This window comes from Sorangium sp. So ce363, from assembly GCF_051520435.1.
GTDB classification, from domain to species: domain Bacteria; phylum Myxococcota_A; class Polyangia; order Polyangiales; family Polyangiaceae; genus Sorangium; species Sorangium cellulosum_B.
In genome coordinates this window covers 3,015,001-3,072,671 of sequence record NZ_CP150333.1, presented here as the reverse complement: position 1 = coordinate 3,072,671, position 57,671 = coordinate 3,015,001, and the positions used below count along the sequence as shown (strand labels likewise).

40 protein-coding genes and 1 pseudogene (2 of these 41 only partly in view) are annotated in these 57,671 nt (G+C 70.9%); 19 read left to right on the top strand and 22 right to left on the bottom strand.

Going from position 1 to position 57,671, the window contains the following annotated elements:
* The 3 genes and pseudogenes from WMF12_RS11945 to WMF12_RS11935 all read right to left on the bottom strand — a co-directional run.
* Positions 1-572 (bottom strand): annotated as a pseudogene (locus tag WMF12_RS11945) (ferritin-like domain-containing protein); its annotated part reaches 538 nt to the left of the window's first position; the annotation flags it as partial.
* Between the two features lie 14 nt (positions 573-586).
* Positions 587-2,440, bottom strand: coding sequence for a GMC family oxidoreductase (locus WMF12_RS11940; protein ID WP_437870822.1), 1,854 nt, complete (start codon positions 2,438-2,440; stop codon positions 587-589).
* 596 nt (positions 2,441-3,036) lie between these two features.
* Positions 3,037-4,812 carry a WD40 repeat domain-containing protein gene (locus WMF12_RS11935; protein ID WP_437870821.1) on the bottom strand — a complete coding sequence of 592 codons (1,776 nt, stop codon included), beginning with the start codon at positions 4,810-4,812 and terminating at the stop codon, positions 3,037-3,039.
* A gap of 247 nt (positions 4,813-5,059) precedes the next feature.
* Here WMF12_RS11935 and WMF12_RS11930 point away from each other — a divergent pair, with 247 nt between their 5' ends.
* Entirely contained in the window at positions 5,060-6,253 is a 1,194-nt protein-coding gene (locus tag WMF12_RS11930; protein WP_437870820.1) for a PAS domain-containing protein, read from the top strand.
* A 62-nt stretch (positions 6,254-6,315) separates the two neighbouring features.
* Here the strand turns inward: WMF12_RS11930 and WMF12_RS11925 are convergent, their stop codons facing one another.
* The gene (locus tag WMF12_RS11925; protein ID WP_437870819.1) at positions 6,316-6,951 is read right to left on the bottom strand and encodes a hypothetical protein; all 636 of its coding nucleotides are present in this window, start codon (positions 6,949-6,951) and stop codon (positions 6,316-6,318) included.
* Positions 6,952-7,122: 171 nt separating this feature from the next.
* Here WMF12_RS11925 and WMF12_RS11920 point away from each other — a divergent pair, with 171 nt between their 5' ends.
* On the top strand, positions 7,123-8,271 hold the full coding sequence (locus WMF12_RS11920) for an amidohydrolase family protein (protein ID WP_437870818.1): 1,149 nt from the start codon (positions 7,123-7,125) through the stop codon (positions 8,269-8,271).
* A 93-nt stretch (positions 8,272-8,364) separates the two neighbouring features.
* Here the strand turns inward: WMF12_RS11920 and WMF12_RS11915 are convergent, their stop codons facing one another.
* Complete coding sequence (locus WMF12_RS11915; RefSeq protein ID WP_437870817.1) at positions 8,365-8,856, bottom strand: DUF6691 family protein; 492 nt, start codon at positions 8,854-8,856, stop codon at positions 8,365-8,367.
* Positions 8,853-9,287, bottom strand: a complete 435-nt coding sequence (locus WMF12_RS11910) for a YeeE/YedE family protein (protein WP_437870816.1) — start codon at positions 9,285-9,287, stop codon at positions 8,853-8,855. The genes WMF12_RS11915 and WMF12_RS11910 overlap by 4 nt, the downstream gene beginning before the upstream one ends.
* A 310-nt stretch (positions 9,288-9,597) precedes the next feature.
* On the opposite strand from WMF12_RS11910, the gene WMF12_RS11905 reads away from it, so the two are divergent.
* The 4 genes from WMF12_RS11905 (at position 9,598) to WMF12_RS11890 (ending at position 21,118) form a co-directional block, all read left to right on the top strand.
* Positions 9,598-11,403, top strand: a complete 1,806-nt coding sequence (locus WMF12_RS11905) for a protein kinase domain-containing protein (RefSeq protein ID WP_437870815.1) — start codon at positions 9,598-9,600, stop codon at positions 11,401-11,403.
* A gap of 55 nt (positions 11,404-11,458) precedes the next feature.
* Positions 11,459-14,317 (top strand): TonB-dependent receptor domain-containing protein, encoded by a 2,859-nt coding sequence (locus WMF12_RS11900; RefSeq protein ID WP_437870814.1) that lies wholly within the window; start codon positions 11,459-11,461, stop codon positions 14,315-14,317.
* 291 nt (positions 14,318-14,608) lie between these two features.
* On the top strand, positions 14,609-19,777 hold the full coding sequence (locus tag WMF12_RS11895) for an AAA family ATPase (protein WP_437870813.1): 5,169 nt from the start codon (positions 14,609-14,611) through the stop codon (positions 19,775-19,777).
* A 180-nt stretch (positions 19,778-19,957) separates the two neighbouring features.
* A complete protein-coding gene (locus WMF12_RS11890; RefSeq protein WP_437870812.1) occupies positions 19,958-21,118 on the top strand; it encodes a PAS domain-containing protein in 1,161 nt (386 codons plus the stop codon).
* Positions 21,119-21,187: 69 nt separating this feature from the next.
* Here WMF12_RS11890 and ribB read toward each other — a convergent pair whose 3' ends face one another.
* The 6 genes from ribB to WMF12_RS11860 form a co-directional block, all read right to left on the bottom strand.
* Positions 21,188-22,354 carry a 3,4-dihydroxy-2-butanone-4-phosphate synthase gene (ribB, locus tag WMF12_RS11885; protein WP_437870811.1) on the bottom strand — a complete coding sequence of 389 codons (1,167 nt, stop codon included), beginning with the start codon at positions 22,352-22,354 and terminating at the stop codon, positions 21,188-21,190.
* A 14-nt stretch (positions 22,355-22,368) separates the two neighbouring features.
* Complete coding sequence (locus WMF12_RS11880; protein WP_437870810.1) at positions 22,369-23,307, bottom strand: aldo/keto reductase; 939 nt, start codon at positions 23,305-23,307, stop codon at positions 22,369-22,371.
* Positions 23,308-23,395: 88 nt separating this feature from the next.
* Positions 23,396-24,463, bottom strand: coding sequence for an ABC transporter substrate-binding protein (locus WMF12_RS11875; RefSeq protein ID WP_437870809.1), 1,068 nt, complete (start codon positions 24,461-24,463; stop codon positions 23,396-23,398).
* A gap of 130 nt (positions 24,464-24,593) precedes the next feature.
* Positions 24,594-25,835, bottom strand: coding sequence for a methyltransferase (locus tag WMF12_RS11870; RefSeq protein WP_437870808.1), 1,242 nt, complete (start codon positions 25,833-25,835; stop codon positions 24,594-24,596).
* A gap of 101 nt (positions 25,836-25,936) precedes the next feature.
* Positions 25,937-26,911 (bottom strand): quinone oxidoreductase family protein, encoded by a 975-nt coding sequence (locus WMF12_RS11865; RefSeq protein WP_437870807.1) that lies wholly within the window; start codon positions 26,909-26,911, stop codon positions 25,937-25,939.
* On the bottom strand, positions 26,908-27,903 hold the full coding sequence (locus tag WMF12_RS11860; RefSeq protein WP_437870806.1) for a DMT family transporter: 996 nt from the start codon (positions 27,901-27,903) through the stop codon (positions 26,908-26,910). The genes WMF12_RS11865 and WMF12_RS11860 overlap by 4 nt, the downstream gene beginning before the upstream one ends.
* Between WMF12_RS11860 and WMF12_RS11855 the strand changes: the two genes are divergently transcribed.
* Positions 27,902-28,861, top strand: coding sequence for a LysR family transcriptional regulator (locus WMF12_RS11855; RefSeq protein ID WP_437745709.1), 960 nt, complete (start codon positions 27,902-27,904; stop codon positions 28,859-28,861). The genes WMF12_RS11860 and WMF12_RS11855 overlap by 2 nt on opposite strands.
* 63 nt (positions 28,862-28,924) lie before the next feature.
* On the opposite strand, the gene WMF12_RS11850 is transcribed toward WMF12_RS11855, so the two are convergent.
* A complete protein-coding gene (locus tag WMF12_RS11850; protein WP_437870805.1) occupies positions 28,925-29,755 on the bottom strand; it encodes a hypothetical protein in 831 nt (276 codons plus the stop codon).
* A 652-nt stretch (positions 29,756-30,407) separates the two neighbouring features.
* Here WMF12_RS11850 and WMF12_RS11845 point away from each other — a divergent pair.
* The gene (locus WMF12_RS11845; protein WP_437870804.1) at positions 30,408-31,058 is read left to right on the top strand and encodes a cupin domain-containing protein; all 651 of its coding nucleotides are present in this window, start codon (positions 30,408-30,410) and stop codon (positions 31,056-31,058) included.
* Between the two features lie 123 nt (positions 31,059-31,181).
* On the opposite strand, the gene WMF12_RS11840 is transcribed toward WMF12_RS11845, so the two are convergent.
* Positions 31,182-32,690 carry an FAD-dependent oxidoreductase gene (locus WMF12_RS11840; protein WP_437870803.1) on the bottom strand — a complete coding sequence of 503 codons (1,509 nt, stop codon included), beginning with the start codon at positions 32,688-32,690 and terminating at the stop codon, positions 31,182-31,184.
* 87 nt (positions 32,691-32,777) lie between these two features.
* Between WMF12_RS11840 and WMF12_RS11835 the strand changes: the two genes are divergently transcribed.
* On the top strand, positions 32,778-33,422 hold the full coding sequence (locus WMF12_RS11835; protein ID WP_437870802.1) for a TetR/AcrR family transcriptional regulator: 645 nt from the start codon (positions 32,778-32,780) through the stop codon (positions 33,420-33,422).
* Between the two features lie 698 nt (positions 33,423-34,120).
* Positions 34,121-34,681 (top strand): pyridoxamine 5'-phosphate oxidase family protein, encoded by a 561-nt coding sequence (locus WMF12_RS11830; RefSeq protein WP_437870801.1) that lies wholly within the window; start codon positions 34,121-34,123, stop codon positions 34,679-34,681.
* A gap of 2 nt (positions 34,682-34,683) precedes the next feature.
* Here WMF12_RS11830 and WMF12_RS11825 read toward each other — a convergent pair whose 3' ends face one another.
* Together WMF12_RS11825 and WMF12_RS11820 are read right to left on the bottom strand one after the other, a co-directional pair.
* On the bottom strand, positions 34,684-35,637 hold the full coding sequence (locus WMF12_RS11825) for an MBL fold metallo-hydrolase (RefSeq protein ID WP_437870800.1): 954 nt from the start codon (positions 35,635-35,637) through the stop codon (positions 34,684-34,686).
* A 40-nt stretch (positions 35,638-35,677) separates the two neighbouring features.
* A complete protein-coding gene (locus WMF12_RS11820) occupies positions 35,678-36,331 on the bottom strand; it encodes an MEDS domain-containing protein (RefSeq protein ID WP_437870799.1) in 654 nt (217 codons plus the stop codon).
* A 617-nt stretch (positions 36,332-36,948) separates the two neighbouring features.
* Between WMF12_RS11820 and WMF12_RS11815 the strand changes: the two genes are divergently transcribed.
* A complete protein-coding gene (locus tag WMF12_RS11815) occupies positions 36,949-38,409 on the top strand; it encodes an amidase (protein WP_437870798.1) in 1,461 nt (486 codons plus the stop codon).
* Between the two features lie 155 nt (positions 38,410-38,564).
* On the opposite strand, the gene WMF12_RS11810 is transcribed toward WMF12_RS11815, so the two are convergent.
* Positions 38,565-38,822 (bottom strand): hypothetical protein, encoded by a 258-nt coding sequence (locus WMF12_RS11810; RefSeq protein WP_437870797.1) that lies wholly within the window; start codon positions 38,820-38,822, stop codon positions 38,565-38,567.
* A gap of 456 nt (positions 38,823-39,278) precedes the next feature.
* On the opposite strand from WMF12_RS11810, the gene WMF12_RS11805 reads away from it, so the two are divergent.
* A complete protein-coding gene (locus WMF12_RS11805; RefSeq protein ID WP_437870796.1) occupies positions 39,279-40,487 on the top strand; it encodes a pyridoxal phosphate-dependent aminotransferase in 1,209 nt (402 codons plus the stop codon).
* Positions 40,488-40,518: 31 nt separating this feature from the next.
* On the opposite strand, the gene WMF12_RS11800 is transcribed toward WMF12_RS11805, so the two are convergent.
* Complete coding sequence (locus tag WMF12_RS11800) at positions 40,519-44,514, bottom strand: serine/threonine-protein kinase (protein ID WP_437870795.1); 3,996 nt, start codon at positions 44,512-44,514, stop codon at positions 40,519-40,521.
* Between the two features lie 247 nt (positions 44,515-44,761).
* Between WMF12_RS11800 and WMF12_RS11795 the strand changes: the two genes are divergently transcribed.
* On the top strand, positions 44,762-45,949 hold the full coding sequence (locus WMF12_RS11795; protein WP_437870794.1) for an ATP-binding protein: 1,188 nt from the start codon (positions 44,762-44,764) through the stop codon (positions 45,947-45,949).
* A 41-nt stretch (positions 45,950-45,990) separates the two neighbouring features.
* On the opposite strand, the gene WMF12_RS11790 is transcribed toward WMF12_RS11795, so the two are convergent.
* Both WMF12_RS11790 and WMF12_RS11785 read right to left on the bottom strand, forming a co-directional pair.
* Positions 45,991-47,559: an FAD-dependent oxidoreductase gene (locus WMF12_RS11790; protein WP_437870793.1), complete on the bottom strand. Its 1,569-nt coding sequence runs from the start codon at positions 47,557-47,559 to the stop codon at positions 45,991-45,993.
* Between the two features lie 16 nt (positions 47,560-47,575).
* The gene (locus tag WMF12_RS11785) at positions 47,576-48,724 is read right to left on the bottom strand and encodes a polysaccharide pyruvyl transferase family protein (RefSeq protein ID WP_437870792.1); all 1,149 of its coding nucleotides are present in this window, start codon (positions 48,722-48,724) and stop codon (positions 47,576-47,578) included.
* 536 nt (positions 48,725-49,260) lie between these two features.
* Here WMF12_RS11785 and WMF12_RS11780 point away from each other — a divergent pair.
* The 6 genes from WMF12_RS11780 to WMF12_RS11755 all read left to right on the top strand — a co-directional run bounded on the left by WMF12_RS11780 (position 49,261) and on the right by WMF12_RS11755 (position 56,374).
* On the top strand, positions 49,261-50,097 hold the full coding sequence (locus tag WMF12_RS11780; protein ID WP_437870791.1) for a hypothetical protein: 837 nt from the start codon (positions 49,261-49,263) through the stop codon (positions 50,095-50,097).
* A 310-nt stretch (positions 50,098-50,407) separates the two neighbouring features.
* Positions 50,408-51,727, top strand: a complete 1,320-nt coding sequence (locus tag WMF12_RS11775) for an ATP-dependent 6-phosphofructokinase (protein ID WP_437870790.1) — start codon at positions 50,408-50,410, stop codon at positions 51,725-51,727.
* 130 nt (positions 51,728-51,857) lie between these two features.
* A complete protein-coding gene (locus WMF12_RS11770; RefSeq protein ID WP_437870789.1) occupies positions 51,858-52,316 on the top strand; it encodes a hypothetical protein in 459 nt (152 codons plus the stop codon).
* Between the two features lie 300 nt (positions 52,317-52,616).
* Positions 52,617-54,122: a hypothetical protein gene (locus WMF12_RS11765; protein WP_437870788.1), complete on the top strand. Its 1,506-nt coding sequence runs from the start codon at positions 52,617-52,619 to the stop codon at positions 54,120-54,122.
* Between the two features lie 7 nt (positions 54,123-54,129).
* Positions 54,130-55,548 carry a hypothetical protein gene (locus WMF12_RS11760; RefSeq protein ID WP_437870787.1) on the top strand — a complete coding sequence of 473 codons (1,419 nt, stop codon included), beginning with the start codon at positions 54,130-54,132 and terminating at the stop codon, positions 55,546-55,548.
* Positions 55,541-56,374 (top strand): class II glutamine amidotransferase, encoded by an 834-nt coding sequence (locus WMF12_RS11755; RefSeq protein ID WP_437745690.1) that lies wholly within the window; start codon positions 55,541-55,543, stop codon positions 56,372-56,374. Before WMF12_RS11760 ends, WMF12_RS11755 begins: the two co-directional genes overlap by 8 nt.
* Positions 56,375-56,470: 96 nt before the next feature.
* Here WMF12_RS11755 and WMF12_RS11750 read toward each other — a convergent pair whose 3' ends face one another.
* Complete coding sequence (locus tag WMF12_RS11750) at positions 56,471-56,845, bottom strand: zf-TFIIB domain-containing protein (RefSeq protein ID WP_437745689.1); 375 nt, start codon at positions 56,843-56,845, stop codon at positions 56,471-56,473.
* 165 nt (positions 56,846-57,010) lie between these two features.
* Positions 57,011-57,671: the final stretch of a hypothetical protein gene (locus WMF12_RS11745; RefSeq protein ID WP_437870786.1), read on the bottom strand. It continues 1,142 nt past the right edge of the window; the window shows 661 of its 1,803 coding nt (coding positions 1,143-1,803); its start codon lies off the right edge, out of view; it ends in the stop codon at positions 57,011-57,013.

The following is a 57,671-nucleotide window of genomic DNA, read 5'->3' as shown; positions in this document are numbered from 1 at the left end:
CCGCGATCGCCGATGAAGATCGTCTCGCCCCGGGCCTGCGCCTCCGCTTCCAGGCGCACGAGGCCGTCCTCGATGGCGGCGTAGAACTCGCCGATGCTATAGAACTGCATCTCGCAGTCGTCGGGGTTCACGCCCAGCACCGTGGCGCCGGCCGGGGCGGCGCGGCGGACGAGCCGCCCGCCTCCCTTCTTCGGCCGCTCGATCTTCTTGAAGGTCTCGATGGCCTCGATGCCGAAGGGGGCGATGTGGACCTGGAAGTCGGTCTCGCCGTCCGGCAGGTAGGCGGGGTAGCTGGGCACGAAGCCCTTGGCCGTCAGATCGGGCGTGCCCTTGACGGCGTTCATCAGGTTCGCCGCGAGGGTCAGGTGGAGCATCTCCTCGACCGCCACCACGCGCAGGATATGGACAGCGTCCGGGTTGCTCCCCGGCTTGATCGAGTAGAGCGCCGCGAGGTACGGCGGGATCGTGGCGTGCTCCAGCTGGAGCGCATGCTGCAGGTAATGGTGCAGCTCGGCGAGGGTCTCGATCCTGTTGCGCGGCGCGGGAGGTTCGGAGCGTCTGGAGTTGATCATGGGCGTACCTCCCGTCAGTGGAGCTGCTTGAGCATCGCGCGCGTGCTCCGGTAGCAGAGCGCGGCGAGGGTGAGGGTCACGTTGGCGGTGCCGACCGAAGGCATGCTGCCAGCGCCGACCAGATAGAGGTTTTCATGATCCCAGGAGCGCTGGTCGGTGTCGACGACCGAGGTGCGCTTGTCCGATCCCATGATGTGCGTGCCGGCCAGGTGGTTGCCCCCCCGGATGGCGTACCCCTCGCCCTCGTAGGCGACATAGCCGTAGTCGCCGGGGTCGTACCGGGAGAAATCCACGACGCCCAGGCGCGCGAACATGGTCCTGGCGAACTGCCGCGCGTAGGCGGCGCCGCGCATCGTGTACTCCGGCACCGTGAACGAGACCACCGGGCGCATGTTGCCGAGGCGGTCGGTGTAGCGCGGATCGACGGTGACTCGGTTGCTCTCGCTCGGCAGCACCTCGAGCATGAACGCGAACAGGAGCTGGCGCGAGATGCGGTCGACGAGCCCGCGGCGCAGCTCGTCCCCGAAGTGGTTGTGCTGGTCCACGAGCTCGGCCAGATCCGTGAAGGGCGAGCCCGTCGCCCACCCCCAGCCGTCGTTGTGGATGTCCACGCTGAAGGCCGCCTGACTCCGCCGGAATGGCCCCGTGCGCAGGTCGATGATGCCGCCGGTGCAGCTCGTGCCGCGCGTGGTCCCGCAGACCTCGGGCATCAGCCCCCAGCTCAGCAGGTAGGAGTGGTCCATCAGGTTGCGGCCCATCAGCCCGCTGCTGCTCCGGACGCCCGAAGCCAGCAGGAGCCGCGGGGTCTCGATGGCGCCGGCGGCGAGCACGAAGATCTTGCCTTTGACGGTCACCGTCTCGTGCTCTGACGACTGCGGGTCCTTGTAGACCTTGACCTCCAGCGCGGTGACGCGCCCGCTCTCGGGATCGATCACCACCTTCGAGGCGACCGCCTGGACCATCAGGTCGACCCGCCCTGTCTCGAGCGCCTTCGCCAGCGTCTTGCCGGAATGATACCGCGCCTGCACCGGGCAGAGCGGCACGCAGTTGGTGTTGCCCTGGCAGCGCTCCCCCTCCTCCACCTGATGGGTGTTGACGGCGCCCACCGGCACGTAGCCCTTGCCGCCGTCGTATGCGGGGTTGGGAACTCCGTTGCGGGCCTGCGGGTACGCGCGGATCCGGATGGAATATGCCTGGTCGTGCAGCTTGACCTCGGTGCCGTCGATGCCCTTGCCGACCCTCTGGTCCAGGTAGGACAGCGGCAGGCCCTTCATCGGGTACACGTAGCCTTCGGGGAAGCGGAGCCCCAGGTACGTCTGCTCCCGGACGTCGGCGGAGACGCCGACCTCGCGCTCGGCCACCTGGTAGTCGGGCTCGATGTCCTCGTAGCTCAGCGGCCAGTCGACCCCCTGTCCGAACAGCGTGCGGACCTTGAAGTCGTCCGGCAGCATGCGGGGGGTCTTCGCCTCCCAGTGCATGGTCGTCCCGCCGAACACGCGCGTGTAGTTGGTGTCGGTGACGTAGGGGCCTGATTGCACGACGTAGGGAGCCGGGTCGGTCTCGCCGGGCTGGAGCTTGCGGAGCTCCGGGCTGCGCGGCATCCGCGCGTTCGGGTTCTCGGGGAACGGCGACTGGTTGTCCTTCGACGACGCCGCGAAGAAGTTGGCAAGGTAAGATTCATAGCCGGAGATCGACCGGTTCGTCCCCGCCCCCGCCTCCAGCAGCAGCACCCGCTTGCCGGCTCGGCTTAGCTCGTTGGCCACGATCGCGCCGGCGATCCCGGTGCCCACGATCACGGCATCATAGCCGTCATCGGCGGCCACCGCGCTGGCGTCCGTCCGCAGCGCCGTGTCAATTTTCAACAGCACGTCCCGCCCTCCCCATGTGGATGATGCCCCCCGATGTCCTAAATCAGAAGAGTTCGGTCGCTGTCAACCGCTTCATTGTATCGGTCACGTGACACAGGGATCGAGGCTCCAGTCGCTGTAATGAGAGCGGGTCGACGCACGACGCAGGCGCACCGCGGCGTTCCCGTCCGCGCCTGCGCGTGGATGCAGCGCGTTGAGGCCGCCTTTCCGCCAGGGGACAACAAGGCCCACTCGCAGATACAATAACGAGGAGTTCCGAAGAGTTGGTGGCTACACCCGGCAGGGACGGCGGCTCGCAGGCGTGGGCCGGGGAGGCTGCGCGCGGGCGCGGGCGATCGTGGCGCGCCTGTGCGGGAGTGGTGGTCACGAATCATCCAGGGCGCGGCGTCGGAGCGCGTTGCGCGAGTTCTATGGCGTGGGGCCGGCATCGGCGATCATTCACGCTGTTGAAAAGACTCGTTCGCCTCGGTGGGGCTCGCCGCCGTCGCCGCCTCCCTCGCCGCCCCGGCCACCGCAACCGCCTCTGTACGAGCGGAGCCCTGGTAACATTTCTGACCGGGATCCCCGGTGCGCCACAGCTCCCCGCCCAGGGGGGTTCAGCCGCCGGCCCGCAGCTCGACGAGCAGCTCGTCGCAAACGGCGATCCGCGGATCGGCCGGATTGCACACCCACCCGCCGATCACCGGCAGCGCGATCTTGGTGCCGCTCGGCCCGTGGGTGAACACCGACATCGTGCCGACCTCCAGCGCCCAGTCGGCGGGCTCCGGCGCCGCGAAATCGGCGACCTTCTCCAGGCTGCCCTCGACGCGCTCCTCCTCCCCGCTCGCGAGCGTCCAGATCCGCCAGTCCTTGGCGCCCACGCGTGCGGCGACTCGCCTGCCGTCGAGCGAGAACCGCGGCGCCGGCTCGGAGAACCGCGGCCGCCGGCCCGACATCGTCGCCTGGCCGCAGCGCCGCACCATCGCGCCGTCCTCGGTGCGGACCTCGATCTGCCCGCCCTGCTGCACCGCGAGCATGCTCGCGTCCTCGGCCATCCCCAGCGCCCAGCCGGCGAGCTCGAACGTCACCGTGCGGATGCAACGCCCGTGCGGCAGCTCGTGCAACGCCACCGTCGTCTCTTCCTGGCGCAGCGCCGCCAGGCGCGACCCCTCGCGGTCGTACGCCAGCGTGTACCAGTGCGGAAAGCCGAGCGGCTCCTCCATCACCAGCGGCTCCCCGCTGCGCGCGTCCCACAGCTGCAATCCGCCGTGCGTGCAAATCAGGTGACGTGTCCCGAAGTGCAGCCACGGCTGCGCCGGTCCGCCCTCCAGATACGGTTCCAGCTCTGGACTGAGCCGCGCGATGCGCCGCCCGGTGCGACCGTCGAGCAGCTCCCTGCCGCACAGCAACCGCTCGCCGCTCGGATCGAAGCGCGGCGGGAACCCTGGCAGCGGCGGCCGCGTCCTCTGGCGCACGAGCTCCGCCAGCGACCAGATCCGCAGCGCCGCCCCGACCGTGGCCACGTGTTTGCCGCTCGGCGAGAGGCAGATCGCATGGCCGCCGATCGGCAGCACGTGCGCGCGGCCGTCGATCCACCCGATCGTCCCGCTGCGGTACGTCGATACCACCATCTGCCCGCCGCCATCGGCGACATCGGACACCGGCGAATCGGTCGCGAGCTGCCGCTCGACGGCCAGCGTCTCGGGATCGACGACGTACACGAATCCTCCGGCGTATTCGTCGAGCGTCCCGTATACGATGAGGCGCGAGCCGTCGGCCGAGAGCTGCGCGTACGCGCTGCCCTCCTCCGGGCACGGCAATGCCACCCGCAGCGCGCCTTCCGACCGGACCAGATACGCCGGCCCCCACCCGTCCGTCACGAACCGCGGATACGCCGGCGCGGCCGCGTCGTCGGGCGGCTCCGGCTCGATCACGGCGCGGCTCTCGGTCCAACGCCAGCGCAGACGCTCCCGCCGGCGCTCCTCGGGCGGCTGCGCGCTCGGGTGCAGCCGCCTCGCCGTCAGCACCACCTCGTCCTCCGACGCGAAGCGCGGCACCTGCAGCCCGGCGAGCGACAGCTCCTCGTCGGAGTACAGCTCGGCGAGCAGACCGTCGGGCATCGGCAGTCCGCGCAGCGGGCGGATCCACGGGCGCCCGCGCGCTGCGAGCTCCTTCGCCCACGCTTGGTGGAGCGATGCCAGCGCCTTGACGCCGAACGTCCGCGTCAACAGGCAGCTCCCCAGCGAATCGGGGTACTGCGTCCACAGCCTGCGATCGGCGTCCAGCGCGCGACGGATCCGCGAGCGAACCGCCTCGTCGCGCAGCTCCGCCAACCACGCCTCGACGGAGCCGGCGGCGAGGGCGGACTCGAGCGCAGCGAGGGCGGCAGGCATGCCTCGTTTATCGCACGGACCCGCCCAAGTGAGCAGTCGTTCCCGGGCCTCCTCGCCACCTCCGCGCGCGCCAGCGAGGAGCGCCGTGAGGAGCAGGCAGGGGGCCTTCATGGTACGACAAGCACACTGTGCCCCAACCGACGTGGGCAGGCGGGCTCGCGGCATGCTCGATCGAACGCGCTTCACATGCGCGATGGGCCTCTGGTAAGTACCATGGGATGTTGCCGGCCCTAGGGCGGGAGGTCATGTGGCAGACCCTGAATCTCCTGTAGACTCGCTCCAGGCGTTCTTCTCGTCCTGTCCCGACATGCTGTTCGTGGCAGAGCTGGATGGCCGGCTGCGGCGGACCAGCGGCGCCTTGGAGCGCGCCCTGGGGCCGGTCGCCGCGCGGGGGGCAACGCTCGCGTCGCTCGTCGACGAGGAGGCCGACGCCAGATCGTTCGAGGCCGCCTGGAGCCGGCTGCGGGCGTCCGGCGATCCCGTGCAGCTGGCCGTGTGCTTCCGCGACGCGCACGGCGGCCGCAGGACGCTCGCGTGCAGCGCGACCCGGTCGCCGTCGGGCGACGCGGTGTACGGCTCGCTCCGCGGCGTCCTCACCCGCACCCCGGAGCCGAGCCCGCGCAGCAGCCTCAAGGCGCGCGTCCTGGACCACCTGGCCGAGCACGTGTCCATCGGCATCTGGACGACCGACCGGGAGGGAGTCCTGCTGTTCAGCGAAGGCAAGGGCCTCAAGGACTGCAACATCGAGCCGAACCAGTTCGTCGGGATGAGCGTCTTCGAGCTGTACAAAGGCTACCCGATCACCGACAGCGTGCGGCGTTCGCTCGTCGGAGAGCAGACTCACTCTCACGAGGAGGTGCACGGCTATCACTGGGAGAGCTGGGTCGTGCCCTTCCGGGGGGACGCCGGCGAGATCGAGGGGGTGCTCGGGATCTCGCTCAACGTGACGGAGGCGAAGAACGCCGAGGCAGAGCTCCGGTCGCAGCTCCAGCAGATCGAGAACCAGCGGCAGGTGATCCGCACCTTGTCGATGCCCATCATCGAGGTGTGGAGCGGCGTGCTCACGCTCCCGATGGTGGGCATCGTGGACAGCGTGCGGACGGCCGATATCATGGAGAGCCTGCTCGGGCGCATCGTCGAGAAGCAGGCGCGCTTCGCCATCCTGGATCTCACCGGCGTCGAGATGGTGGACACGAAGGTCGCGAGCCACCTCATCGAGCTCGTCACCGCGATCCGGCTGCTCGGCGCAGAGGGCATCGTGGCGGGCATCAAGCCGAACGTCGCCCAGACGATGGTCGCGCTGGGGCTCGACCTCTCGCAGATCACCACCCAGCAGAACCTTCGGGCTGCCCTCGGCCATTGCATCCGCAAGATGAGCGCAGAGCGGCAGCTCTCGCCGGTGCGTGCCGACGCGGCCGCCGGGGGAGCGCCCTCCCGCTAGCCGAGGAGCGCTTCGCTGACCGCCGCGCGACGGGCAGGACCGGCGCGATTGGAGCGGTCCGATCATCGACACGCGCAGTCGACCGAGAGGGTGTAGCTGCCTTCGGCCCCGGCGTAGCCGTCCACCACCAGGTAGGATGTCTGACCTGGCGCGTTCGTCCAGCGCACGAACTCGACGGTCTGTAGATCCAGCGGGGTCGAGGAAGCCATCTCGTTCGACCGGATGGGGTCGCAGGCGGACAGCAGCAGCAGGTCCAGGTCCCTCGCGAGGTCCTCGAGCGTTGCGACCATCGTGCACTCGGTCGTCGAGGAGAAGGCATAGACCGTCTCACGCCCCGACTCGGCACGAGCGGTCCGGCCGTAGCCCGTCCACATGTTCGCGCGCCCCTGGCTCGTCGTGCTGTGATTCAAACGATCGCCACACGAGATCGGTAACGCTCCCCCACACGGGTCGGCCGCACCGTCCACGCCCCCGCCCGCGACGCTGCCCCCGGCGCCGCCCGGGTCGCCGCCGGCGCCGGTGCCGCCGTGGCCGCCCTCGGCGCCGGCCGTTCCCGCCGAGCCGACAGCGCCGCCCTCGCCGCTGTTCGCGACGGATCCGCCGGCACCGCTGCCGCCACCGGTGGCGCCAGAGCCATTGCCGGCAGCACCACCCGTCGCGGCCGCCTCGTGCACATCGTTGCCGCACGCTGCAACCATGAAAACCGCGCAACCAAGAGCCAAGTGGAGTCGAAGCACGTTGCCTCCTTCCGTTCCGCCTGCGCCCCGCAGCATATCATGCCAATTCGGTGATCTGCCCCGAGGCGCTCCTCGCCGAGAGCGGCCTCCTGCGCGCTATGCTCGGTCATGCTCGCGTCCAGAGGTCGCCTCGTGTCCAGCGCGGACATCGCAGCGCTCATGCTCGTTCTCCTCCTGCCAGCCGCGTGCGCTCACGGCCCGGCAGCGCCATTCGCGGCGCCGTCGCGGCCCGCCGACATCGCGGCGCTGCGGCTCGCGGACTGGCAGCCCATACCGCTTCTGGCGCTCGACCGCACCGCGATCACCCACCTGGCCGTGCCCGCCGTCGATGTCCACACGCACCTGCGCCGGGTCGTCGACGTGGCGGCCGAGGTCGCGCGCATGGATGCGTTCCACGTCGAGACCATGGTCAACCTCGATGGCTCCTCGGGCAAGCGCCTGGTGCGCGAGCTCGAGCGCTTCGACCGCGCCTATCCAGGGCGCTTCCTGACCTATGCCAACCTCGACCTCACGCTCGTGGGCGCCCCGGGCTGGGGCGAGCGCGTGGCCGCGCAGCTCGCGACCGACTTCGAGGCCGGGGCCAAGGGGCTCAAGATCTTCAAGGAGCTCGGGCTCACGGTGCGCACGCCCGAGGGCCGGCGCGTCGCGCTCGACAGCCCGGATCTCGAGCCGGTCTGGCGCACGTGCGCGCGCTACCGCCGGCCCGTGCTCTGGCACGTGGCCGACCCGGCGGCGTTCTTCGCCCCGCTGGACGCGAAGAATGAGCGCTGGCACGAGCTGCACGAGTTCCCGAGCTGGTCATTCGCGGACAGGACGCGCTTTCCAACGCGCGCGCGGCTCTTCGAGGAGCGCAATCGCGTGCTCGAGCGCCACCCCGACATCACCTTCGTGGGCGCGCACATGGCCAGCTCGTCCGAAGACCTGAAGCAGCTCGCGGGCTGGCTCGATCGCTTCCCCAATCTGCAGGTCGACATGTCGGCCAGCATCAGCGAGCTGGGCCGGCAGCCGCGCGCGGCGCACCGCTTCTTCGTGCGCTACCAGGATCGCGTGCTCTTCGGCACCGACCTCAAGAGCGCCAAGACCGCAGGCTACGAGGTCTACGCGCGCTTCCTCGAGACCGAGGACGACTACTTCGATACCGAGGCCGCGAACGGCCGCCAGGGGTCCTGGAGGATCTACGGTATGCACCTGCCCGCGCCCGTGCTGCAGAAGATCTACCGCGACAACGCGCGCCGCCTGCTCTGGCATGCAGATCCCGATCGGCTCGCGGCGCCCCCGTGACGCTCGGCGCCCGGCGCGACACACGATGTTCCGTCCGGCGCGACACGCGTTGTGCGCCGTTCCGCCCGTCACAAGCGTTGTTTTACTTGCCGTTCATTCCGTCGTCTGCTCGCTCATCTCCGCTCTCGCCCTGGCCGAGGCGAAGCGCTCGATCGCCATGCCGGCGGCCATCGCCCCGACGAACGCGAGGACGGCGCTCGATCCGGTCACCAGCGAGACGAGCGCCGGCCCCGGGCAGTACCCGGCGAGACCCCAGCCGACGCCGAACAGCGCGGCGCCAGCGACGAGGCGCGCGTCGATGTCGGCGCGGGTCGGGACGGCCGCGCGGTCGGCCAGGAGGGGAAACCGCGGCGCGCGGGCAAGGCCGGCCGAATCGACGCCGCCCTCGCGCCGCCGCCAGCGAAGGACGCGGTAGGCCAGGAAGTGCACGGATACCGCGCTGGCCATCACGAACGCGAGGCTCGGGTCCCAGCCGCCGGCCACGTCGAGGAAGCCGATGACCCTGGACGGCTGGGTCATGCCGGCGACGCCGAGCCCCACGGCGAACAGCAAGCCGGCGAGGAACGCGACCGCGCCCTGCCTCATCGCGCTCCCCCGAGCAGGTGCCGGCTGACGTACACCGTGATGGCCGCGGTCGCGATGAACGTCAGCGTGGCGACGAGCGACCGGACCGACAGACGGCTGAGGCCGCAGACTCCATGGCCGCTCGTGCACCCGTTGCCGAGCCGCGCGCCCCAGCCGACGAGCAACCCGGCGACGATCACGAGGCCGAGCGACCCGCCGCCCCCCGCTGAGGGGAAGGCGAGCGGATGCGCGGCGACGAGCGCGAGGCCGCCGAGGAGGAGGCCCGCGACGAACGCCGCGCGCCAGGCGGTATCGCCAGGCTTCCGGAAGAGGAGCCCTCCGACGATGCCGCTGATGCCAGCGACCTTCCCGTTGAAGAGCAGGAGGAGAGACGCGCCCAGGCCGATGAGGGCGCCGCCGAGGAGGGGGCCTATCACGGTGAATTCATTCACGATGTGACCTCGCTGAGACACCGGTGGCCAGCATAGCAATGCGCGTCATCCACGGAAGACGAACCACCACGCGGTGCGCAATTCCGGAGCCCGCTCGGCGGTTGTCGGCCGGCCCGCCGGCTCGCGCGCCCCCTGCCCCGTCCGCCGCCGCTCGCGGCGCAACCGCTGCTGCGAGCGCGCGGCGCCACACCCCGCCTGGATCGCCGCCCGACAGAGCGGGTGGGGCTGGGAGCGGGCGTATCACACACGGCGCCGGCGGACGGCCGAGATTGTGCCGGGTCCCAGAGGTGCTGGTGTATACTGACGGCCGATGGCCCACGCAGGCTCGGACGCGGCGGAACCGGCTTCATGGCGCAGGATTCCGCGCGTCGGGGATGTCGTCGGCGGCAAGTACCGCGTCGAGCGGGTGCTCGGCCGCGGCGGCATGGGGATCGTCGTCGCGGCGCACCACATCTCGCTGCGCCACCGCGTCGCGCTGAAGTTCCTGCTGCCCGAGGGGCGCACCACGCCCGGCGCCACGGAGCGCTTCTTCCGAGAGGCGCAGGCCGCGGCGGCGATCGCCAGCGAGCACATCGCCCGCGTCATCGATGTGGGGCAGACCGACGACGATCTGCCCTATTTCGTGATGGAGTACCTGAATGGCATCGATCTGGAGGCGCTGCTCGAATCGCGGGGCCCGCTGCCCGTGGAGCAGGCGGTCAGCTACGTGATCGAGGCCTGCGAGGCGCTCGCCGAGGCGCACTCGCTCGGGATCGTCCACCGCGACCTCAAGCCGGGCAACCTCTTCCTCGCGAGCCGCAAGGACGGCTCGAACCTGATCAAGGTGCTCGACTTCGGCATCTCGAAGGCGTCCGAGGAGGGCGTGCTCGGCTTGAACGCCCAGCTGACCGCATCCGCCGTGGTGCTCGGCTCCCCCCGCTACATGTCGCCGGAGCACATCCGCAGCACCCGGACGGTGGACGCCCGCAGCGACATCTGGGCGCTCGGCATGACGCTCTATCAGCTCCTGACAGGGCGGCTGCCGTTCGAGACCGAGTCCGTCTCGGCGCTGTTCGTCAGCATCGTGACCGACGTGCCCGTGCCCCCGCGCAGCCACCGGCCAGAGATCCCGCTCGCGCTCGAGTGGGTCATCCTGATGTGCCTCGAGAAGGATCCGGCGCGCCGTCCCCAGACGATCGCCGAGCTGGCCACGCTGCTCGAGCCGCTCGGGTCGGAGTCCGCGCGCCAGACGGTGGCGCGCATCCTGCGCAGGGCGATGGGGAACGAGGCCGTCGACGCGCCGCCGGCGCCGGACCGCCTGCGGGCCATCGACGAGGAAGCCGAGACCCTGACCGGGCCGATCGGCCCCACGCGTGGGTCCCGGCACAGCTTGAGCGAGCAGGCGAAGGAGCGCGCCTCCTCGATGCCACCCACGCAGGCGTCCGTCGCTCCACCCGCCCTCGCGACGGCGGCCTCACCATCGATGCCGCCTGCGCGGGTGTCCGTCGCTCCTCTCACGCTCACCGCCACGGCCTCGCCGTCGGTGCCGCCCGCGCGGGTGTCGGTCGTTCCTCTCACGTTCACCGCGGCGGCCTCGCCGTCGGTGCCGCCCGCGCGGACGTCGGCTGCCGGACCTCCCTCCGTGCACGCGTTGCCCCCGGACGAGTCGCTGGCGCCGACGGCGGCGCCGTCCAGACGGGGCGAGCGCGTCGCCGCAGGGGATCCACAGGGGCGGCGCCGGCGAAGCATGGTCGCGCCCCTCGCGGCGGCGGCGCTCGTGGCGCTCCTCGGGGGCATGGCGGCGACCGCGTGGCTCGGGCGCGGCGCGGCGCCGGCCGCGGGCGCGCCGCCTGCCGGCGAGGCGGCCTCGCAGGTCGCGCCGGCGCAGGGCGAGCCTTCCGCGCCCTCGCGCGAGGATCCCGGGCCTTCGTCCCTCCCGCCGTCGGAGGTCGCCTCGCCGCCCACAGCCGCGGCGGCCGCCGCGGCGAGCGGGTTCGCCACGGCCGGCGCCGCGCTCGCGCCGCTCGGCTCGGCGAGGGCGGGCCGCCCGCGCGCGGTGCTCGCGCCGTCGTCGCCGTACCCGGCCAGCAGCGAGCCGGCGCCGACGAAGGCGACGCGCCTGCGCGAGCACCGCTAGCTGCATGCGTCGAGCGCCCTCGAGCACGCGCGCTCGCCGGTGGAGGCTCGCCGCGGTGCCCCTCCTCGCAGGCGCCCTGCTCCAGGCCCCCGCCGCCCGCGCCGACGGCGAGGGCCAGGCCGACGAGGCCGACCTCCACTTCGACCTGGGCCGCGACCTCTACAAGCAGGGGCAGTTCCAGACCGCCCTCGAGCACTTCCTCGCGTCGAACCGGCTCGTGCCGAACCGCAACGTCGTCTTCAACATCGCGCTCACCTACGAGGAGCTGGGCCGCTTCGCGGACGCGCACCGGTACTACGACGACGCGCTCGAGGGCGAGGCCGACCCGGAGGTCGTCGCCGAGGTCCAGGCCGCGCTCCAGCGGATCGCGCCGCGCGTGGCCGTGCTCCAGATCGTCACGTCGCCGCCCGGGGCCAGGATCTACGTCGATCGCAAGGACCTCGGCGCGCGCGGCACGGCGCCGCGCCGGCTCGCCATGTCCGAGGGGCGCTACCGGATCCTCGTCGAGCTCGCGGGCTACGAGCCCGTGGCCGTGGACGACGTCCCGGTGAAGCTGGGGCAGAGCAAGGAGGTCCTCATCGTGCTCCGCCGCATCGTCGGCACCGTGCGGGTGGACGTGCGCGGCGCGAGCGAGGCCACGGTGCACGTCGACCACGACGGCGCGCCGCCCGCCTGCACCGCCCCGTGCGATCTCGATCTGCCGCCGGGCCGCCACGTGCTCCATTTCTCGCGCCCGGGCTTCGAGGCGGCGCCGCAACCGCTGACCGTCGCCGCGCACGAGACGGTGCCGATCACGGCGACGCTCAGCCCGCTCACCGGCTCGATCCTCGTGCGCGCCGACGAGCCCGACGCCCTCGTCGAGATCGACGGCCGCCCCATGGGCTTCACGCCGTCGGTGATCCAGGGCGTCGCCGTGGGCCGGCGCCGCGTCCGCGTCAGCCTGCGGGGCTTCGCGCCCGTCGAGCGGACGATCGAGGTGACGGCCGGCCAGCAGGCGGAGCTGCGCGACGTCACGCTGGCGCCGCTCCGGGAGGTGTCGTCGGCCTCGCGCGTCCTCGAGCGCCTGGAGGACGCGCCCGCATCCATCAGCGTCATCGAGCAGCACGAGCTGCGCGCCTTCGGGTACCCGACCATCGCCGAGGCGCTGCGCGGCACGCGCGGCATCTACCTCTCGAACGATCACGTCGTCTACTCGGCCGGGATCCGCGGGCTCGGCGAGCCGCTCGACTACGGCAACCGGCTCCTCGTCCTCTCCGACGGCCACTCGACGAACGACAACGTGCTGAACGCCTCGTTCGTGGGCTCCGACGCCCGCGACGACCTCCACGACGTGGATCACATCGAGGTCGTCCGCGGCCCTGGCTCGCTGCTCTACGGCACGGGCGCGCTCTCGGGCATCGTCAACCTCGTCCCGCGCGGGCGCGACGAGCCCACGAGCGCGCACGCGGCGGCCGGCACCTACTACGACGGCGTGGGCCACGCGCGCGCCGGGTTCCACTACAACGCCCGCAGGGACGCGGGCGTGCGGGCGAGCGTCACCGGGGCGCGCTCCGACGGGTTCGACGTCCCGGTGGCGCTGCGGGACCCGGGCGAGGGGCCGCGCGTGCAGATCGCCGAGCGCGCCGAGACCTTCCGGGCCGGCGGCACGTCCGGGCGCGCCTGGTACGGGCCGTTCACGGCGCAGTGGATGTACCACGCGCGCGAGCAGCTCGTCCCGATCGGCTACGTGGGCACGCGGCTCAACGACCTCGGGACGAGCTACGAGGACGCGCACATGATGGCCGAGGTGCGCTTCGAGCCGCGGCTCACGCCCGACCTGCAGCTCATGGCGCGCGCCCACGTGAATCGCTTCGTCTGGCACGGCGCCTATGCGTTCGACGAGGCGACGATCTTCGAGCAGCAGCACGGCACCTGGCTGGGCGGCGAGCTCAGGGCGGCGTGGACGCCGCTCCCCTGGTTGAGGGTCACCGGGGGCGGCGAGGTGCAGGCGCACCCCGAGGCGACGCTGAGCAGCGTGTTCACGGACGGCCGCGCGCGCACGAAGCCCGTGCCGTACCGCTTCGGCGCCGGCTACCTCATCCTCGACAGCTCGCCCGCCCCGTGGGTCCGCCTCTCGTGGGGCGCGCGCCTCGACGTCTACAGCACGTTCGCGCCGATCGTCGTGCCGCGCGCCGCGGTCATCCTCCGGCCCGCGCCGGGAGGGGTCCTGAAGATCATGGGCGGGCGCGCCTTCCGCGCCCCGAGCATCTCCGAGCAGTTCTATACCGACGGCAAGACGCAGGTGCCCGCCGTCGACCCCGAGCGGGGCCTCGTGCTCAAGCCGGAGTCCATCGCTTCCGCCGAGATCGAGTACTCGCAGCGCCTCGGCGACGACTGGACCGCGCTCGGCGCCGTTCACGCGAGCAAGCTGTCGGACCGGATCACCTCCGCCGAGGACAGCCCCGGCGTGCCCGGCGTGGTGCGCTACGTGAACAGCCGTCGAGACGCGTTCGTGGCGGGGTGTGACGTCGAGCTCCGCCGCGAGTGGCGCCAGGGCTGGATGCTCGCGGCGACGTACGGCTACCAGCGCGGCGAGCTCAGGCGCGGCGAGCGGCTGATCAACGCGCCGGAGCACCTCGCGTCGTTTCGCGGCGTCGTCCCGGTGGTGGAGCGGCTCGCCGCCGCGGGGCTCCGGATCAACCTGGAGGCGCCCCGGCGCATCGGCCGCAGCTCGGCCGACGAGACAGCGGGCGCGATCGTCGCGGACCTCACGGTGTCCGGGGAGCTCCAGCGCTTCCACAGCCGCTATGTGATCGGCATCTACAACGCGATGGACACGCGGTACGACTACCCGGCCGCGGAGAGCTACCTCTCGGCCACGAGCCGGCAGAACGGCAGGACCTTCCTCGCCGAGATCACCGTCAGCTATCCCTAGTTCTGCGTGTCAGAGATCCGTGAGGGATGTTGCCGGCGGCGAGCGGGCTGCGGAGGTGGTGCCTTGTCTCGCCGCGTAGCCCACCGAAGCGGGCGGCCCGGAGAGGAGTGACATTGGGCGGCGGCGGATCAGCGGCTGCGCCTCTGGCACGGCACGCGGCCGAGCCCGTCGCCGGAGGCGAAAGCGGGTGTGTTGGCCTGTAAGGCTCGCCATGCATGGTAGATGCCAGAAAGTGTTAGACTCCACCATGGGAGGGCTCATGCTACCGAGGCTACCTCACCAAGCACCCGTATGACGAGCCCGCCCCCTCCCTTTCCCTATACGATCGGCGAAACCGTCGCCGAGGGCCGCGGGGCTGCCGTGTACCGCGCTGTTCGAAACGCCGACGGCCATCCGGTGGTCCTCAAGGTGCTCGACCCAAGAAGCTGCCGGCCGAAGGACCTCGATCGGCTCAAGAGGGAGTACGAGACGGGCAAGATGCTGGATGTCGGGACCGTCGTCAGGCCCCTCGCCCTCGAGATGTACGAGGGGAGGCTCGCCCTCGTCATGGAAGACTCTGGCGCAGAGCCGCTCGATCGACTGCTCGGGGCGCCGATGGAGATCGGCAGGTTCCTCGAGATGGCTGTTCGCATCGCAGGGGCCGTCTCCGACATTCACCAGCGAGGCGTGGTCCACAGAGATCTCAAGCCCGCGAACATCCTCGTGAATTCCACCACCCGCGAGGTGAAGATTGCCGATCTCGGGCTCGCCTCACGGCTTCCCCGCGACCACCAGGCCGCGCAGCCAGCGCGCCTCATCGAGGGCTCCCTCCCTTACATGTCGCCCGAGCAGACAGGGCGGATGAACCGGGGGATTGATAGCCGCAGCGATCTGTATTCCCTGGGTGTCACGTTCTACCAGATGCTCACGGGAAAGCTCCCATTCCAGGCTCGCGACCCGCTGGAATGGATCCATGGTCACATCGCTCGCGCGTTCGCGGCGCCGTCCGACGTGGTCCCCGAAGTGCCCGAGGCGGTCGCGCGCATCGTGATCAAGCTCCTCGCGAAGATGCCCGAGGAGCGCTACCAGACCGCGCGCGGCCTTCGCTGTGACCTGGAGAGGTGCTTCGAGCTATGGAGCTGCCGTGGCAGCATCGAGCCTTTCCCCTTGGGCGAGCAGGACGCGTCGGACCGCCTCCAGATCCCGCAGAAGCTCTACGGGCGCGACGAGGAGATCGGGGTGCTGCTGCGCGCCTTCGAGCGCGTGTTGGACACCGGATCTCCTGAGCTTGTGCTGATATCCGGCTATTCGGGCATCGGCAAGTCGACGCTGGTCCACGAGCTGCACAAGCCGGTCGTCCGGAAGCGTGGATTGTTCGCCTCGGGGAAATTCGATCAGTACAAGCGCGGCATCCCTTACTCCACGCTCGCTCAGGCCCTGCAGGAGATCGTGCTCGAGATCCTCGCCGACACCGGGGGGATCGCGGCCTGGAAGCAGCGGTTGCTCGAGGCCCTCACGGTCAACGGACAGCTCATCGTGGAGTTGATCCCGCAGCTCGCTCTCGTCATCGGCCGGCAGCCGCCGGCTCCCGAATTGCCGCCGGTCGAGGCGCAGAACCGGTTTCGCATCGTCTTCCGGAACTTCATCGGGGTGTTCGCCCGGAAGGAGCACCCTCTCGCGCTCTTCCTCGACGATCTCCAGTGGGCCGATTCGGCGAGCCTCGGACTCCTGGAGGATCTGATGACGCACCCCGAAACGGGCCATCTCCTCGTCATCGGTGCTTACCGCGACAATGAGGTGCCCCCCTCGCACCCGGTCATGAGGGCGCTGGACAAGGTGAGGAGGGAGGGCGGGCGCGTCCTTGACATCGCGCTCGGCCCGCTCTCCCGCGAGCACCTGGCCGTGCTCGTCAGCGGCATGCTCCACTGCCGGCATGAAGACGCCGCGCCGCTGTCGGCCCTGGTCCACGAGAAGACGGCCGGCAACCCCTTCTTTGCGATCCAGTTCCTCACCGCTCTCCACGAAGAGCGGCTGATCGAATTCGATTCGCATGCGGGCGCCTTTCGGTGGGACATGCCGAAGATCCGCGCCAAAGGCTTCACCGACAACGTAGTCGACCTGATGGTCGACAAGCTCGCGCGGCTCCCTGCTGGTACCCAGGAAGCGCTGAAGCAGCTCGCCTGTCTTGGGCACGCCGCGGAGGTCGGCCTCTTGACGACAGCGTACGGCCGCTCGGAGGAGGAGCTGCACGCGGATGTCTGGGAAGCCGTCGGCGCGGGGCTCGTCCTCCACCAGGAAGGCACGTACAACCAGGAAGGCACGTACAGGTTCCTCCACGACCGCGTCCAGGAGGCGGCCTACTGGCTCATCCCGGAGGAGCTGCGGGCCGCAGTGCATCTCAAGATCGGCCGGCTCCTCGTGTCTCATCTGCCTAGAGAGGCCGTCGAGGAGCGGGCTTTTGACGTCGCGAACCAGCTCAATCACGGCGCCCACCTCCTCACCGACCCACGCGAAAGGGAGGCGCTGCGCCGGCTCAACCTCCTGGCAGGGCTCAAGGCAAAGGCTTCGGTCGCCTTCGCTTCGGCTCGCAGCTATCTGGCCCAGGCGATAACACTACTGCCCCCGGACGCCTGGCGCACACGGTACGAGGACACGCTCACGCTCTACCTGGAGCTCGCCGAATGCGAGTACCTCGCCGGCGACTTCCAGCGGGCCGACGAGCTGGTCGACCTGATCCTTCAGAACGCACACGCGAACCCCGACCGGGCCAGGGCCTACCGGCTGCGCATGCGGCTCTATCAGATGGCCGGACGACACCGCGACGCCGTGACGGTGATGCTCGAGGCGCTGCGGCTCTATGGGGTGACGCTCCCGGAGCCCGACGAGGAGATCCAGGTGGCCGTGGAGGCCGAGATCCAAGAGGTCCCGATCAACCTGCGCGGGCGTCGCATCGCCGATCTCGTCGATGCGCCCGTGGCCACCGACGAAAGCGTGCGGGCGCTCATCGGTCTGGTCGCCGAATCGAGCCCCCTCATCTACTCCGTGCGACCGGCGCTCTGGGCCCTGCTCACCGCCAAGGGAGTGAACGTCTCCCTACGATGCGGACACGCCGAAGAGTCCTCCTTCGTCTACAGTTGTTACTCCATGGTGGTAGTGTCAATCCTCGACGACATTCCATGCGCGTTCCAGTTCTCCGAGATGGCGCTCAGGCTGAATGAAAAGTTCAAGAGCGTCACAGCCAAGCTAAAGGGGAAGCTGCTCTTCCACCATGCGGGCGTCATCAATTTCTGGCGCAGGCACTATGCGACGAGCCTTCCGCTCATGGACCAGGCCTTCCTCGATTGCCTCACCGTTGGAGATCTCATCTGCGCCGGCTACTTGACGTACAACATGGTATGGCTTCTCCTGGAGAACGGCGACCCGCTCGATCGCGTCATTGACGTCGCGCGGAAGTACACCGCGTTCGCCCGGCAGACCCACAACGATGTGGTGTACCATGTAGTCCGGCTTGAAGAGCAGTTTGCGGTGAGCCTGAAGGGAGCGACGCAGGCGTCCACGAGCTTCAACGACGGCGCCTTCGACGAGGAGCACAGCATCGCGATCCTCGAGAAGGCGGGCTTCGGCCTTGGAATCGCCGTTTATCATATCATGAAGCAGATCGCGGCGTTCACCTATGGACGACATGCCGAAGCGCTGGCGTCCGCAGCCAGCGCCGCGCTGATGCAGCACCAAGTGGCGTCTCTGGCGATGGAGGCGACGCACCACTTCTACCACGCGCTCACGCTGACGGCGCTCCACGCCCAGGCGTCTGCCGAGCAGCGGCAGCAATTCGCGCAGACCCTCGAGGAGCAACTGCGGAGGCTGAAGCTCTGGGCCGACAACTGCCCCGAGAACTTCCAGAGCCGCTACGCCATGGTATCAGCCGAGGTCGCACGCGTCGAGGGCCGGGACCTCGACGGCATGCGCCTCTATGAAGAGGCCATCCACGCGGCGCGCGACAGCGGCTTCGTCCACAATGAAGCGCTTGCCTGCGAGCTCGCGTCTCGGTTCTACCGAGCACGAGGGTTCGAGCGCATCGCCGATACGTACCTGCGCGAGGCCCGCTCCTGCTACGTGCGCTGGGGGGCGGACGGCAAGGTGAGGCAACTCGAAACGCTCTATCCGCAGCTCCTCGAGCAACGGCTGCTCGCGCCCACCGCCACCTTCGCGGCGCGCGCGGAGCACCTCGACCTGCTCTCGGTCGTCAAGGCGTCGCAGACCATCTCGAGCGAGATCCTCCTGGAGAAGCTCTTGCGAACGCTGCTCGAGCTCGTCCTCGAGCAGGGAGGTGCCCAGAAGGGCTGCCTCATCCTTGTACGGGGTAGCGACCTGACGATCGAAGCGGAAGCCGCGACCGAGGAGCGACAAGGGACCGTGACGAAGGTTCTGCATTCCTTGTCGGTGTCCTCCTCCGCGCTCGTCCCCGCCTCGCTCCTCCACCACGTGCGGCTCACCAAGGAGCGGGTACTCCTCGACGACGCCGCCACGAAGGCCGGCAGGTTCTCGGACGACGAGCACATCGTCCGACAGAAGCCGAGGTCGGTCCTCTGCGCTCCAATCTTGCGGCAGGCCGAGGTGATCGGCCTGCTTTACCTCGAAAACAACCTCACCACGCACGCGTTCACGCCCGAGCGGCTTCTCGCCCTCGAGTTGCTCGCCACGCAAGCGGCCATCTCGCTCGAGCACGCGCTCTTGCTCGCCAAGGAGCGAGGGGCGCGGGCGGCGGCAGAGGCCGCGGAGAGGCGCACGGCGCTCCTCGCCCACGAGCTGAAGACACCGCTGACAGGCGTCCATCTCAAGCTCGACGCGCTCACGCGATCGATAAAGCATCAAGAGACGGTATCCTCGTCCTGGTTGTCGTCCTCGCTCACGTCCTTCAAGCGTCAGCTCGGTCGACTCAACATGTTGATCGACAGCCTGCTCGACCTCTCGCGCGTCCAGGTGGGGCGGCTCGTCCTGACGTGTGAGCCGGTGGACCTGACGGCGCTCGTGCAGGACGTCGTCGGGAGGCTGAGCGAGCAGGCGGCGCTGGCAGGATGTGCGCTCCACGTCCAGGCGATACGCGCTGTCTGGGGCCAGTGGGATCGGCTGCGGCTCGAGCAGGTTGCGACGAACCTGCTGACGAACGCCCTGAAGTACGGAGCTGGAAAGCCGGTTCGGATCGTCGCCGACGCGGATGGGGCCGTCGCTCGCCTCTCGGTCTTCGATCAGGGGATCGGGATATCTGAGCCCGACCAGCGGCGCGTGTTCGAGGCGTTTGAGCGCGCGACGGGGATTCATCAAGCGCAGAGCCTCGGACTCGGCCTGTACCTTGTTCGGGAGATCGTACGAGCGCATGGCGGGCGCGTGCATCTTCACAGCCGGCCAGGTTCAGGAACAACGTTCACCATCGAGCTGCCCATCGAGCCGGGGGGCGAGATCAGCCTCGAGCAGCCATCGTGAGAAGGGAGGCGAGCGGGCACTGCGGACCGCGGGCGACGCTCCGCCTGGGGGACATGGTGTGACATGGCATGTCAGAGTGGGAGCCGCCGCGCCACGAATTCTCTCGACGGATGAAGAACGTTCAGGTTCAATTCCGTTGGTATGCAAGTTTCTGCCGGATTGCAGCAAGACATCGAAGCCGTGAAGCTTGCGAGCAAGCGAGTGCGCCTCTTTGAGCGGGCGCCGCTCGCGATCGTCGAGTATGGCTGCGATCTCACGATCGAGGACTGGAACGAAGCGGCTGGACGGCTGCTCGGCTATGCGCGGGAAGAGGCGCTCGGCCAGCGCATGGATGAGCTGCTACCCGTGCCCGGTGACCCGGACGCCTGGCGGCGGCTCCTCGGAGAGAACGACCCCGCGCCCCGGGTGTGGGCCCACGCGCGCAAGGGCGGCGACGAGGCGCTCTTCGAGTGGAGTTACGAGCGCCTCCTCGACGAGCGCGGCGAGGTGAGCAGCGTTGGGGTCTTCGGGCAACGTGTGACGGAGCAGATCGAACAGCGCCACCTTAACAGGGAGAAGGAGCGGATCCTACACACGATCACACAGGCTCTGCCGAGTGTCCTCTGGGCCGTCAATCGCGCCGGCATCTTCACGCTCCACGAGGGCAAAGCGCTCGATCGGGCTGGGCTTGCGCAGGGCCAGCACATCGGCAAGAACGCGTTCGAGCTCTACGCGGAAAGCGTCGAGGGGGTTGAAGTGCTGCGGCGGGCGCTCGCCGGCGAGCCGAACCACTCGGTCACCCAGGCGCACGGGCTGTTCTGGGAGAACTGGCAGCTACCGATCCGAGGCGAGCATGGCGAGGTGCACGGGGTCGTCGGCTTCTCGCTTGACGTCACCGACGCAAAGAACACGGAGCTGGAGTTACGGAACCAGCTGGACCTCATCGAGCGGCAGCAGCAGGTCATCCGCGACCTGTCAACTCCTATCATCCAGGTCTGGGACGGCGTGCTCACCCTGCCCATGGTCGGGATTTTGGACAGCGCGAGGACCGCGGATGTGATGGACGTCCTGCTCGACGCGATCACGCGTACCCGCGCGCGTTACGCCATCCTCGACCTCACCGGCGTCGAGGTGGTGGACACGAAGACCGCGAGCTACCTGATCGAGCTCGTCCGTGCCATCCGGCTCCTGGGCGCGGAGGGCATCGTCACGGGCATCCGGTCGAACGTCGCACAGACCATCGTGTCGCTCGGGCTCGATCTGGCCGACATTGCCACCTTCGGGAACCTCCGGGCGGCGCTCCAGCACTGCATCCGGGGGATGAACAAGGAGCATGCGGCGAGCACGCCGCAGCAGCGATGATGTCGTGCCAGGGCGCGCCAAGCGGGCGGGTCAGTGCCTTGCGTTCGAGGATGCAACCTCACTCCATAGCTACGCTCGAGCCAGCGGCGCGCTCGCGTCAGCTCTGCAGGGCGGGGACCCCGAGAGGCCGTCCGCCGTCCGCCCGCGCCGCGGCAGAAGCGCGCCGCGGCCCCCCACCTGCGTCACAGGCTCGCCCGTCTCGAGGTCGATCTCCTTCTTCGGCCCGTCGGGCCAGGGCGCCCTCGAGTCGAGGAGCGTCGCCTGGCGAACCCCGAGCGCCACGAGCTCGCGCGCGGCCACGGCGAGCTCGAGCCCCATGGTGACGTCGGCTCCCGTGGCTGTCGGCTCGGCCGGCGGGGGCACATAGACCACCGCGCCGGCGCCGGCAGCCTCGATGTCTCGCAGGGCGTCGAACAGATGGGCGTCGCCGAGGAGGTCCGAGACGAGCGCCGCGCGGTGGGTGTACACGATGGCGGTGTCACCGGCATGCGCCGGCGCGCCGTGCGTCAGGAGGAGCAGCTGCCTCTCGCGACGTATCGTGTACGTGTGCGCCCGCCACTCGCCGCTCAGGCCTGCGGGCCGGAACGGGGCGCTCCGGACGCGCGCGGCGACGTCCTCGCTCCGCACCCGGTGGCGGAGGAGGTCGTCGATGGAGACGAGCGGCAGCCCCTGTCGCGCCGCGAAGCGCGCGAGGTCCCGGCGGCGCGCCATCGTCCCGTCGTCATTCAGGATCTCGCAGATGACGGCGGCCGGCAGCGCCCCGGCGAGCCGCGCCAGGTCGACCGCGCCCTCGGTGTGCCCCTCGCGCTCGAACACCCCGTCTCGGCGCGCCCGCAGCGGGAACACGTGCCCTGGCGACACAACGTCTCGCGGCGACGCGTCCCGCGCGATCGCGGCCGCGACGGTGCGCGCCCGGTCGCGGGCGCTGATGCCGGTCGTGACGCCCTCGCGCGCCTCGATGCTCACCGTGAACGCCGTCGACCGGCGCGCGCCGGGCCGGGTCGCCATGAGCGGCAGCCCGAGGCGGTCCACCTGGTCTTCGGTGAGGGCGAGGCAGATCAGGCCCCGGCCGTGGGTCGCCATGAAATTGATGGCGGCCGGCGTCGCATGTTCTGCCAGGACGACGAGATCTCCCTCGTCCTCGCGCGCCTCGTCGTCGACGAGGATCACCATGCCACCGGACCGGAGCTGCTCGACGGCAGCCTGAACACGCAACGTGGATGTCGAAACGGCCATGGATTCCTCTTCGCTCAGCGGGCCGGGAGCGGCGCCAGTCGATCGATCTCTTCCAGATCGGCCCCGGTCAGCCGGAAGCCCACGGCGGCGGCGTTCGCGCGCACCTGCTCCGGCGACGTCGCGCCGGCGATCACGGAGGCCACCGCAGGCCGGCTGGCGAGCCACGAGAAGGCCAGCTCCAGCAGCCTGTGGCCCCGGGACGCCGCGTAGGCGTCGAGCGCCGCCGCGGTCTGCCGGTTCCGCTCGGTCAGGAAGCGCGCGGAGAGCGCCGTGTCCTGCGACGAGAGCCGGGCGCCGATGGGCGCCGGGCCGTCGGGCCGGTACTTGCCGGAGAGCAGCCCGCTCGCCAGCGGGAAATAGGGCAGAAAGGCGATCCCGAGGCGCTTGCTGTCCGAGAGCACCTCCCGCTCGGGCTCGCGCTGGAGCAGGCTGTACTCGTTCTGGACGCTCACGAAGCGCGCCTTCCCCGGGCGGGTGGCCTCCTCGGCGCCGCGGATCTGCGCGGCCGAGAAATTGGAGCTGCCGATCTCGCGCACCTTGCCGGCGCGCACCAGCGCGTCGAGCGCCTCCAGCGTCTCCTCGATCGGCGTCTCGGCATCGGGGCGGTGCAGCTGGTAGAGATCGATCCAGTCGGTGCCCAGCCGGCGCAGGCTGTCCTCCACGGCGCGCTGGATGTACGCCGGCCGCGCGCCGCCCCTGCGCTCGTCGTCGAGCGGGACGCCGAACTTGGTCGCGATGATCACCGAGCTCCGTCGGCTGCCGAGGGCCTTGCCGAGCAGCTCCTCGCTCCGCGTGCCGCCGTAGACGTCCGCCGTGTCGAAGAAGTTGATGCCGGCGTCGAGCGCCGCGCCGACGACCGCCGCCGTCCTCTGCTCGTCGATTCGACCGCCGAAGTTGTTGCAGCCGAGGCCCACGACGGACACCTCGAGCGATCCAATCCGCCTCTTCTCCATCAGGTCATTCCTTGCAGCGTGGTGGGATCCAGCGAGTCGCCGGCGCCGGCGGGGCGGGCCGCACCACGCGGCCCGCGCCCCCAGGCCGTCAGCCCTTCGGCTTGCCGTTCGCGTCCCACTCGGCCCAGAAGCGCTCGAGTCCGGCGTCCTTCAGCGCCCGGTTGAGGAAGCGCCGATCGGTCCAGGGCTCGACCTCGAACGTGCTCCTGATCAGGCCGTACTTCTTCGAGTCGGCGACCGCCGACTTGTACCGGGCGATGGCGTACTCGTCGAGCAGCGGGCTGGCGTTCTGCTTCATGTCCTCGCCCTGCTGCGCTTCCTTGTAGTTCGCGAAGGGCGTGCCCGACTTCGACCACAGCTGGAACGCCTGCGTGCGGTTCTTCTCGTCCGCGACCCACGCCGCTGATTTCACCGCGAGCGTGATGATCTTCTGCACGACGTCGGGGTATTCGTTGATGAAGTCCTCCCGCGCGATGATGCCTGAATTGCTCGGGTAGGTCGGGGAATCCCCCTTCGTCGTGTAGACGATCTTCGCGATCCCCTGGTCGCGCAGCGAGAGGTAGTCCGTGCCGCCGAACACCGCGTCGATGTCCTTCGTGGCGATCGCCGCCTTCGCGGTGGAGGCATCCATGCTGATGGACCGGATGTCCTTCTCGCTCAGCCCGTGGCCCTCGAGGATCCGGTTCGCGGACAGCTGCGAGGCCGTGCCCTTCTGGAAGGCCACCTTCTTGCCGCGCAGATCCCGGACGCCGGTGATCGGCGAGTCGGCGGGCACCACGAGGTAGGCGTGTCCGCGCCGGCTGGCGCTGGCCAGGAGCCGCGTCTTGAGGCCGCTCGCCCGACCGACGACGGAAGGCAGGTGACCGTGGGTCCAGATGTCGAGCAGGTTGTTCGCGACCGCCTCGTTCACGGCGGGGCCGGCGCCGCGGAAGAAGTTCCACTTCACCTCGATGCCGTCCTTCTTGAACTCCTCGGCCAGGGTCCCCTGGAGGTGCAAGAGGGAGAAGAAGCTTCCTCCGGTGACGGGGCGATTGCCCACGCCGACACCGGGCACCCCGACGCGGATCACGCTGGGCCCGGCGGCCCGGGCCCTGCCTGCCAGAAGCGCTGCCGACACCGCTGCAGCGGCGCCTCCCAAGAACTGACGTCTTTGCATGGCGCCGTGATGTGCACCGTGCGTGCCATTCCATGAAACCCTTGGAATCAAGGGTCTGCCAAGCGGCGCTGTTGCCAGGGAAGCACCCGATCCGCAGGGCTGCTGGCGAGCGGCCCACCGCGGGGCCGCGTCAGCCGCCGAGCCCTCCCGGCCGGGCGCTCGCGAAGATCGCGACGTTCCTCGGCGTCACCTCGGGCTCGAACACGATCGCCGCCTCGACCTCGTGCCCTCGCTCGCCGAGGACCATCGCGCGATCCAGCGCGACCGCGACCTCCGTGAGCCGGGCCAGGAGCGCGCGCGGCAGCGTGAGCCGGCGCATCTGGCCGAACGCCGCGCGCGCCGCGACCTCGCGCTCGCGGAGCTCGGCCTCGGTCGCCGGGCCGAGGCCCCGCAGCGCGAGCGCCCTCGCCGCGAGCTCGCGCAGCCCGCCGTGCGCGCGCCGCCGGTTGATCCCGCGCATCTCCTCGCCCAGGGCGACGTCGAGCCCGCGGCCGCGGAGCAGCGACAGCAGCGCGTGCCGCCGCTCGCGGGCCAGAAGCTCCTCGTCCAGGCTGGCCTCGACCCCCGCCGGGCGCGCCGTCAGGTTGGTGAGCCCCAGCGCCTCGCGCTTCAGGACGAGCCCCGCCGCCCTGGCCGCGGCCGAGAGAGGAACGCGGGCCGGCGCGCCGATCTTCTGCAGGCAGCACGAGACGAGCGCCAGGTCGCAGGGCGCCTCGACCGCCGCCGTCACCATGCGGTCCCCGAGCTCGCCGCAGGCGTGGAGTCCGACCGGCAGGTCGTCCGGAGCGAACGCCAGCGCCTGCTCGAAGGCGTCGAACGCCACGAAGCGCGCCCGCCCCCCGGCGGCCAGCGCGGAGGCCGTGGCCACGCGGTCGGGCTCGCGCTCCAGGCCGACCGCATCGCGGTCGAAGCGCGCAGCGGCAAGGCGGGTGAAGTGGCCGTGCCCCGCCCCCACGTCGACGAGGCGGCGGGCGCGGGCGGCCATGGGCGCCACCGCGCCGAGCAGGGCTTCCAGCTGGAGCCGCTTGCGCGCGGGCACCGCCCGGAGCTCGTCCAGCGACGCCGGCGGGAGCGGCTGGACCGGTCGCCGCGGCAGCCTCGCGGCCTCGTCCGCGGCCCGCGCCAGGGCCACGAGGCTCGGGGGCGGGCGATCGAGGCCGTCGATGCACGCTGCGAGCCCCTCGGCCTCGCAGCGGGCGAGCTCGGCATCGGAGAGCGACAGGAGGAAGCCCGTCCAGCCCCGCGCCTCGCACCAGGCCGGCGGCGGCCCCTCGTCGACGCGGGCCTCGACGATGTCGAGCGCCGGCACGAGCACCTCGAGGGCGCGCGCGAGGCGCTGGGCGACGGAGGGAGGCGTGGTCGACGGGGGCATGCGAGAGCCGGAGGCGGGGCGAGGACTACCGGATCCGCGCCGCGCCAGGAAGGCGCCTCGGACGCGTGGCCTGGCGGCGAGCCCGACGGCCTGAGCTTGGCTCAGATCTCGAGCAGCACCTTGCCGGCCGTGGCGCGGCTCTCGAGGAGCTCGTGTGCTTCGGCCGCCCGCGCGAGCGGCAGGATGCGCTCGATCCGCGGCATGAGGGTGCCTTCGCGGTGGGCGTCGAAGACCGCGCTCGCCCGGCGCGAGAGCTCTTCGCGCGTTCTCACATACCCAGCGACGTTCTCGCCGCTCACGCTGACCGACTTCGCCATCAAGCGCCGGAGATCGAGCGCGTCCGGTGCTCCGCTCGCGAAACCGTAGAAGGCGATGTGGCCGCGCGGCGCGACCGCCTCCAGGTTTCTCTCGAAGGTCGCCGAGCCCACGCCGTCGATGATGTAGTCAGCGCCCCTGCCCTGCGTGAGCCGCAAGGTCTCCTCTGCGAAGTCGCGCGCCCGGTAATCGATCACGTGGTCCGCGCCCGCCGCGGCCGCGAGCCTCGCCTTCTCGGGCGTCGACACCGTGCCTATCACGGTAGCGCCGCGGCGCTTGAGCCATTGAGTGAGCAGCCGCCCCATGCCGCCCGCCGCGGCGTGGATCAAAGCCACCTGCCCCGCAGCGAACCTGGGATTTTCGAACGTCAAGACGTGGGCGGTCAGGCCCTGGAGCATCAAGGCCGTCGCGCTCTCGAAGCTCACGTCCGCGGGCAGCGGGATCACCTGCGACGCCGGGACCAGCTGAACCTCTGCGTAGGCCCCCAGGCCGAAGTGCAGCGTGGCCACGCGCTCGCCGGGTCGCGTCTCTGTCACGCCCTCCCCCACGGCAGCGACGACGCCGGACGCTTCGAAGCCTGGGGTCAGCGGCGGCGGGTCTGGCCAGGGGTGCGCCGCGCGTCGTAACGTGACGTCCGCGAAATTCACCCCTGCGAAGCGAACTCGAACGAGCACCTCGCCGGAAGAAGGCGTCGGCACCGCGAGATCGTGGAGCTCGAGCACGTGGGGGGCGCCGAAGCGCACGAGTCGAATCGCTTTCATGATCGGATCTCCCGGTCGGCGACGATTTCGGTGTTTTGCGCCGGCGGCGCGGGCGGTTCGAGCAGCACGGCGGCGGCAGAGGCGAGGATCAAGAGCCCGCCCGCGAGCGCGGCGCCCGTCGGTCGTTCACCGAGCAGCGCGAGCGAGAGCGCGATCGCGACGAGCGGCTCGAGCAGGGTGAGCGTCGCGGCCCTGCCCGCGCTGACGCGCGACAGGCCCCACAGAAACAAGAGCCCCCCGAGCACGCCCGGTCCCGCGCCGGCGACGACCAGCCAGAGCGCCGACGCGACGTCCGGGCTCGTCCAGGTGCTTCGCGGAGAGAGCAGCGCCAGCAAGGGCAGCGCGAACAGCGAGCGGAAGAACAGGAGCTCGGCGCCCGAGAGATCGCGCGTCAGGCGCTTGCTGAGCAGCACGTTGGACGCGAGGAACACCGCGCTCGCGAGCCCGAAGAGCCCGCCGCTGAGCGACGGCGCGGAGGACCAGGGGCTCAGCATCAGCGCGAGCCCGAGCAAGCTCGCGCTCGAAGCCCAGAGGACCCGCCCCCGCAGGCGCTCGCCGAGCAGCGCCCCCGCCGCGAGGGCGACCAGGATCGGCGCCAGGTGGTGCGCGGTCATCGCGACCGCGACGCTCGTGCTCCGCAAGGCGAGCAACAGGCAGGCGACGTTCAAGGCCTCGCAGGCGCCGACCGCGAGGAGCGCCCGCACCGGCAAGCGTCCGCTTCGTCGCGCGCCGAGCGCGAGCGGCGCCGACGCCAGCGTCATGCCCGCCATCAGCGCAAAGCTCTCGAAGAACGGCGACAGCGCCGCGGAGCGCTCCGCGTGCTTCACGAACAGCGGGACGGTGCCCCAGGCAGACGCCGCCGCGATGACGGCGACGAGGCCCTTGATGGTTTCATGCTCCCTCATCGAGCTCACGGAAGCGAGCTTGGCGATGGCCATCGGATTAGACCAGCGACTTGTTTTGACCTCATTGTTAAGCGATGCTTCACGCATGACCGAGCTCGCCGTCGAGAGCCGCCACCTCCTCTTGCTCGTCGCGCTGGACGCGGCGGGCAGCCTGCACGCCGCCTCGCGCAAGCTCCACGTCTCGCCGTCCGCGCTGAGCCAGCAGCTGCGCGAGCTCGAGGATCGCCTGGGTGGTCCGCTCTTTCTGCGGCAGTGGCGGCGCCTCGTCGCCACCGCCGCTGGACGGCGCCTGACCGACGCGGCGCGCGCGGCGCTCGCCGATCTGTCGCGCGCCGAGAGCGAAGCGCGACGGCTCATGAGCGGGACGACGGGCGTGCTGCGCCTGGCGACGTCGTGCCACCAGTCGTATGCGTGGCTGCCGGGAGTCCTCCGCGCGTTCACCGAGCGCTTTCCCGACGTGGAGGTCACCGTCGTCGCGGATTCGGCCGACGCTCCCAGCGAGGCGCTGCTCGCGCGCAAGCTCGACGTCGCGCTCGTGACCGGCGACACGCCGCGAGCGCGCGGGCTCGCTTACCGGCGCCTCTTCCGCGACGAGCTCGTGGCGCTCGTGGGCTCGGAGCACCCCCTCTTCGGTCGAGCCTGGGTTCCGCTCGAGGCGCTGGCGCACGAGCACCTGTGGTCGGATGCGCGAGCGCTCGATCCGCGGACGGTCCTCGGCCGTGCGCTGGCCCTCGCGGGGGTGGCCGGGCCGAGGAAGCTCACCCCGGTGCCGCCGGCCTCGGGCGTCGCCGTGGAGATGGCGCGCGCGAACCTCGGGCTGGCCCTCGTCCCCCGCTGGGCAGCGACGCCGCTCGCGGCGAGCGGCGCGCTCGGGGCGGTGCGGCTCGGCAAGCGCGGGCTCGCCCTCGAGTGGCAGATCGCGACCCGGGTCGGAGAAGCCGAACCAGCGCTCTCGGCCTTCGTCGAGACGCTGGTCGCCCACCACCCACGCGCTCCGGGCCGGAAACCTGCGGGGCGTCCGCGGGCTCGCCCGGCGCGTGAGTGAAAGAAGACCGAACGAATCGTCGCCTGCGCGGATCCCGCGCGGTCTCCTCCGCCGGCGGCGACTTCAAGATCTGCTCCTCCTCGAGCCGGAGGACGAGCTCTCGAGCTCGGCGGGGTTCGCTCCCGAGAAGGCCTGGAGCGCGCCGGTGAGCTCGGGGAAGACGACCACCTCGCGCGCGGGCTCGCCGGGGCTGTAACGCAGCCAGAGCAGCGGCCACGCGTAGGCGCGCACCTCCTGCGCCACGATCCGGCCGCCCGCGGCGAACGCGTCGAGGGTGGCCACTGCGCTCTCGATCGTGCCGGCAAACTGGTGGCCATGAAAATCCGGCTCGACCATCCGGTCGCCGCCGCCTCGGTAGGCTGTGCGCACCGCCCGGGGGCGGAGGTCGAGGCAGCGCAGGGTCTCGGGAGGATCCGCTGCGCCCAGCGCGCGCTTCAGGGCGCTCTCGAACGCGAACAGCGCCGGCACGAAGGACAGATCGCGTGGCGCGTAGAGCTCGCGCACCTCGAACGGGCGGTCCTGCACGTGGCGGATGCGCACCCGCCGCAGGTGGCCTTCGCCCATGCAGGACGCGCAGACGACGGGGCTCGCGCTGGCGCCGGCGCACGCGGTGCAGGGCCGGGGGCCGAGATGCTCGGCCAAGCGCCGGTGAGCGCGGGCCTCGAACTCGAGGGCGTCGGGGAGCGGCGGCTCATCCGTCGCGATCTGCAGCGCGTCCTTCGGGCTGAGATCGACGACCTCGGTCCAGCCTTCGCGGCGCACGAGGAACGCGAGCACCACCAGCGCTGCCACGCGGCGCTCCTCGACCGGCGCGCCGGGCGGCAGCGCGAGGCCTTCGGCGCGGGCGCGCCCGAGGGTCGGTAGATACGGGGCCACGGGGTCGGACGGATCCACGCGGGCAAGGCTAGTACGATGTCGGCCAAAGACGAAATCGCGGCAGCGAACCGTCGCGATCCGTCAGATCTCCCGGGACAGTCGCCCTCGGGGATGAGCTAGCGGCCCGGCTCGTTCACGAGACGACATGTCGCCTGCTCCAGCTGCCGGTGGCACCGGAGCGGTGAGCAAGCCTGGACCGAACGTCGAGCTCGCCGCTCGCGTGGGCTCGCTTTCTCGGGGATCGCGCCTTCGAGGAGCGGTGACCTCCGTCGCTTCGCCATCGCAAGGCGACTCTACGCACTCGGCTGTCTCCGACAAGGACGCCTCGGAACGCGCTCCGCGGAGCGGCCACGCCCAAGCATGCGACGCGCTCGCATCAAAGGCGTCAGCCAGCCGGTGATTGGTTGCAACCGGCTTGACTGCTGGCCCTCTCCGAGAGGCTGCCCCTGACCGGGCCGTGTCCCTCTGCTCCGGATCGTTGACAAGGGGCAAGCCGTGAACTACAAATGTAGTTATGTAGGGAGCGTTCCAAGAACCTCTCCTGATGGGGAGATGCGTGAGGGCTCTGTCAGGAAGTGCGCGGTGAAGAGGCGTTCGGCGGCGGCAGTTGCCGCGATCGCCACGCAGCTCTGAGCTCGCCCCGGACGGTTCGACTTAGAAGAGGAGTGCCATGGAAAAGAGCGTGCTCGATTGCAAGTTTCCCTCGACGTTGTTCGGCGGTGCGGCGTTGTTGCTGTTTCTGGTGAGCGCTTGTGCGACGCAACCGTCCCCGGCGCCTGTGTCCGCTGACTCGAAGCTCCCGCTGAACGGGCCAGAGGCGACGCCGATCGCTCGAACGCAGGAGACCGAGGGCAGCGCGGCTCCAGTGCCGGCGGCCAACGCCAACCAACTTGCCTCGCCTGCAGCGGAAACGCACCCGAACGCGCAAGCTCCGGCGACAACCGCGCCAAGCTCCGCAGGAAGCGCGGAGCGCGCCCAGGAGCCGAAAACTGCCCAGGGAATCTCGCGCACGCTGCTCGATCAGTCGGATTTGCAGGATCTTCCCGGGTGGGAGACGCGGATGTACCTCATCGAGTATGCGCCCGCCGTCGCGGCGCCGCCGCACCACCACCCGGCGGCTGGCGTCGGGTACGTAGTGAGCGGCAGCTTCGAATCCACCTTCGAGGGCGGCAAGACCATCGAGGTCCGCGAAGGGCAGAGCTTTCGGGACTTGCCGAACGTGTCCCACGTGAGGTTCAAGAACACGAGCGCTACGAAGCCGCTCAAGTTCGTCATATCTTACGTGGTTCGCAAGGGCGCTCCAGTACTGGTCGTCCCGTGACCTGGAGCGCGAGCGACGTCGGCTGTGGCGGGAGCTGTTCCACCGGTGGAAGCAATTTCCCGCTCGCTCTCATCGGACTTGCGCTTCTCTGTCGCGCCCGTTGCAGACCCGCCGTCGCAACGCTCAGCTGAACGCGGCGAGATGCTCCGAGACTGCCGACGCGTCGCCGGCGTCGGAGATCAGCGCGATGTAGCCGTCGGGACGGATGAGCACGAGGGTGCGCTCCGTCGCGCCGTAGGCGTGGGCGAGATGCCCAGCGGTGTCGGCGATGTCGTCGGGGCCCGTCGGCTGTCCGACGACATGGAGCGTCCTCAGGTCGGAGGCTGAGGCGCCGATCGCAGGCGCGGGCCCGAAGCTCAGCAACGTGAAGCGCCCGCCGCGCGTCAGCTCGAACAGCCGGCGTTCACCTTCCACCGTGGTCAGCTCCGTCGCATCGGGGGCGCGGTCGCCGGCGCGGAGCAGGGCAGTCTCGTCGCGGTCGTCGCGCGCCAGGGAAGAGCCGCGGTAGTGGATGTCGAGCTGGATGGTGCTCGCATCGCGGCGGATGGCGACGTCCTTCCGCTCGAGCACCTGCTGGAGGCGCGTGTTCGAGAGCGCGAGCACACCGGCTGCGATCGGTCGCCGCTCGGCCTCGTAGCTGTCGAGCAATGCCGGCGAGGCGCCCTTCGCGACCGCCGCCAGCTTCCAGCCGAGGTTGTGCGCGTCCTGGATGCCTGTGTTCATTCCCTGGCCGCCGGCGGGCGAGTGGATGTGCGCCGCGTCGCCGGCGAGGAACACGCGACCCTCTCGATATCGGTCGACGAGGCGGACGTTCGCGCGCCACAGAGACGACCACGTCGGCTCGTGGAGCCGGAGGTCGGTGCGGCCGCTCCGCCGCTCGAGGATCGCCGACATGTTCGCGAGGCTGAGCTCGGGGTCCTGTCGCGGCGCGACGAAGGCGTGATATTGGAAGACGTCGGTCGAGGGCAGCGGGCAGAGGCTGAGGACGCCCTCCTCATGCCACCAGATGCGCCAGGCGTCGCGGTCGAGGCCGTCGACGTCGACGTCGGCGACGATCATCCGCACTTCCTCGCGGGTCTCGCCCTCGAACGCGATGCCGGCTTGCTTGCGGACGATGCTGTGGCCGCCGTCGCAGCCGACCAGCCAGCGCGCGGCGACCGTCTCCGCCTCACCACCCTTGACGACCACCGCCGACACCCCTTCGTCGGACTGCTCGAAGCTCGCGAGCGCAGCACCGAACTCGACCGCGCCGCCGAGCTCCAAAAGCCGCAGCCGCAGCGCTTCCTCGGTGCGCCACTGGGGCGTGATCAGGCTCGCCGGATAGGGGATATCGGAGCGACCCTTCAACGCCTCGGGGATGGCGCCGCCCAGCGTCACCCGGCCGTCGGGAGCCGTGGAGAGGATCGGCATCGCCATCCGGCCGTGGGCGATCACGCGATCGACGATGCCGAGATCGTCGAAGACCTCGAGCGTGCGCGGCTGGATGCCCTTGCCGCGCGAGCCGGGCCGCGGGCCGGGGGCGGCCTCGATCAGGCGGAAGGACACGCCGCTGCGGGCGAGCTCGCAGGCCAGCGTCAGCCCGGTCGGGCCGGCGCCGACGATCAGCACTGCGCACGGCTCGGGATCCGTCATCGTCGGCCTCCGGTTGAAGAGAGCGATTCATCTCTTATCATCCGCGGCGTTGATAAGAAATGAAAATCTATCTAATCTGTCAGGTCCATGACGACAGGAACGCGAAGGCAAGTCCGCCGCAGGCGACGCGGCGAGCAGCTCGAGGCCGATCTGCTCGACGCGACCTGGGAGGAGCTGGTCCAGGTCGGCTTCGCGAACCTGACCATGGAATCGGTCGCCGCGCGCGCTCGCACGGGGATCGCGGTCCTGTACCGTCGTTGGGCGAACAAGGACGAGCTGGTCTTCGCCGCCATCCAGCACCGCCGCGACGTAAGCCCGGTCGCGGTCCCCGACACCGGCGCCCTGCGCAGCGACCTGCTCGCCCACCTGACGGCCCTGAGCGACGCCCTTGCCGGCTTCTTCGCCATCGCCGCAGCCGCCGCCTTCTCGGGGTTGCTGGCCGCCACCGGCCTGACCCCCTCGCAGGTGCGCGACAAGGTCATGGGCACCCAGAAGCCGCGTGTCCGCGTCCTCTACCAGCGCGCCCACGACCGCGGTGAGGTCAACCTCGAGCGCATTCCCTCCGCCGTGCTCGCCCTGCCGTACGACCTCGTGCGGCACGACCTGCTCATGGATCTCAAGCCGCTGAAGCCCGCACGCATCCAGTCCATCGTGGACGAGCTCTTCCTGCCCCTCGTACAGGGCTTTGGAGCGCGCGAAGGCAATGCAGCACGTCGCGTTCGGCGTCGATGACGTACCGGTGGACTGGTCCACGAAAGCGCGGCGCGTGGAGCTCGTCGAGGACGCTGCTCTCGCTCGTACGGCTCTTGGTCAGCTTGTCGATGCGCTGGTGAACACCCGCAGGCCGTGAAGTGAAGGCGGTCCCTTCGACGCATAGATAAATTATTGATATGGCGTCGTTTTTTCCAGGAGGACGGGATCGCATAGGGTTCTCTCTGGTCCGTCCAGTAGACGCTGGCGTCGTCGACCGCCAGCCCCGCGATCGGCGCCACCTTGTCAGCGAGGACATGACCCCGCCATTGGAGGAGTTCAGCCAATAGACGTTGGCGCCGTCGAGCGCGATGAAGTCGGGCCAGGCCTGCGCGTCTGCCAGGACGACACCACAGCTCGACGCATAAAACGCCTCATGTTCCGGATCTTCGCCGGCGCGCTGCTCGCAGCCTGCACCGATGGTGCCGACTCCGATGATCGCTGCCAGCATCGCCGCGGCTCTCGTGTTCAACATGATATTCTTCATCGAATCTGGCTCCGACGCAGAGCGGGCTTCCGCGATCCGCCCATGTGGGGGTATGACGGCCACCTGGAAGAGATCGCTCGACCGTTCGACGTTATCCCGGCGATCCATCCGGATCGAGTACCTCCCCTCCCCTCACTGCCGCGCCGCCCCTACAACACCGCGCGACGCGGCAGTCCGCCGCCCACGAGGATCCATGGGACGAACCTTCTCCGAGCTGGACGACGACCTCATCGGCTTCCTGGCCGAGCAGCGCCTCTTCTTCGTGGCCTCCGCCCCCTCGGGCAGCGGCGGGCACGTCAACCTGTCGCCGAAGGGGCACGACACCTTCCGCGTGCTCGACCCGCGGACCGTGGCCTACCTCGACCTGACCGGCAGCGGCGTCGAGACCATCGCGCACCTGCGCGACAACGGCCGCATCACGCTGATGTTCTGCGCGTTCGACGGCCCACCCCGCATCCTGCGCCTCCAGGGCCGCGGCGAGCCCATCTTTCCCGGCGACCCGCGCTTCGGCGCGCTGGCGGACCTCTTCCCGCCGTTCCAGGGCGTCCGATCGGTGATCCGCGTCGCGCTCGAGCGCATCGCCACGTCGTGCGGGTACGCCGTGCCGCGAATGGCCTACGAGGGCGAGCGGGACACGCTGTCGAAATGGGCGGAGCGCAAGGGGCCGGAGGGCCTCTCGCGCTATCGGCTGGAGAAGAACACGACGAGCATCGACGGCCTGCCGGGCCTGCCCCCGCCGTCAGGAGGTGAGTGATCTCAGAGCCCGCGGGTCTCGCCGACGTCGAGGATCCAGAGGCGCTCCAGGTCGCCACGGCCCTTCAGGAAGGCCTCGCGCGCGCGGACCGGCGGCTCGCCGATCGGCTCGTCGGTGAGCTTGTACGTGCCCCAGTGCATCGCGACGAAGGTGCGCGCGCCGAGCAGCTCGGAGGCCTGCACGGCCTCTTCCGGGCCCATGTGCTGCGGCTCCATGAACCAGCGCGGGGCGTAGGCGCCGATGGGCAACATGGCCCAGTCGATGGAGCCGCCGCTGCGCTCGCCGATCTCGGCGAAGCCGTCGAAGAAGCCGGTGTCGCCCGAGTGGTACGCGGCGCCCTCGGGGCCGCGGATCACGAAGCCGCCCCAGAGCGCCTCGTTCCTGTCCCAGGGCATGCGCATCGACCAGTGCCGCGCGGGCACGAGCGTGATCTCGACCTGGCCGACGTGGACAGACTGCCACCACGCGAGCTCGTCGATCGCGCCCGCGCCCAGCTTCGCGAGGAGCGCGCCGTTGCCCTGCGGCACCACGAAGCGGGGCCGGAGCGGCGCGTTCTTCTTGCCGAGCTTGCCCGGGTGCATGGCGTGCGCCGCGAGGATGCGCGACAGCGTCCGCGTGTCGAGGTGATCGCGGTGGTTGTGCGTGATCAGCACCAGATCGATCTCGGTGAGGTCCTCGAGCGGGATGCCCGCCGGGGCGAGCCGCTTCGTGGTGCCGAGGCCTGTCGCGAGGATGGGATCGATCAGGATGCGCAGGCCGCCCAGCACGAGCAGGAACGACGCGTGGCCAATCCACGTGAGCGAGGCGCGGCCGCTCTCGACGAGCGAGCGGTCGTACGCGCGGTGCGGCGTGACGAAGCCGTCGGCGACGGCCTTCTCGCGGGCGCCGAGCTTCCACTTGAGGACGTCGGCCGCGCCGCGCGCGGGCGTGGTGGCGAGATGATCGAAGCGTCCCACACCCGGCGGTATACCACGAGGAGCGAGGCGGCGGAGAGGGTCAGCCCGCGTTCGCGAGAGACACAGGCGCCCGCCGCAACGCGAGCTTCCTCAGGAACGTCACCGGGTCGAGGTAGTACGGATTCTCGTGCACGTGGCCGCCGATGATCACGTGCGAGTGCGTGGCGAGCACATCGGCGATCACCCGGCCGCTGAAGCGATTGACGTCGTAGCAGCAAAGAAGCGTGCAGTCGTGCTTGGGCGCCAGCGTGTTCACCTTTGCTTCGTAGACCATCAGGTCCTCGGTGCCCGGCAGGTTCTTCAGCGCCCATTCCATGTCGCCGCAGGTGCGAACGGACTTGAACTCGCCTTCGGCCGCGCCCTCGAGCACGCCCTCGAGGGTCGAGTACATGCGGTCCGCGACGAACACGTTGTCCTGGAGGTACGTCTGCTCGGAAGGCACGACCTTGAGCTGGCCACGCTGAATCGCATCCTGCACGGGCACGCCGCCCTTTTGCATCCGATCCACATGGTCGTCATGCGCGCTCGACTCGAAGATGGTCACCACCTCTTCGCCGATATCGATTCCTTCCCGGAAGTACGGATTGAGGACGTCGTACATCTCCTTGCGCGAATCGAAGAACGCGCAGATGTGCTGCAGGCCATGCAGCTCCTTGCCGCAGAGGCTCACTTTTCGCGTACGTGTCGGCGCCATGGTGCACTCCTGAAGCTCGCACGTCTACCACCTCGTCGCGTCCGCGTCGACCCATCCTGGTACAGCGTCATTCCCGAAGTTCGTCCCTGGATTGACGCTGTGTCCGCCTGGCGACGATCCGAGCTGACCGGGTTCATGAAAGAAGCGAGTGAAAGAAGCGAGCTCGTCGGGGGACAACGCCGTGAAGCGAGTTACTCGATGGGCGCGAGCGTCCAGGGGAAGTCGGTCAAAACGGATTTTGCACGAGCTCGGGACACCTACGCGCGTGGGGCCTGCCCCGAGCTGATGGATTCAAAAGCGCAGGCGATCATGAACAGCGCGCCAGCGCTCGAGAGGAAAAAGCCCACGAACGCGCCCATGCTCCCGTGTGCCCCTTGGCGGGCAGGGCCTCGCCGGCCCCCGGAGCGCAAGCCTCTGTGCTTTCGTGGATGCGACCGCGTAGTCGCGGCTGAGCTCGAGCTGTGCCCGGCGTCGCAGTCGGCTGTGATGCACGACCCCTCCACACGACAACGACCATGGCGGGGACACCGAGGCGAACGCGCATGTCCGTCGCATCCGCTAGATCCGCCACATCCGCCATCCGTTGCAAAGGACACACCATCCGTTATAATGGACGCATGCCGCCCACCTCGCTCGTGCAGGCCACCGCCGTCGAGCTCCTCGCGCTCTATCGATCCCGGAGCGCTTCCCCCGTCGAGGCGCTCCGCGCCGTCCTTGCCCATGTGGAGCGCCACGGAGCCCCGCTCAACGCGTTCGCGCTCCTCGACGAGGAGCGGGCCCTCGAGGCCGCGCGGGCGTCCGAGGCGCGCTGGGATCGAGGCGAGCCGGTGGGGCGCCTGGACGGGGTGCCTGTCTCGGTGAAGGACCTCCTGCTCACGCGCGGCTGGCCGACCCGGCGGGGCTCGCGCACCGTGGACGCGGCCGGCCCCTGGACGGAGGACGCGCCCGCCGTCGCCCGGCTGCGGGAGCACGGGGCGGTGCTCTTCGGGAAGACGACGACGTCCGAGTTCGGCCTGAAGGGCCTCGGCGACAGCCCGCTGACGGGGATCACGCGCAACGCGTGGGACCCGCGGCGCACGCCGGGCGGCAGCAGCGCCGGCGCCGTCACGGCGGTCGCTGCCGGCTTCGGGCCGCTCGCCGTCGGTACGGATGGCGGCGGCTCGATCCGCGTGCCGAGCGCGTTCTCCGGGGTGGTGGGGTGCAAGCCGACCTTCGGTCGGGTGCCCGCGCACCCGGCGAGCGTGGTGGGGGTGCCCCCGCACGTGGGGCCGATCGCGCGCACCGTCGGTGACGCGGCGGTGCTCCTCTCGGTCCTCTCCGGTCCTGACGACCGCGATCCGTTCCGGGCCCCGCCGCCGCGCGAGGACGCGCTGTACCTGGGCGCGCTCGTCGCGGTCGACGCCCCCGACGCGCTCGACGCGTCCGGCACGCTCGACCCGTCCGGCGCGCTCGACCCGTCCGACGTACGCTTCCTGCGCCGCGTGCGGGTCGGCGTGAGCGCCACGCTGGGGTACGTCGCTCTGCCGGCGGAGACGCGGGTTTGCTTCGACGCGGCGGTCGCCCTCCTCCAGCGGCTCGGCGCCGAGGTGGAGGAGGTGGCGCCGCCGTTCGACGACCCGGGGGGCGTGCTGCGGACGCTGTTCGCGGCGCGCGCCGCGCACACGGTGCGGGAGCTCGGACCGGAGCAGCGCGCGCTGCTCGATCCGGCGGTCCAGAGCGCGGCAGCCCAGGGAGAGGCGCTGAGCGCCGTGGCGTACCTCGAGGCGGAGCGGCAGCGCGCGGAGCTGGCCCTGGCGATGGCCGCGTTCCACCGCCGCTTCGATCTGCTGGTGACGCCGACGTCGGCCGGGGCCGCGCCCCTGATCGACGGCGGCGCGCTCCCCGCCTCCTTCGCCGCGCCCTTCAGCCTGACGCGCCAGCCGGCGATCAGCGTGCCGATGGGCCTCACCAGCGCTGGCCTGCCGCTCGGGCTGCAGATCGTGGGGCGCCACTTCGAGGAAGCGCTGGTGCTGCGCGCCGCCCTCGCGCTCGAGCGAGAGAGCGCCCCGCTGCGAGCACCGCCGCTCCGCGCGAGCTGAGCGGTCGCGCGAGGCCGCGACCTGATGCGTGTGGCAGTCCGCACCGTGGCGCAACGCACTCGCTCACCCGGCCGGTACGGGCCGCGGGCGCGAGGCGCCCGTCGGTGCCATGCGAAGCTAGCCGGTACGCTTCAGCAATGCCTCCAGCCGGCTCTTCAATGCCGAAGGGTCGCGATGCAGGTGGTACGAATAAAGCCATTTCCTGCGCCGATGATATCCGCCTCCTCGAGGGCTTGAGCCACGCAAGAGTCGACGACCTCTCCTGGAAGAATCGAACGGAAGCTCCATGTCTCGACGAGCCTTGCCCGGCGCAGACCGGCCAGCGCCTTATCGAAGGCACAGCGGTATGCCTCATCGTCGGCCGAGGAGCTGCAGAAGACCTTGACAGGACGAGCAGAGGGCGATGTCAGCATGCGAAGCGCTTCATTCTATTGAACCGTTCAATCCGGCAGCAGCCTCGATTCCCGTCCGACCCCAGAGCCGCTGACCGCCATCCCAGCGTGGAGCGTCTCCTCCGACCCCCACGCCGCCGTGCCGCCCCCACCCACCGAGAAAAAGGTAGCGTATCCGACCGCTACCCCGCCTTGTCAAGGAGACCAGCCGAGCGGCGTGGAGGCGCGTGCGGGCTCCACACGCGACGAAGGCGCGAACAGGGTGCCCCACGAGCGCCTGCGGTGGAGAACACCCGCTCCGTGAGCCGAGCTCGCACCGCGGCCCATCCTCACCCTGGTCCAACGCCTTCGCACACAACTTCTGGGGCCGCGCCTCTCGCTCTTCCTTCTTGCAACTGGCCAGCGAAGGTGGCCTCCTGAATCACGGGGACGAATAGCCTGGTTGATGCCGGTTGAACACCACGAGAGGAGCACTCCATGCAACCTCGAACGACAGCGAGCGAAGCACTCGACGCCCCGTATCGCCAGTCCGGCGCGCCGCCCATCGACATGGCGCTGAACCACGGCACCTACTGTTCCGAGCGGTGCGCCGACGTCCTGCGGCGCCACGCCGGCAACATCTCCCTGCGGATCTACCCCGCCGGGGACAACGCAGATCTCCGGCGCGCGATCGCCGCCGACGCGGGCGTCAGGCCGGAGAACGTGCTGGTCGCCAACGGGAGCGGCCCGCTGCTCAAGACCTGCATCCCATTCCTGATCGAGCGCGAGATCAAGCGTTCGACGATGCGGACCCTGCGCTATTTGCTGAAGCGCACGGCGTATCCCATCATCACCACCCGACTCACCTACTCCAAGGTGCCTGCGTCCGGGGTCCGCGTGGGGCTGCGATGCGAGCTGCTCCCGCTCCACCCGCAGAACGGCTTCTCGCTCGACGTGGGGATGCTCGAGTCGCGCCTCTCGCGGCAGGACGGCCTGGTTTACCTCTGCAACCCCAACAACCCCACGGGCAACGTCCTCATCACGAGGCAGGAGCTCGGTCCGCTGCTCACCCGGTTCCCGGACTCCCTCTTCTTCATCGATGAAGCGTACGTGCACTACCTCGAGGAGAGCCCGAACACCCGGATGGCAGACCTGGTGCTGCGCCATCCCAACCTGATGGTGCTCCGCAGCTTCTCGTTCGCCTACGGGCTCGCGTCGGTGCGCGTGGGGTACGCCATCGGGGACGCGAAGGTGGTGGCGCAGATGGAGGCCAAGATGACGCCGCACCGCGTCGGGCAGCTGGCCGCAGAGCTCGCGATGGCGTCGCTCCAGGACAGCGGACACCTCGGATTCGTCCGGCATCAGACAGCGAGGGAGCGAGCCAGGCTCATGGCGGCCATCGGAGCTCATCGCGCTCTGGAGGCCTATCCCTCACAGACCAATTTCATCCTGTGCCGCGCGCGCGGGGCGTGGTCCGGGGCGAAGATCCACGACGCGCTGCTCGCCCGAGGCGTGAAGGTGAAGGCCTTCGAGCCGTTCGGCGACGAGCGATACGACGAGTACTTCCGCGTGACCGTCGGCCTTCCGGCGGAGAACACCTGCTTCATCGAGCAGCTCGACGCCCTGATGAGCCCGCGCCGCAGGGAGGAGCCCTCCAGGACGGCGGCGCCGGCGGTGCGCCAGGTCGAGCTCTCGGAGCTTGCTTAGCCTCCCCACCAGCGCATGATCGTCCCCAAGATCAGGCGACAGCCCCCTGGCGCTCCAGAGCCCACGCCTCGGCGAGCGCGAGCGCCCGGGCGTTCTCGGGGATGCTCTCCAGGAAGCTCTGCCGCAGCGCTGGCCTGCCGATCTTCGCGGCGCGCTCGAGGAGCCGCGAGCGCGCCGCCTCGATGATCTGCGCGGCGCGCTCGCGCTCGCCGGCGGCGCGCAGGGCCTCGGCGTAGGTCAGGCGGATCAGCGACTCTCCCTCCTCGGCCATCCCCGCGTCCTCGATGAGGCGGAACGCCTCCTGCGCGTGGACAAGCGCCTCGGCCGCCCCCTCGGGTCCCCCTCCCATCCGGGCGCGCGCGAGGATGGCCAGCGCCACCGCGCGCAGGAGCGGCGCCACGTCGAGCAGCGCCGCCGCCTCGCCGGCCTCGCGCGCGGCGGCCTCGCCGTCGCCCGAGAGCAGCGCCGCCCGGGCGAGGTACGCGCGCGAGAGCCCCTCCATGCGCCGGTTGCCCTGCCGGCGCGACGCGTCGATGGCCTGCTCGAGGAGCGCGCGGGCCTCGTCGATCTGGCCCGCCTGGAGGAGGGCGTGCCCCAGGTTCTGCCGCGCGGTCGCGAGCACCTCGCGCAGATCCATCCGTGTCGCCTGGGCGACGGCCGCGCGCAGCAGCTGCTCCGCGCGCTCGAGCGCGCCGAGCTCGGTGAGGATGAAGCCCATGTTCAGCTGGACAGAGCAGGCCTGTCGGCGGTCGCCGGCGCGCCCGAACGCCCCGACCGCCACCTCCAGGGCGTCCACCGCGGCGGCGTGATCGCCCGCGAGCGCGGCGCGGAACGCGACGCTCTGGTGCAGCCCACCGACCGCCTCGTCGTCGACGGCCGGAGGATCCCCCGCGAGGCGCAGGCTCTGCTCGAGCAGGGCGTCGGCGGTCGCGTGCTGGTTGGCGAGCATGAGCTCCGCCGCGCACCAGGAGAGGCAGAGCACCACCGCGCTCAGCGCCCCCTCGGCGGGCGCCGTCGCCGCGAGCCGCGCGGCCCACGCCCCGGCGCGATCGACGGCGCCCTGCTTGCTGGCGCCGATCAGCGCCGCGGTGAGCGCGCGGTACCATGCGCCCGACCCCGGCTCGAGCAGCGCGACCGCCTCCGTCGCGCGCGCCACGGTGGCCGACAGCTCGCCGCGCCACAGGTGCGCCTCGGCCTGGACCAGGCGCAGCGCGCCGAGATCCCGCCCGCTGGCCCCGGAGGCCACGCCCCGCTCCGCGCGCGCGAGCGCGGCCGCGAGGTCGTTGCCGCGGAGCGCCTCCTCCGCCGCGGCGCAGAGCCACCGCACGGCCCGCTCGGGTTCGCCGCCGCGCTCGCAGTGCCCGGCCAGGACGAGCGCGTCCCGCTCCCCGGCGTGCTCCAGCCACTCGGAGGTGAGCCTGTGCCCGAGCCGCTGATCCGCCTCGGTGAGCATCCTGTACGCCGCGTCGCGCACGAGCCCGTGCCGGAACGCGTACTCCACCTCGCCCGGGAACCGGGACGCGGGCCGCCGCGCGATCCACTCCTGCTGCTCCAGCGCGAGGAGGCAGCCCGCGAGCGCGGCGTCGTCCCGGTCCACCCCGAGCAGCCGGGCGACCGCGCCCCACCAGAACACCTCGCCCAGCAAGCTCCCGGCGCGCAGCGCCCGGCGCGCCTCCAGATCGAGCCCCTCGAGGCGCGCCTGCACCATGGCGAGCGCGGTCTCGGGCGCCTCGCCCGCGTCGCGGCCCTCGGCGCCCCCGGCGCCCTCGGCCGCCACGCGCAGCATCTCCTCCAGCAGGAACGGGTGCCCCGCCGCGCGCCGGACGAGCCCCTCCACCTGCTCCGCGGGCGCCTGCTCCCCGAGCGCCGCGCGCACCAGCCGCTCGCAGGCGAGGGCCGGCAGCGCCCCGAGCCGCATCGCGGTCGCGCCCCGCTCGGCCCACAGCCCCGGGAACACCTCGTCCACGTCGGGCCGCCCGAGCCCCAGCACCAGGAGCGGGCTCGACCGGAGCTGCCCGAGCGCCGCGTCCACGAGCTGCACGGTCGGCAGGTCGCCCCAGTGCAGGTCCTCGAGCACCAGGAGCACCGGCCCGGCGCGGCACTCCGCCTCCAGGAAGGTGAGCCAGGCGCGCCGCACCTGGTCGGCCATGAGCATCGGGTTCTGCCGCGCGGCGCGCAGCTCGCGCCGATCCGCGTCCGGGAACGGCGCGCCGATCACCTCGCCCAGGAACTCCGTCACCCGCGCCTGCTCCGCGGCGTCCACGGATCGCGCGACGCGCGCGGCGAGCTTCTCCCGGCCGCGCTCCTGGGGCTCGCCCTCCGCGATCTGCGCCGCGCGCCGCACCACCTGGGCGAGCAGCCCGAGCGGCGCCCCGGCCCGCACCGCGTCGCCCTGCGCCGTCCAGATCTGGGGCGGCGCCTCGCGGCCCCGCATCCTGCGCGCGAGCTCGATGCGGAGCCGCGACTTGCCCACGCCGGCCGCCCCGATCACGAGCGCCGCCTGGGCGCACGGCTCCGAGGCGCACTGGTCGAAGAGGAGCTCGAGCCAGCGCAGCTCGCTGCTCCGCCCCACGAACGGCGTCGGCTTGCCGAGCAGCGCGCGCGCCTCCTCCAGCGGCTCCTGCTCGCCGAGCAGCGCCGCCCCGCGCTCGCCGTGCGCCACCTCGAAGCGCGGGCCGAGGAGGGACGCGGTCATCGCGTCGATCGCGATCGGCCGGAGCGCGTCCTCTGCGCCCCGCTCCGCGGCCGTGAGGTTCGCGACGGCGCGGTCGATCACGGGCCCGAGCGGCTGGGTCCCGTCCACGACCTCCCAGCCCGTCGCGAGCGCCACGTCGGAGGCCTGGAGCAGCGCCTTGAGCGAGAGGGCGCACCGGGCCGCGCTCGCCGCGAGATCCGTCGGCGCCTCGGCCCCCGTGAGCAGGGCCGCGATCGATCCGTCCCGGAGCAGCTCCGCGCGCGCGCCGTGCAGGTCGGCGGTCCTCCGGATCGCCTGGAGGAGGGCGAGCGGCCAGCGGCGCTGATGGGTCAGGCCGCGCGCCGGCGCCGTGCTCGCCTCGCTGGACACGGGCTGCGGCGGCCGCGCCGGCTCGGCCCGGCGCGCCGCCAGCACCACGCTGACCAGCCGCCGCTCGGCCGTCGTGAGGCCGACCGACGGCGAGAGGGGCGCCGCGCTCGCCTCGCGGATCTCCGGTGAGCGCAGCTCCGCCGCGACCGCATGCGCGTCCCCGGGCCGCAGCCGCCGATCCTTGCCCAGGAGGCGCGAGAGGAGCGCGTCGAGCGCCGGGGGCGCGCCGGGCCACAGCTCGCGGAGGCGGGGCGCCTGCTCGAAGAGCACCTTGGTGAGCAGCGCGACGACGTGCACCCCTGCGAACGGCGGCCGCCCGGTGAGGCACTCGAACAGCACGCACCCGAGCGCGTACAGGTCGGCGCGCGCGTCGATGTCGGGCTCGCCGCGGACCTGCTCCGGCGCCATGTAGGCGGGCGTCCCCACCGGGGCGTCGGGGTTGGTCAGCGTAAACGTGACGTCGGGGGCCCGCGCGATCCCGAAGTCGAGGATCTTCACCGCCGCGACGTCGCCGCCCGGCAGGAAGAGGTTCGCCGGCTTGACGTCCCGGTGGACCACCCCGCGCAGGTGCACGGCGCCGAGCGCCTCGGCGGCGCGCGCGGCGAGCGCGAGGCTCTCGTCGAGGCCCAGCGGCCCCCGCCGGAGCCGCGCCGCGAGATCCTCGCCGTCGAGCCACTCCATCGCCAGGTACTGCCGGCCCTCGGCGGTGACGCCGTGGGCGACGTGCCGCGCGATGGCGGGGTGGTGGAGCCCCGCGAGGACCCGCGCCTCCCGGCGGAACCGCTCGGCCTGCTCGGTCTGCTCGGTCTGCTCGGTCTGCGCGGCTTCCGCGTGCAGCCCCACCTTGAGGGCGACCGGCTCCCCGGTCTCGCGGTCGACGGCCCGATAGACCGCGCCCATTCCCCCGGATCCCGCGACACGATCGAGCTCGAAGCGACCTGCGAACAGGTCCCCGGGGCGCATGCGCGGAGTATCGGGCACGCACGCCGCGCGTGCCAGGGCGGAGCGCGCGGCCGGGACCGACGCAGCGTCCTCTGCCTCCTTGCCTGGAATCTTCCTGCCTTCGAGCACGCCGACACGGGCAGCCTCAGCGCCGCCGAGGCCGTCTTTCGCCGACGACTCCCACCTCGGCTACCTGGCTCCGTCCGGCTCGTGTTTCTCCTGGGGGGCCTTGCGGGATCCATGACAATGGCCAACTGCGCCGCGTCGAATGACGAGGCGCATCAACGTCGATGGGGGGAGAGCGCACGTGAGCCACACGTTGTCGCGCATCACGGTCCTGCTCCGTGAGCGAAGCGAGGAGATCATACGCCGGTGGATAGCGCGCCTGCGGAGTGAACCGAAGATCCCACGGGCCCGTGAGCTCACCGATGAGGACTTGAGAGATTACACTCCGAAGCTCCTCGACGACCTCATCGACTCACTCGCGCAGAGCGCGCAGCCGGGCGCGCCGGACGGAGCCAGCGGCCCGGAGATCGGCAGCTCGGAGGCCGCCAAGGTGCACGTCTCGCATCGCATCGCCGAGGGCTACACCCTCGCGGAGGAGCTACGCGAGCTCGGCGTCCTTCGCGCCGTGATCGTGGACCTGTGCGCGCGGGAGGGGGTGGTGCTCGGCGGCGAGGAGGCCCAGCTCGTGCACTCGGCGCTCGACGAGGTGATGATCACCACGGCCGTCGAATACGAGCGCGCGAGCTCGGCCGATCTCCGCCGTGACGTCGCTCTCCACGAGCTGTTCATCGCGGTCCTCGGGCATGACCTGCGCAACCCGCTCTCGGCCATCCGGTTCGCCACCGCCGCCCTGCTCAAGCGCGAGGACGTCACGACCGCCGTGGCGAGGCTCGCCCAGCGCATCGCTGCGAGCAACGAGAGGGCGGCGCGGATGGTCGAGGAGCTGCTCGACCTGACGCGCATCCGCTCCCACCAGGGTCTTCCGGTCGAACCGGAGCCCGTCGACCTCCGCGCGATTTGCCAGCGCGTGGCCGAGGAGCTCGAGCTCGCCCACCCGGAGCACACCATCCGCTTCACGGCCCACGGCGACGGGCGGGGCAAGTGGGATCCGGGCCGGATGGGGCAGCTCCTGTCGAACCTGATCGGCAACGCCGTCGACTACAGCCCGCCGGAGGAGCCGGTGCAGGTGGAGCTGCGCGGGCACAAGAATGTCATCGTGATCGAGGTGACGAACCGCGGGCCCCCGATCCCGCCCGAGCTGCTGCCCGTCCTCTTCGATCCGTTTCGCCGGGGCGAGCAGAGCCAGCGGGTCGTACAACGCTCGAAAGGACTCGGGCTCGGGCTCTTCATCGTCAAATCGATCGTCGACGCGCACGGAGGCTCCATCCAGGTCACGAGCACGCTGGAGGAGGGCACCACGTTCCGCGTCAAGCTCCCCCGTTCGTCGTAGCGCGGCCGTTTCGCCGACACACACCGTGGCGCGGCGCTGGCTCAGACCGGCCTCAGCGCCGGCCAGGCCAGCTCGATGCCCTCGCGGACCAGGAGCGCCTGGAGCTCTTCGCGGAGCGAGCTCCGGGCGCGCACCTGCCGCGGCAGCACGCGGCGCTCCAGGCAGAACGTCGCGAGCAGCCCCGCCGCCTCGCCGACGCTCCACTCCACAGGGTGGACCCGGTAGGCGCCGTTCGTGATGTGCGTGACGCCAAGGTTCTTCCCGCCCGGCAAGAGGTTCTCCACCCGCACCGGGATGAGCGCACCCAGCGGTATCTGGAACGGCCAGCAGCCGAGATCGAGGTACCCGGCGCCCCCGACGCGCGGGTGCAGATCGATGCGATAACACCCGATCCCGACGCTCTCCTCGAACGTCGCGGGGCCGTCGGGCCGGAGCGGATACGCGATGTGCTGCTCGAGCACCGTGAGCTCGGCCCGGATCCGGCGGGACTCGCGGATGTAGGGCGCTGGCGCGAGGCCGTCGACCGTGCCGCCGACCACGTCCCCGCGGAGGCGCAAGCCTGGATAACCGACCCCGCCGTCCGGGCGAGGCGCCTCGGTCTGCATCCAGTGCAGAAGGCTCAGGCTGAGGTTCCGCGCTGCGTCCAGGTGCCGCGCGGCCTCCGCCTCGTCGACGCCGCAGACGGGCCCGAACCAATAGTCGTTCTGAGGCCAGTTCACGATGGTGACGTCGCTCGGCGCGAACCCCGCTTCGAAGACCGTCCTGTCGAGGATCCGCCGGAAGCTCCACCAGGGATGCCGGTCCTCCGCGGCGAACAGACCTCGAGTCAAGGGCTCGTGTGTCTCGGGTCGAACCGCCGTCCAGTCCAGCAGCCGACCCGGCCAGCCGGGCGGCTCGAGGGAGCGCCAGCGCTCGTACTGACAGGGCCTGTCGATGACATGGTCCTCTCCAGGGTGGTGCTCGATCGCAAAGCAGACGGTGATCGCCTGCTGGGCGCTCGGATCCGCGCGCTCGGGGGCGTGCGGCTCGCAGGTCTCCGCGCGAGACTCTGCCCCGAGCACGTGCTCCACGCCCGCGAGCGAGAGGAGCTCGCCATGAGGCGTGGCATCGATGAAGAGGTCGGCCACGAGGAGGACATCGCGCCCCGATTCCAGCCCTCGGACCACGACGCCGGTCACCCGATCGCCGCGCGTCCACGCCGAGATGGGCCGGTGAGCATGGATCGCGACGAGGCGCCCGTTGAGCCGATACGGCGCGATCATCTCGTGCAGGACCGCCACCGCGACCCGCGGATCGTGGCACAGGCGGCTGACCCAGCCGTTGCCGGGGTTGAGCTCGGGGAGCGCCCTGGCCGACGCGGTAAGCGGTAGATGCCTGCGGTAATACTCGCGGATCCCCTGGCGCAGCGCGCGGTAGCTCCGGGTCGCCCCGATGTCCTCGATCCACGGGTGCTCGTCCGGAGGGACCGCCTGGTTCGTCAGCTGGCCCCCGAGCCAGTGAGTCTCCTCCGTCAGGACGACGCGGCGGCCCGTCCTGGCCGCCGCGAGCGCAGCCGCGCAGCCGCCGAGCTCTCCGCCGATGACGGCGACGTCGGTCCGGATCACGTCCATCGCCAGCTCCCCGCGCTCACGCGCTCTTCCGCACGGGCTGCGCCGCCGGAGCTCGCCGCGCGAGGAGCTCGGTGACGAGCTGGTTATTCTCCCTCGCCCTGGCCTTCAGGCCAGGGAGCAGCCGGCGGATCTTCGCGCGGATCTCGTGACGCGTGTCCCACGAGCGATCGAGCCTGGCGATGAGCTGCCCTGAGCTGATGCTCCCGAGGGGCGGGGTCTCCATCTCGAGGTCCTCGATGAACCCCGCGACCTTGGACGCGTAGGGCAGCGCGACGAACGGGGTCTCGCGGAGCGCCGAGAAGATCAGGAAGTGGAGGCGCATGCCCACCACGAACTCGAGGTGCCCGACGAGGCTGAGGATCTGCTGCGGCGTGTACCGGCGCCTCAAGACCTCTGCCCGCTCGGCGTTCTTCATGTGGGCGACGACCGCGTGGCTGTGCTGCACGTCCGTCCGTTCCATGGACACGAACACGACGTCCGCGTCGAGGCGCTCGACGACGAAGTCGGCGGCGTTGGCGAGCAGGCCATAGTACTCGTCAGGGTCGATGTCGGGCGCCGCCGGGCCCGGCTCCCTGACGGAGAAGCCGACAAGGTGCCGCTCGAACTCGACCCCCTCGGCCCGGATGGCCTCGATGGGCAGCGCCTCTTCGCGCAGCAGCAGGGCCGGATCGGCCGTGAGACGAATCTCGCGATTCACCCCCACCTCCTCGAGGAGGCGACGTCCCTGCTTGTCTCGTACGGTGACGATGTCCGCGGCGTTCAGCGCCGCCCGTACAGCCTGCTTCGCGCTCGGGTCCGACAGCGGACCGGCGCTCACGGCGTAGATCACGACGGGGACGCCGCGCTCCTCCGCGATGAGCGCCTCTCTCAGATAGACCGGCGCGTCCCGATCGTACAGGATGCCTCCCCCGCCGAGGACGAAGAGATCGAGGCGCTCGATCTCGGCGGTCGATTCCATTCGGGTGAGGTCACGAACGGGGACGACGCGCTCCACCTTGTGGCGCGCCTTCGTGTCCTCCGGGCACAGCGAGAACACGGTGATCTCCGCTGGAGTCGTCACCCGGAGCTGCGTGACGATGCCATCGAGGATGGCCTCGTCTCCGAGGTTCATTCCGCCGTAGGACCCTGAAATCCCGATTCGGAACGGCTGGTTCGCCTTGTCCATCGTGGGCTCCTCCCGCGAGCGCCTCCGCTCGATCGCCGCGCCGCCACGTCGCGTCGAGCGCGGCCCTCCGCCAGCTGCGACCTGCTCGGTCGTCCGAGATCGTCAGCGCAGCGCAGGACCTTGCCACGGCGGCGGCGAGGCGCAATGTCCGCCGGCGGAGGACGCACCATGGGACACGTGCAGGCGCGGACGACCCGGAGTGGCTCGAGAGAGCCAGGCGGCGAGTCGCGCCCGGCCAGGGAGCAGCGCGCGGGGCGAGCCGCGGCGCGGGTCGCGCCGGCCGTGCCCGCGGGTGATGTCGTGGACGAGGCCTGTCAGCAATCCTTTCCTGCCAGCGACCCACCCGCCTGGACGCCTGTGATAGCCGGCCTGCCGCGCGACGACCGGTCAGAATGCCCCGACCTGGGATGACCGTCCCCGTCCGCACCACCGCGCGGCTCTCGCCGTCATCGTACAGATAGACGCCGGTGTCGGGGACCGGCGCGCCCTCGTCGACGCGCGCCTCGAGAGAACGGTCATGATAGCGTGACCAGCTGATGCTTCCGCGCACCCTCGCCTTGCTCGCCCTGTGGACCTGTGGCTGCGCCCCGGCGCTCTCCACGCTCCAGCCGGCCCACGTGGCCGAGAAAGGCCATGTCCAGGCCGAGCTCGGGCTCGACGTCTCGATCCCGACCGGCACCCTCGCGTCGCTCGTGGACGCCGGCGTCGTGCTGGCGGACGCCGCGGAGTCACGGGAGCTGTCCGAGGCCGAGCGGCAGGCGCTCTTCGAGGCGGGCGGCGCGCTCGCGTTGAACCCGCCCTCGGTCACGCCGCACATCGGCATCGGCTATACCGCGCTCGATCGCTGGGAGCTCAACCTCCGATATACCGGCAGCGCGTTCCGCCTGGGCACCCGCTACCAGCTCCTGAAGCGCGACAAGCACGGCATCGATCTGACGGCCGGCGCCGGCATCGGGCGCTACGTGATGGAGTTCCCCGTCGGGAGCGTCCTGGGCATCGTCGAGCTGGAGGACTTCACGCGATGGCAGATCGACCTGCCGATCCAGATCGGGACGGCGGGCACATGGTACCGGGTCTGGGGCGGCCCGCGCCTGATGTTCACGACGTTCGACACCGCGCTCGTCCTCGACCTGCCCGCCTTCACCGGCTATCCGGGCGAGCGAGAGCTCGCGTCGTTCTCCGGCACCGGCTTCTACGTGGGCGGCCAGGCCGGCGTCGCGCTCGGCTATAAACACGTATTCTTCGGCTTCGAGCTGACGATGGCGGAGATCTTCTCGAGCGGTGAGCTCACGGTGCTCGGTCAGCGGGCGGTCGCGCTCGATCTCGACAGCTTCATCGTCTACCCGTCGGTAGGGCTGATGGCTGAATTCTAGATCCAGAGCACCGGACGATCGACGCGCGCCGCCTCAGCGGAGCGCCGCCGCGTGGTCCTGCGCGAACCGCTCGAAGCCGATCGGCTCAGCCCCGGTGACGTCCTTCACCGGACAGGGTGGCGGCCTGGTTCACGAGGAACGGGAGCTGCGCGTAGCGCGCTGCGCCTCGCGTGGGAATGGAACCGCGCGGCGTTACGATAGCTTATCGCTCCTGAAAAGCGGCCGAAACAGGCGCCGTCCGATCATGGCAGGGTCCCCGCGGCGGTGCTCGCCGGAGGGGCGCTGTTCTCCCCACCTGGAGGCATTGCGCGTGGTGACCCCTGCCGACCTCGCCATCAAGGATCTCGGCCCCTGCCGGCACCCCTCGCCCGTCGCCGAGAAGCTCGGCGAGAAGGCCACGGTGTACGTCGGCGAGGCCGACAAGGTGCTGTTCAACGATCGCCTGTCCGCCGTCCTCGCGGACGCCTCCGGCGCGCGGCCTCCGGCGTTCGAGCTGGCCGGGCCGCGCAACCGCGTCTTCTGGGATCCGAAGGAGGTGCGCGCCGGCATCGTGACGTGCGGCGGGCTCTGCCCCGGCGTCAACAACGTCATCCGCGGCCTCGTGCACACGATGGCGCAGAGCTATGGGGTGCCGGAGATCTTCGGCTTCCGCTACGGCTACGAGGGGCTCGTCGCCCGCTTCGGGCACGCCCCGATGCGCCTGGATCCCCGGAGCGTCGAGGAGATCCACCGCATGGGCGGCACCGTGCTCGGCACCTCCCGCGGCAACCAGGACCCGCACCAGATGGTGGACACGCTCGAGGCCCTCGGCATCAACGTCCTCTTCGTCGTCGGCGGCGACGGCACCATCCGCGGCGCGATGTCGCTCGTCCGGGCCATCGAGGAGCGCCGCCTGTCGATCGGGGTCGTCGGCGTGCCCAAGACCATCGACAACGACATCAAGTTCATCGACCGCAGCTTCGGCTTCGAGAGCGCCTTCGCCGCCGCCGTCGACGTCATCCGCAGCGCGCACGTGGAGGCCTCCGGGGCGAAGAACGGCATCGGGCTCGTCAAGCTGATGGGCCGCCACTCGGGCTTCATCGCGTGCGCGGCGGCGCTCGCGTCGGCGGACGTGGACGTGGTCCTCATCCCCGAGGTCCACGCGGAGCTCGACGGCCCGTGCGGGCTGCTCGCGCACCTCGAGCGCCGGCTCGCCCGCCACGGCAACGCCGTGATCGTCGTCGCCGAGGGCGCCCTGCAAGAACACTGCACCTCCAGCGCGGAGCCCATGGCGACGGATCTCAGCGGCAACCTCAAGCTGAAGGACATCGGCCTCTTCCTGCGCGACCGCATCAACGCGCACTTCCGGGCGCGCGGCGTCGAGGCGACGCTGAAGTACCTGGACCCGAGCTATCATATCCGCAGCGTCCCCGCGTCCCCGTCGGACAGCGTGTATTGCTGGAACATGGCCCGGAACGCGGTCCACGCGGCCATGGCGGGCAACACCGAGATGCTGATCGGCCGGTGGCACGGCCGCTTCGTGCACGTGCCGATGCCCCTGGCCGTCCGCATGCGCAAGCAGGTGGACCCGACGGACGACCTGTGGATGGCCGTCGTGGAGGCCACGGGGCAGCCGCTCTCGTTCTACTAGCACTCCTGGCAGGAGTCCGGCCGGGGATCCGGAGGGAGAGTTCAACGCAAAGTCGCAAAGCCACAAAGTCGCAAAAAGAACAATTGGATCGGCCTTCGCCCCGCGCGCCGCGGGCTCGCCCCGTGCCATCATGGCCGGCATGAAGCTCTCGCTGCCCTCTCGCTCGCTCGTGCTCGCCGGCCTCGCCTGCCTCGCCGGCTGTACCAAGGAACCCGCGCCGCAGGCCCCGCCGGGGGTCGACGCTCCGCCCGCGTCGCAGGCCCCGCCGGCGGCCGAGACCTCGCCCGCGGCGCAGCCCCCGCCGGCTGCCGGCGAACCGCGCGCTGCGGCGTCGGAACCTCGGTGCGAGGCCGACGCCGACTGCGTGGTGTCCTGCGCGCGGGCCGGGCAGTGCTGCGACCAGCTGTGCCCGCCGTGCGACCAGGCGTTCCACCGCGACGCGCTCGCGGAGCTCCAGAAGTGGCGCGCCGCGAGCTGCGCCGCCGAGAGCTGCCCGGTCGCCAAGTGCATGGCACCGAAGGAGGACTCGGTCGCTCGCTGCAAGGCGGGCGCGTGTGTCGTCGAGCGCGTCCCGCACGTCGACCGATGAGCCGGCGCCCGGGATGAAACCTCCCCGATACCTGCGCGAAACTCAGGGGACACCTTCGCACAGCGCCCACGGCGCGTTTTGCCACAGGCTGCATCCGCGCCACACCGATCGAGCTCGACGCCAGCGGGCCGCGGTCTCCGGCCTCGTTCATGTCGAGACCGCCGTCCGTGGCCCTGCGCTTGCATTGCGCGGCGCGTAGGGCGCGGGAACATCGCGATCCCGGCGGCGAGCTCTCCTGGAGCCCACGGCGCTCGCCGTGCTGGAGGACGGGCCCTCGCCGGGATCGCAGCGGGAGGTCCCTTGGGCATCGAGATCCAGCAAGACCACTTCAAGACCGTCGATTATCGGCTCTTCAAGACGCGGCTCCAGCAGAACCTCGCGGCGCTGGAGATGGTGCTCGCCCGGCCGGGGTTCGGCCACGGGGAAGCGACGATCGGCACCGAGCTCGAGATGTTCCTCGTCGATCGCGAGGCGCGCCCCGTGCCGATCGGGGCGGAGATCGCGCGCGCCGCGGCGAGCCCGATGATCACGCCGGAGATGGGCGCGTTCGACATCGAGCTCAGCACCCAGCCGGTGCCGCTCGCCGGCAGGCCGCTCTCGGCGCTGCGCGAGCAGATGCGCGCGACCGTCGAGGCGATCCGCGAGCGCGCGGCGGCGCGGGGCGCGCGCGTGGTCCCGGTCAGCATCCTGCCGACCTTCCAGCGGCGCGACTTCAGCCCTGCGACGATCACGAACCTGCCCCGGTATCGGGCGCTCGCCGCGGGGCTCTGCAGGCTGCGCAGGGCGCCCTTCCACATCCAGATCGACGGCGCCGAGCCGCTGGAGCTCACGTCGGACGACCCCGCGATGGAGGCGGCGAACACCGCCTTTCAGATCCACCTCCGGGCCACGCCCGACGCCTTCGCGCGGCTGTTCAACGCCGCCATGATGATGACCGCGCCCGCGCTCGCGGCCGCGTGCAACTCGCCCACCTTCCTCGGCCACCGGCTGTGGCACGAGACGCGGGTGGCGGTGTTCAAGCAGGCAGGCGACGATCGCCCGCCGGCGCCCGGCGCGGACTGGAAGATGCCGGCCCGCATCGGCTTCGGGACCGGCTGGGTGCGCGACGGCGCGGCGGAGCTCTTCATGGAGAGCGTCGCGCTGCACGAGCCCATCCTCCCCGTGTGCGCCGACGAGGACGTCGTCGGCTGCGCGCGGGCCGGCGGGATACCACAGCTCCACGAGCTCCGCCTGCACCACGGCACCGTCTGGAACTGGAATCGACCGGTGTACGATCCGGCCGGCGACGGCCACTTGCGGATCGAGCTTCGCGCCTTGCCGTCCGGGCCCACGCTCGATGACATGCTCGCGAACGGGAGCTTCCTGCTCGGAGGCATCCTCGCGCTCGCGCCCTCCATCGGAGAGCTCCTGCCGTCGTTCCCGTTCGAGCTCGCCGTGAGGAACTTCTACCATGCAGCGCACTACGGCCTCGACGCCGAGCTCGTCTGGCCCGCCGTACCGGGGGCCGCGCCGAGGTGCGTCCGGGCGCGCGATCTCCTCCTCTCGCTCTTGCCGCGGGTCGAGGAGGGCCTCGTGACCGCGGGCGTCGACGGGGACGAGGCCCGCCATTATCTCCGGATCTTCGAGGCGCGGGTCGCCAAAGGCATCACCGGCGCCACATGGCAGCTCCGCGCGCTCTCGGCGCTGGAGATGGGCTCCGCGTCGCGCGAGGAGGCGCTGAGAAAGATGCTGGAGCGCTACATGGCCGAGGTCGACTCCGGCGCGCCCGTGCACGCCTGGGGGACCCCGCGCGCGGGCGCGACATGAGGTCGCCATGAGCCAGGACGCCACGAGATCCCTCGCGGAGCAGCTCGACGCCCGGCTCGCCGCGCCGGGGGCGATGGATGCGGCGCGGTTCGAGGCGTTCCTCGAGGCCCAGCGGCGGCTCGGGCTGGTCCACGGCGCGCGCCCGCTGTGCCGCCACCTGCGGCCGTACCTCATCGCCGAGCAGGACCTCGCCGCGATCGCCCGCGCGGCCGAGCAGGTCGCCTCCGCGCTGGAGAGGGTCGCGCAGCGCGCGATCCGGGACGAATTCCTGGCCGAGGAGGTCGGGCTCTCCGCGGACGAGCGCGCCCTCGCGGCCATCGTGCCGGGTCCGGGGCCGCTCCACACGGTCGGGCGCCTCGACATGCTGATCACCGACGGCGGCTTCTCCTTCATCGAGTACAACGCCGACTCCCCCGCCGGCCTCACCGACCAGATCCTCGTCGAGCGGACGCTGATGGCGCTCCCCCACCTCGCGCCGCTCCGGGACGGGCGTGGCCTGCGCACGCCGGCGCCGCACCGGGCGCTCCTCGGCGCCCTGCGCGAGGGCTACGCCGCGTGGGGCGGGCGCGAGGCGCGGCCCGCGATAGCCATCGTCGACTGGGCCACTGTCGACACCTCGGCCGAGCTCAGGGTGCTCGCCGACCTGTTCTCGGCCGAGGGGCACCGGACCAGGATCGTCGATCCGGACGAGCTCACGTACGACGGCCGCCGCCTCGGAGCGGGCGGGGAGCGGATCGATCTCGTCTACCGGCGCGTGATCACGCAGGAGCTCGTCGGGCGGCGCGGCCTCAATCACCCCCTGATCCGCGCCTACTGCGATCGCGCGGCGTACGTGGCGAACTCGTTCCGGATCAGGCCCCTCAACAAGAAGGCGGCGTTCGCCGTGCTGAGCAACCCCATGTTCTCGGGCCTGTTCACGCCCGAGCAGCGCGCGGCCATCGCGGAGCACGTCCCCTGGACGCGCCGGGTGACCGCCGGCCGCGCCGCCTGGCGGGGCCGCGAGGTGGATCTCGTCGAGCTCCTCCTCGGAGAACAGGAGAGCTTCGTGCTGAAGCCGAACGACGAGTACGGCGGCAAAGGCGTGCTGCTCGGGTGGACGGCGACGCCGGCGGCCTGGAGAGAGGCAGTCCGGGCCGCCGCGGATCGTCCCTGCATCGCGCAGGAGCGGCGCCGCCCGCGCACCGCGCGCATGCCGACGTTCCGCGGCGGCGCCGTGGAGGAAGAGCAGGTCTATTTCGACCTTTGCCCCTTCGTCTTCGCCCGCGGCGTGGAGGGCCCGCTCTCCACCTTCACCACGCGCATGGAGGGCGCCATGGTCCGGCTCTCCGCCTCGGAGGTCAGCAACGTCTCCGCGGGAGGCGGGGTCACGGGCCTCGTGATCGTCGACGGCGCGCGCGCGCCGCGGGAGGGTGCCCGTCATGTGTGAGCTGCTTGGCATGGTGTCGAACGTGCCCACGGACATCGTGTTCTCGTTCACGGGGCTCGCGCTCCGCGGCGGGCAGACCGGGCCGCACGCGGACGGCTGGGGCGTCTCGCTGTACGATGGGCTGTTCGCGCGCACGTTCCTCGAGCCTCACCCGGCCTTCTCGAGCCCGCTCGCGCGGTTCATCCGCGAGAACCCGATCCACACGGCCCTCGCCATCGCGCACGTGCGCAAGATGACGCGCGGGGGAGCGGCCCTGAAGAACACGCACCCTTTCATGCGGGTCCTCCACCGCCGGCACATCGTGTTCGCGCACAACGGCACCTTGCCCACGGTCAGGGATCGGAAGCTCCACGTCGAGACGCCGGTCGGCGACACCGACAGCGAGCACGCCTTCTGCGTCCTCCTCGAGGCGATCCGGAGCGCGTACGGCGAGAGGTACCCGGGCGACGCGCGGGAGCTGGGGCGCACGCTGTACGAGCTCGGGAACGAGCTCGGCGCCGATGGCGTCTTCAACTTCCTGTTCGCGGACGGCGAGCACCTCTTCGCCCGCTGCGGCGATAACCTGTCCTGCATCCTCCGCCAGGCCCCGTTCGGCGAGGCCACGCTCGTGGACGCGGATCTCAAGGTGAATTTCAACGACCTCCACGGCGTCGGCCCCGACGCGCGGATGGCCGTCGTGGCCACAGAGCCGCTCACGCGCGACGAGCTCTGGCGCAAGGCGACGCCCGGCACGCTGTGGGTCTTCCGCGCCGGCGAGCTCCTGGCGACGTTCCCCGAGGCCCGCGAGGGCTCAGGCGCCGAGGAGTCCGGCCGCGAGGCCCCCTGATCGAGCGCGCCCCCGGGGGCAGCCGGGCGGGCTCCCGAGGCTGAGCTGCACGGCGGCGGAGAGCCCGTGTCCGCGGCTCCGGGTGCCGGCACGCCGTCAGCTGCGCGGGCGCGCGACCAGGTCCCGGAAGAAGTCGCTCAGCGTGTGCTCCTTGTAATCGCGGAACTCGCCGGCATCGAAGTAGACGCCGCCGCAGACGCTGCAGTTCTCGTACCAGATGTGCGACTGCTCCGGGTCGACCATGCGCACCATCGGCGTCGAGCAGCGGGGGCACGGCACCCGCCGGATCTGGTTGTTCTTCCGCCCTACCGAGGGGTCGCCGGTGTCGATCTGCTGGGAGCCCGCCATGGCCTTGAGGGACTCCTTCTCGCGGCTGTCGAACCAGATCCCGCCGCACGCCGTACACCGGTCGACATCGATCCCGCCGAAGGTGACGATATCCATCGAGGCCGTGCATTTCGGACAGTTCACGTCATGCTCCAGTGCGGCAGGCGCCGCCGTCGGGAGCGATGGTATCAGACGCCCCGGATCGCGGGAAGAGCGTCGATCGCCTCGCTGGAGACGGTCGGCGGCATGCACGGTCGCCAGCCAGCGGGCGGGCTGTCCCCCACCGCGCGCACCGCGCGGCGCGCGACGTCATTTCGAGCCCATCTTCTCCTTCACGATCTGCTGCAATTGATCGAAGTAGGGGCTGTCGCGCCGGACGGCGATGCCGAACTGGGATGTCCCGAGCTTCGACTTCGAGTAGACGACATAACGGGACATCTCGCGGTGGGCCGTCAGATCCTCGGTCATCTGCACGTAATGAGGGTGTGGCATGTAGATGAGATCGGGCTTGTAGGCCTCGAAGAACCTGTCCGCGGAGAACGGCTCGAGCGCGAAGCGCCGGTCGTTGAGGCCGGCCATGTCGATGATCGTCTTCTTGAGGTTCATCGCGCCGAGCATCCCGACCTCGGTCGTGGCGATGACGAGGTCGTCGGGGAGCTTCGAGACGCGATCGATCGCGAACCAGTATTTCTGCGGTCCCGAGGTGTTGCCGTGCTTGACGATGTTGAAATGCCCGAGCCGCTTCGCCGCGACGGCGCCGGCGAGGTCCCTGCCTGCCGCGGCGAGGGGAGTCGACAGCTGGAGCCAGAGGATCGCCAGCGCGGCCACGCCGGCCAGGGGCAGGGCGGCCGGCGCGGGCTGGCCGACCGAGTCGGAGAGCGTCCGCGCGAGCCGGGCGGCGCTCCGGCAAGCGAGGTAGATGAGGCCTGGCAGCGGCGCGTAATAGAACCTCTGCGAGAACCCCATGATC

Bases quoted from the DNA above. Each gene is read 5' to 3' on its own strand.
- WMF12_RS11875 (WP_437870809.1), bottom strand. From the start codon at position 24,463: ATGCAAAGACGTCAGTTCTTGGGAGGCGCCGCTGCAGCGGTGTCGGCA.
- WMF12_RS11810 (WP_437870797.1), bottom strand. From the start codon at position 38,822: ATGCTGACATCGCCCTCTGCTCGTCCTGTCAAGGTCTTCTGCAGCTCC.
- WMF12_RS11795 (WP_437870794.1), top strand. From the start codon at position 44,762: ATGACGAGGCGCATCAACGTCGATGGGGGGAGAGCGCACGTGAGCCAC.
- WMF12_RS11760 (WP_437870787.1), top strand. From the start codon at position 54,130: ATGAGCCAGGACGCCACGAGATCCCTCGCGGAGCAGCTCGACGCCCGG.
- WMF12_RS11865 (WP_437870807.1), bottom strand. From the start codon at position 26,911: ATGAAAGCGATTCGACTCGTGCGCTTCGGCGCCCCCCACGTGCTCGAG.
- WMF12_RS11755 (WP_437745690.1), top strand. From the start codon at position 55,541: ATGTGTGAGCTGCTTGGCATGGTGTCGAACGTGCCCACGGACATCGTG.
- WMF12_RS11835 (WP_437870802.1), top strand. From the start codon at position 32,778: ATGACGACAGGAACGCGAAGGCAAGTCCGCCGCAGGCGACGCGGCGAG.
- ribB (WP_437870811.1), bottom strand. From the start codon at position 22,354: ATGGCCGTTTCGACATCCACGTTGCGTGTTCAGGCTGCCGTCGAGCAG.
- WMF12_RS11770 (WP_437870789.1), top strand. From the start codon at position 51,858: ATGGCCGGCATGAAGCTCTCGCTGCCCTCTCGCTCGCTCGTGCTCGCC.
- WMF12_RS11815 (WP_437870798.1), top strand. From the start codon at position 36,949: ATGCCGCCCACCTCGCTCGTGCAGGCCACCGCCGTCGAGCTCCTCGCG.
- WMF12_RS11855 (WP_437745709.1), top strand. From the start codon at position 27,902: ATGACCGAGCTCGCCGTCGAGAGCCGCCACCTCCTCTTGCTCGTCGCG.
- WMF12_RS11935 (WP_437870821.1), bottom strand. From the start codon at position 4,812: ATGCCTGCCGCCCTCGCTGCGCTCGAGTCCGCCCTCGCCGCCGGCTCC.
- WMF12_RS11905 (WP_437870815.1), top strand. From the start codon at position 9,598: ATGGCCCACGCAGGCTCGGACGCGGCGGAACCGGCTTCATGGCGCAGG.
- WMF12_RS11800 (WP_437870795.1), bottom strand. From the start codon at position 44,514: ATGCGCCCCGGGGACCTGTTCGCAGGTCGCTTCGAGCTCGATCGTGTC.
- WMF12_RS11870 (WP_437870808.1), bottom strand. From the start codon at position 25,835: ATGCCCCCGTCGACCACGCCTCCCTCCGTCGCCCAGCGCCTCGCGCGC.
- WMF12_RS11845 (WP_437870804.1), top strand. From the start codon at position 30,408: ATGGAAAAGAGCGTGCTCGATTGCAAGTTTCCCTCGACGTTGTTCGGC.
- WMF12_RS11840 (WP_437870803.1), bottom strand. From the start codon at position 32,690: ATGACGGATCCCGAGCCGTGCGCAGTGCTGATCGTCGGCGCCGGCCCG.
- WMF12_RS11780 (WP_437870791.1), top strand. From the start codon at position 49,261: ATGCTTCCGCGCACCCTCGCCTTGCTCGCCCTGTGGACCTGTGGCTGC.
- WMF12_RS11820 (WP_437870799.1), bottom strand. From the start codon at position 36,331: ATGGCGCCGACACGTACGCGAAAAGTGAGCCTCTGCGGCAAGGAGCTG.
- WMF12_RS11880 (WP_437870810.1), bottom strand. From the start codon at position 23,307: ATGGAGAAGAGGCGGATTGGATCGCTCGAGGTGTCCGTCGTGGGCCTC.
- WMF12_RS11915 (WP_437870817.1), bottom strand. From the start codon at position 8,856: ATGAGGCAGGGCGCGGTCGCGTTCCTCGCCGGCTTGCTGTTCGCCGTG.
- WMF12_RS11830 (WP_437870801.1), top strand. From the start codon at position 34,121: ATGGGACGAACCTTCTCCGAGCTGGACGACGACCTCATCGGCTTCCTG.
- WMF12_RS11925 (WP_437870819.1), bottom strand. From the start codon at position 6,951: ATGGTTGCAGCGTGCGGCAACGATGTGCACGAGGCGGCCGCGACGGGT.
- WMF12_RS11790 (WP_437870793.1), bottom strand. From the start codon at position 47,559: ATGGACGTGATCCGGACCGACGTCGCCGTCATCGGCGGAGAGCTCGGC.
- WMF12_RS11860 (WP_437870806.1), bottom strand. From the start codon at position 27,903: ATGCGTGAAGCATCGCTTAACAATGAGGTCAAAACAAGTCGCTGGTCT.
- WMF12_RS11785 (WP_437870792.1), bottom strand. From the start codon at position 48,724: ATGGACAAGGCGAACCAGCCGTTCCGAATCGGGATTTCAGGGTCCTAC.
- WMF12_RS11805 (WP_437870796.1), top strand. From the start codon at position 39,279: ATGCAACCTCGAACGACAGCGAGCGAAGCACTCGACGCCCCGTATCGC.
- WMF12_RS11895 (WP_437870813.1), top strand. From the start codon at position 14,609: ATGACGAGCCCGCCCCCTCCCTTTCCCTATACGATCGGCGAAACCGTC.